We start from the raw sequence: 57,106 nt of genomic DNA, 5'->3' as shown, positions 1-57,106 counted from the left end.
CAGGTCAGTTCGCCGGGTGATGAAGGCTATCTGTTTGTGCTGGAGGATACGCTTACCGGTGAAGTATGCGGCACCAGCGCACTGGAGGCGGCGGTGGGGCTGGATGATGCGTTTTATCATTACCACCTGGGTAAGGTGGTACACAGCTCGCGCTCACTCGGAGTATATAAAACAGCCGACATATTAACCCTGTGTAATGACTACACCGGCGTTAGTGAGTTATGCACGTTATTTTTGCGTGAAAGCCGTCGGGAGAAAAACAATGGCCGTTTGCTGTCAAAAATGCGCTTTTTGTTTATGGCTGAATTTTCGCAGCGTTTTTCCGACAGAGTGATCGCCGAAATGCGTGGTATTTCTAATACCGACGGCAGTTCGCCATTCTGGCAGTGGTTGCAGGAACACTTTTTCTCGCTGGATTTTCCTACCGCAGATTATCTGACTGGCATAGGCCAGAAGGTGTTTATCGCAGAACTAATGCCTAAATATCCGATTTATGTCAGCCTGCTAAGCAAACAGGCACAGGCAGTAATTGGCCAGGTACATGATAAAACCAAACCTGCATTGGCATTGCTGCAATCTGAAGGGTTTTCCCATCGTGGTTATGTCGATATTTTTGATGCCGGCCCTACCGTAGAAGCCAGAGTGGAGCATATCCGTTCAGTGCGTAACAGTCAGCGCCTGCAGGTACGGCTGGGCGATGTCAGTAACGGCCAGCCTTATCTGATATGTAATACCAGCGTTGCAGACTTTCGTGCTACCTGGCTGGCACTTGACGTAAATGAACACAGCGCAGAGGTAACCCTGCCGGCTGATGTTGCTGCTGCGCTGCGGGTAAGCGCGGGTGACTGGGTCCGGGTTACAAGAATTTAATGGGGGAAAGATATGAATAACGCAGTACAGTTTATTAATAATCAATGGCTTAATGGTGAAGGTAAAGAGTTTACCTCACTGGACCCGGTAAAGAACACCCAGATATGGCAAGGCCAGGCGGCAACTGCTGCGCAGGTAGATACTGCCGTGCAGGCCGCGCGTAAAGCGCAATATGACTGGGCCGGTTTAAGCTTTGATGACCGTGTAGCTGTGGTGAAAAAGTTTGCTGAACAGCTTACTAATAATAAAGAAGCCATGGCACTTACTATTGCCAGCGAAACCGGTAAGGCACTATGGGAAGCCCGTACTGAAGTAGCAGCCATGATTGGCAAAATAGATATCTCTGTGCGGGCTTATCAGGAACGTACCGGCACCAAAGAAAACCCGATGCCACAGGGGCGGGCTTTTGTGCGGCATAAACCGCATGGCGTAGTTGCGGTATTCGGGCCTTATAATTTCCCCGGCCACTTACCGAATGGCCACATAGTACCGGCGTTGCTGGCAGGTAATAGCGTAATATTTAAGCCCTCTGAGTTAACGCCGAAAGTGGCTGAAGAAACCGTGAAGCTGTGGCAGCAAGCGGGTTTGCCAGCTGGCGTTATGGCTTTATTGCAAGGCGAAGTCGATACCGGTAAGGCCATTGCAGGCCACAATGGTATTGATGGTATTTTCTTTACCGGCAGTTCACGCACTGGCCATTACCTGCATCAGCAGTTTGCCGGCCGGCCGGATAAAATTCTGGCTCTGGAAATGGGCGGCAATAACCCGCTGATTGTACAGGATGTCAGTAATATTGATGCTGCAGTGCACGATATTATTCAGTCGGCTTTTATTTCTGCCGGCCAGCGCTGTACCTGTGCCCGTAAATTGTTTTTACCGGCTAATGCGCAGGGCGATGCGATTCTGGCACGCCTGCTTGAAGTTACCCGCAATATTAAAGTAGGTGTGTACGACGCTGCCGAACAGCCTTTTATGGGTTCAATGATTTCGGTTGCTGCTGCTAAAGGTATGCTGGCTGTGCAGCAGCAGTTGGTTGAGCTCGGTGGTAAAGTGCTGGTTGAAATGCAGCATATTGATGTTAACACCGCTTTGGTGAGCCCGGGTATTATCGAATGCAGCAATGTAACTGACTATCCGGATGATGAGCATTTTGGTCCGCTGTTAAAGGTGTTTCGTTTTACTGATTTTGATCAGGCGATTGATGCAGCTAACAACACTCAGTTTGGTTTATCTGCCGGGCTGTTAAGTGACAGTGCTGAGTTATATCAGCATTTCTTCCGCCGCATCCGTGCCGGTATTGTTAACTGGAACCGGCCTATTACCGGCGCCAGTTCGGCTGCACCTTTTGGTGGTGTGGGATCAAGCGGCAATCACAGAGCCAGTGCGTTTTATGCCGCAGATTACTGCGCTTATCCGGTGGCGTCTGTGGAGCTGGAGCAGGTGGTGCTGCCAGAGCAATTATCGCCGGGCCTGGCTTTTTAAGTCTGGCAGTAAATAAATCTTATCGGGGCTAACGCCCCGATTTGTTTTCTGCTGCAGTATTTGCTTAAATAACGCATACTTAATGCATCTCTTGCCAACAGTCAGGTGTAAAACAGCTTATGGTCACAGATAAACCGGGATACGAGCATTTGATCCAGTTTCTGACAGAGCATTTGTCGCTGTTTGAACAAACCGGCTCAGGCGACGCAGATAAAACTATTGGCGCCTTACTGGAAGAATCTATTGCTGAGCAAATTATCACGCTTTGTACCCAGCATACTGAGCTGGAGATGAACCACCGCAGCATGATTATCCGTGAAGTTGACGGCATCATGTACGACTTTCAGGAAGTACTGGCCAGTGTGCTGGATAAAAAAGCTACCCGCCAGCAGGCTGAACTTATCAATGAAATCTCTCTGTTAATCAAAAACCTGTTTGATACGGCTATCGCCGATCTGATGGATTAACACCACACCTTACAGCAAATGTGCTAGATACCTGAGCTGCTTTTACGTAGAATATCGGCCTTCTTTTTCTGGCTGGGGTTTGTGATGGAAGCAACGGTTAAATGGCACGACAACAATACCTTTATTGGTCGTTCTGGCAGTGGTCATGCAGTGGTCTTTGACGGCAATAAAGATGACAGCACCGCCCCCAGCCCGATGGAGATGGTACTGATGGCTGCAGGTGCATGCTCATCTGTTGATGTTGTCAGTATTTTAAAAAAATCCCGCCAGCAGGTGCTGGATTGCGAAGTTAAGCTAAGTGCCGAGCGCGCCGACACCGTACCTAAAGTATTTACCAAATTACATCTGCACTTTGTTGTAACCGGCTTTAATCTCAGTGAAAAGCAGGTAGAGCGGGCAGTGCAGTTGTCGGCAGATAAATATTGTTCGGTATCTATTATGTTGTCCGGCAGTGTAGCCGTAACACATTCATTCAGTGTTATAGCTGCTGAGTTCACGCCAGCAGCAGAATAACAGCAGTAAATTAGTCAAAACCGGTAACCGGTTTTTTAGCGGAGACAATGTTAAGTGGTTAAGCCTTTTGAAAAATTGAAACTACACGGTTTTAATAACCTGACAAAAAGCCTGAGTTTCAGCCTTTATGACATTTGTTATGCCAAAACTGAGCAACACCGGCAGGAATACATCGAATACATCGACGAGCAATATAATGCCGACCGGTTGACGGATATTCTGACTGAAGTTACTGATATTATCGGTGCTAACATTCTGAATGTGGCGCGCCAGGATTACGATCCACAAGGCGCCAGCGTTACCATACTGGTAAGTGAAGAGCCGGTACTGGTTGATCCGGATAACTCAGAAAACCCTGGCCCCCGGCCGGATGCCGTTGTAGCACATCTGGATAAAAGCCACATTTGCGTGCATACCTACCCGGAAATTCACCCACATGATGGCATCTGTACTTTCCGTGCCGATATTGAGGTTTCTACCTGCGGTATTATATCGCCACTGAAAGCACTGAACTTCCTGATCCACAGCTTTGAGTCTGACATAGTTACTATTGACTACCGCGTACGTGGTTTTACCCGCGACATCAGCGGTACCAAGCATTATATCGATCACCCAATCAGTTCTATTCAGAACTTTATGGACGAAGACACCAAACGTGCCTTCCAGATGATCGATGTTAACGTGTATCAGGAAAACCTGTTTCACACCAAGATGATGCTAAAAGAAGCCGATTTGAATAACTACCTGTTTGGCATGGGCAAAGATTCAATGACGCCGGAAGAGCAAAAGATAATCAGCAAGAAAGTGTTCCGTGAAATGCGCGAAATTTTCTACGGCCGCAACCTGCCGGACATGAAATAACTGATGACCAGGCTTATCGACCATAAGTTTTCCATTGCCCCGATGCTGGATTGGACAGATAAGCATTGCCGCTACTTTCACCGCCTGTTAAGCCAGCATGCGGTGCTGTATACCGAGATGGTGACCACCGGCGCGATTATTCATGGCAGTGGTGATTATTTAGCTTTTAACGAAGAAGAGCATCCGGTGGTGCTGCAGCTTGGCGGCTCTAACCCGGCTGATATGGCGCACTGTGCTAAGCTGGCAGAGCAGCGTGGTTATGATGCGGTTAATATTAACGTTGGCTGCCCGTCTGACCGGGTGCAAAACGGCATGTTTGGCGCCTGCCTGATGGCACAGCCTCAGTTGGTAGCTGACTGTGTTAAAGCGATGCAGGATGCTGTTAGCATACCGGTAACGGTGAAAACCCGTATTGGTATTGACGATTCTGACGATTATCAGTTTTTGCAGGATTTTGTTGCGACAGTGGCCGATGCCGGTTGTCAGCAATTGATTATCCATGCCCGCAAAGCTTGGCTTAAAGGCTTAAGCCCGAAAGAAAACCGCGAAGTGCCGCCACTGAACTACGAGCGGGTATACCAGTTAAAGCGCGAATTTGAGCAGCTTAATATCAGCATCAATGGTGGTGTTAAAACGCTTGAACAAGCCAAAGTGCAGTTGCAGTACCTTGACGGTGTAATGGTAGGGCGCGAAGCGTATTCAAACCCTATGCTGCTAAGCGGTGTTGATGAGCTGATATATGGTGAACCCGGTTGCAGCCGCAGCCCGCATCAGGTGGTACGGGATATGTTGCCCTATATTGAACGGCAAATGCAGCAAGGCGCGCGGTTTTGGCATATTGCCCGCCATATGCTGGGGTTATTTCAGGGCGTGCCGGGTGCCAGGCAATGGCGGCGTTTGTTAAGCGAGCGGGGGCATTTTGCTGATGCCACACCAGAGCTAATGCTGCAGGCACTGGCAAAAGTAGCACCTGTAGCGGATTTAACCACCTGATTAGTTAATTTCACTATTTTTTTGTTTTCAATAAAAGGCGGGTATAACGAAAGTTACCCGCCTTTGTTATTTTGTTTATTAATATCAGTTATTTATGTGGTTTTGCTGACTTGGCACAGCACTTGAAATACCGGTTGTGTAGTACACACTAACCACTTTCAAGGAAACGATAATGAAAACACTGACTGCTTTAACCTTATCTGTAGTTTTCGCTGGTGCTTTACTGGCTAACAATGCGATGGCTGATGAATTGACAGATCAAATCCGCGGCGCTGCCCAGCAGCAATTGCAGGAGTTGCATAGCCTCAATCAGCAACAAGCTAAAGTTGCACTGCATAAAACTGCGCTGGAGCTGCTGGCCCGGCAAAACGCTGAACAGGACGCCTCAACAGCATTACTGGCATATCAGGCAGCGCACACTGCCGCAGCGGTAGCAGAGTAAGTTATGTTGCTGTCATCCGGTTGGTTACTGCTGCTGTTTCTCAGCCCGGTGCTAAGCATAATCCCTGTTGTGCTGCTGTGGCACTGGCTGATGCCACTGTTTGGTTTGGGGCAAAAAGCGTCAGGCATGTTGTAGCAAACAGGCATGTTGCAGAAAAGGAACGCAGATATGAGTTGGGTAACAATAGAACTGACCGCCTTTGCTATTTTTGTCGCTTTATTGCTGTTAGCAGAGCTGAGTCAGATAAATAAAAAACACCTTGATGGAGTACAGACAAATGGCAACTTATGACACTGATCGTTGGTATTGTGCCCGGGCCTATCGCAAAATTGCCGGAGTTTGTGCAGGTTTTGCCGGCTATTATCAGCAACCACGCTGGCTGATCCGCCTGCTGGCGGTGATATTATTAGTGATGTTCCCTGTAGCCGCGCTACTGGCCTATTTGGTTGCCGCAGTGGTGCTGCCAAACCGTTGATTCTGTACCCGGTAAGTTACGGGCTGTTAACTGGTTGAAACTGGTGTAAGATAAGGCCGTGACTATAAAGGAGAAACAAGATGAGATGGTTTTTTGCTGCTTTGTTGATGTTAAGCTGCGCTATGTTTGCCAAGGCTGACCCTGCATTCAGTGTTGAAGATAGCCAAATTCGTCAGCCCATGCCGGGGCGTACGGTAACCGCGGGTTATCTGACGTTACATAACCACTCTGCAGAAGCGGCTAAACTTTTAGCAGCCAGCAGCAGCCGGTTTGCGCGGGTTGAGTTACACCAGCATACCCATAAAGACGGTATGATGCGCATGGAACAAATCAGTGAAATTAATATCGAGGCCGGTGGCAGTGTTGCATTTGAGCCGGGTGGTTTGCACTTTATGTTGTTTGAACCCACCGACACACTGGAAATTGGCCAGCAAATACCGCTGACTTTAGAGTTTGCTGACGGGCAGCAACTGATGTTGACAGTGCCTGTTGTTGCCACGCCTAAACGCTGAGGGCAGCTTGATGGTTAATACTAAATTAATCAGTGCAGCAGTATTAGCAATACTGCTGCTTATGTATGGTACTGCCTGGTGGGTAAGTCGCGAGCCGGCCATGCTGATCGCAGAAATTAAGCAAGAGCAGCGCAAACTGGGGGATGATGCTATAACCGGTTATAGCACTACCACTGCGTTGATCCGGGTTAGTGAAACCCTGCTGTATAAAAGCGGTGGTTATCTGGCAAATGATATTATGCCGCCGTTCAGCCTGCTGGATAATATGCCTGCGTGGGAGTTAGGAGTGCTGGAAATGTCACGCGATCTGGCGTTAGCCTTACGCAAAGAATTTAGCCGCTCTCAGTCACAGTCAACAGAAAATGTTTTTCTTAAAGTAGCACAGCCGCGCTTTAATATTGATCACAAAAGTTGGGCTATTCCCAGTGCTGAAGCTGAGTATGCCAAGGCGATAGAACAACTATATTTGTATCGTGCCGAGCTGTTAGATCCCGCCAAACCAGACAGCCAGTTTTACGCCCGCGCTGATAACCTACGTGACTGGTTAAAGGCGGTAGAAAAACGGCTTGGTAGCTATTCACAACGTTTAAGTGCCAGCGTGGGGCAAGAACGTATTAACACTGATCTGGCCGGTGATGCGTCTGCACGCCAGTCAACAGAAACACCGGCACAGCGGAATATCAAAACCAGTTGGTGGAAAATCGATGATGAGTTTTATGAAGCCCGTGGCGCGGCCTGGGCTTTACTGCACTTTCTAAAAGCCATAGAAACTGATTTTAATGACGTGTTACAACGTAAAAATGCCATGATCAGTTTGCGGCAAATTATCCGTGAACTTGAAGCAACACAACAGCCAATATGGAGCCCTATGGTGCTCAACGGCAGTGGTTTCGGCCTGATGGCAAATCACAGTCTGGTTATGGCAAATTATATCTCCCGCGCTAATGCCGCATTAATTGATCTCTCTGAATTATTATCACAAGGGTAGTTACAACATGAAAAAAACCGCATTAATGTTATCTGTTAGCGGCTTCTTATTTACCGTACCTGTGCAGGCTGACACATTGCTTGGGCTATACATTGGCGCAGACGGCTGGCGCACTTCTGCAGATGGTGGTTTTGCTAATAACAGCCAGTTACAGAGTTTTAATTTCTCTGACAAAACGCAAAAATCTTACTACGTTGCGCTGGAACATCCATTGCCTTTTATCCCGAATATCCGGCTGCAGCATAACCAGTTAGAGTCTTCAGGCTCAACCAGTTTGAATGCCGGTTTTAGCTTTGCCGGTACTACCTTTGCTGCGGGCACTGAGCTACAAAACCAAACCGAGCTGACTAACACAGACTATGTGTTGTACTACGAAATTCTGGATAATGATCTGATCAGCCTGGATTTGGGCATAAACGGTAAATACATTAATGGTACCGTTGCTGTTGCTGAAACTGATGCGAACGGCATGGCGGCGTCACAACGTGCATCGCAGCTTATTCCTATGTTGTATGCGTCTGCTAAGGTTGGCTTACCGCTGACCGGGCTGGATGTTTTTACTCAAGGGAGTTATGTGTCGCTGGACGGCAATCGTATCTATGATGCTCAGGCTGGTGTAGCTTATGCTGTGCTGGATAACCTGGCGGTGAATATGCGCCTGAAACTGGGATATAGAGCCATGAACCTGCGGTTGGATGATGTTGATAATTTACATGCCGATCTAGATTTTAAAGGCGTTTTCGCTGGCGTAGAGCTACATTTTTAAACACGGTAATACATGCCGGCAGGCTGCTACAGTTGGCCGGCATTTACCAGGCTTGCCTTGTGGGGCCTGGTAAATCGTTTTATAGTTATTTTACGTATTGTCCGGGTAGGCTAAGTTTTGACAAATCACTTCAGACAGTTAACTCTACCCTGGCTTATTGCACTTAGCCTGATGCTGCTATTTACGGCGTTGTGGTACCACTACGAAAGCAAAATTATGCAGCGTGCACAGGTGCAGCAATACACCGCTAGCCTGCAATTTAGTATCCGGCCTTTGCTTGCCAACAAAAATCCTGATTTACTTAAAGCCCAGCTGAATCATTTACGTTACGCCAGTGTTCTGCCTGTTAGTGCTATTGCCGTGTACAGCGATACGGGCAGGTTAATAAGTGGTACAGATAAAGCGGCTTTGCTACCCCGGTTTCAGCCAGAGCAAATGCAACATGAGTTCCATTTATTGCATGAGGCCGGAACATTATTTGCGGTGCAACCTATGTCGTCATCTGCAGCCAGCAGCGGCTACGACGAAGTTATCGCCGGGCAGAATGATAATTATTATGTTGTAGTACAGCTTGATGCACCGGGTAACTACAGTGTCTGGTTAGTGCCCGTATTGGTGGTGGCCATGTTAGGCTGGGGAGCGTTACTGGCAATGCATGGCAGTATTGGCCGGGTATCACAGCGCCAGCAAACCGATATCAGTTTGCTGGTACATAAACTCAGCCAGTTAAAGCAGGGGCAGTTAAACAGTCGGTTAGATGACGAACTGGTGCCAGAGCTGGCGCCGTTAAAATTAGCGCTGAACGAGCTTGCCGGACAGCAAATAACTAACCGTTCCCGTGATGACACAGAAAAGAACCAGCTTAAACAACAAATAGCAGAGTTAACCCAATCGCTTGTCAGCGAGAAACAGCAATCTGTTCAGGTACAAAAACTATATGAACAGAGCAAACAACAACAGCTGCAACAGATTTTACAACTAAGGCAACTGACGCAACAGCAGGCAGTTATCCCAGACAAACTGCTACGCCAGGCACTTCACAGCCAGTTAACGCTGGCAGAGTTAACACAGGCAAGCGAGCCCGAACCACTGACACAACTGGTATTAACTGAATATGTTGCCCGGCAACTGCCGCATTACCGCAATATACTGGCTGCGCAAAATCTGACTTTACAACTAAATGAGGCCGCCGCCAACGCTGTGCACCAACTGGCATTACCTGAGAGTTTACTGACAATGCTGCTGACAGCTTTGTTACGTTTAAGCAGCCATTCTGATGGGATCACAGAGCTGACGCTGAATATGCAGCTTAGTGTAACCTGCACTACGGGCAGTTTATTGCTTAGTGTAACAGGCAATGGCGACGGCTTGCTGGCTTCTGTTAAACAGCAGTTAGTCAACCCAGGCCCGCGCAGTACAGACTGGCAGGACAGTGATAGCCAGATTGTTACGCTGATAGCCAATAAACTTAATGCTGCCATTGAAGTGCAATCTCTCGAAGGGCTTGGCAGCACTGTTTCGGTGCGAATATCCATAGCAGATTGTCAGCCGCTGCAGGTTAAGCGGTTAAATCATCTGTTGCTATTCGATCAGTTGCCCCGGTTAACCGAGCGCAAAGCAGCGCTGGGCAGCCTGGTTGCTAATGTGGCACAGTCTTCTGATTTGGCCGAACTGCAACATAAAGCTGAACAATATCAATACGATGCGGCGTTAATTTTTTTACCGGAACCCGCCGGGCTGGCAGCATGGCTTGAGCTGATCCAAAGGCTGACAGAGAAAACCAAAGTGTTATGTTACGCTGAGGTAGATTGTATTCAGATGTGGCGTGAGGCATTGGGTGTTGCCATAACAGAAGAGCCGTTTTGTCTGGCTGAATTACAGCAGATAAAAACAGCTGACAACGCTAAGCTGCCAAAACTTTTAGTCGTTGATGATAACCCAACTAACCTGGCATTTATTCAGATGCTGCTAAAATTGCAGCCACTGGAGCTGACCACTGCAAATTGTGCGCAACAAGCGCTGCAGTTATGCGCTTTGCAGCAATTTGATGTGATCTTATTAGATATTCAGCTACCGGATATGCATGGTACAGAGGTTGCCAGACAATTGCGGCAAATGCAGGCATACCAGCTAACGCCGATACTGGCATTTACCGCCCATGCTCTGGCTGAAGAAGTTGCCAGCTTTAAAGCTGCGGGCATGAATGATGTGATTTTCAAACCGCTGGAGGTAAACAAACTGCAGCAGATATTGCACTGGTGTTCCTCAGTTAAAACTGATAATACCGGCCAGTAACTGCTTTAACGCGCTGATATAAGCCTGATTTGGCTGGCTACTCAGCAATGGCAGCAGCTCGGCACCGCTGGCGGTATATTTGTAATATTGCAGTACCACACCTTTACTGTTGATAGTGCCATTTAGGTTTAGTTGCTGGTATTGCCAGTTAAGTACCTGTCCTGTGGGCAATTCACCACTTTCAATTTCAGAGCTGTGTAACAGCCCGATGTCTATCAGGCTGAGTATTTGTGGGTAAGACAAGCCAAACTGGTTCAGGTTAAGTACCGCACGGCTTTTTCCTGTTAGTACCCGCCACAGTGAGGGCTTACGGATATAACCAAAGTAAATTCTGGCACTGGGATCCTGCCGGGTTTTACAACTCAGGTTTACCGCCTGCTGCAATGCCAGTGCTTCTTTGTAGCTCATACGTTTTAATGTATGCAGGGTTTTTAGCGCGAACCTTCCCGGGCTGGCAATTTCGCCAGCCAGAATTTTTGCCCATAGCTGTTGCATGCTTTTATTCGAGATCTCCAGCACCAGTTCACAGAACTGCTGAAACCAGTCTGGATCAACATCCTGAGCTGAAACCTGATCGGTGCAGTACTCCAGTGCCAGCGTCATAATACTTTCAAGATTATACTGTTGCCGCTCCCGCTGCATTTGCAGCCTGCGTTCTGCCCGTTGTGCCAAAGTCAGGGCGGCTGAACTGGCCGCACCGGAGCGTGCCGCCAGAAGATGATGTTTGTCGCTGAAGTTACCTTGTTGCTCAGAGGACTCGCTTTCAGCTGCCGGGCTTACACTGCTAATGCTACCCAGCTGAGATTTAGCCAGTTGCAGCAAACGTTGCTGGCTGTTTAATGCACTAATTTTAACCATAACAACAGCCTGGCAGCATAAAGCGGAACATAAGTTATCTTGGCATTTGCTGCAATGTGCGGCAAGTAAAGCGATGTTATTTGTGTAAAATAAAATCTGTTATACCTTACTATTTAACAGATTAAACATGTATATTTAAACGGAATCATTAAATAAGGCTGAATAATGGTGCCAAAAGAAACAGATGAAGATTTTCTGTTTTTAGCAGAAGACGAACCGGAGCCAGCGCAGGAGCATACACTGGGTGAATGGCACCTGTTGATTGTTGATGATGATGAAGAGATCCACACAGTGACCAAACTGGCACTGAGTGATCTTACTGTTTTAGGTAAGCAGCTGAAATTTCATCATGCATATTCTGGTAAAGAAGCCATTTCTTTTTTAACCCGGCACCCTGATGTGGCACTTGTGCTGCTTGATGTGGTGATGGAATCGGATGACGCCGGTCTTAAGGTTGTAAAACAAATCCGTGACGAGCTTGGCATGGATGAGATCCGTATTGTGTTACGCACCGGGCAACCAGGCTATGCACCAGAAGAAAGTGTTATAAAAGAATATGATATCAACGATTACAAAACCAAAACGGAGCTGACCCGCAGTAAGCTGGTTACATCGATCATCTCTTCTTTGCGTTCTTATCAGCAGATCCGCACCATTAATCAGAACCGGCTGGGCTTGCAAAAAATTATTAATGCCGGAGCAAATCTGCTGGAGCAGCACTCGTTACATGAGTTCTCCGAAGGTGTGGTTACGCAGATATCTTCATTAATTGGTTTGCATGCCGAAGGGGTACTGTGTGCCCAGATAGAAGATGACGGCAGTGCCAGCGAAACGATTTATGTACTGGGCGCAGCCGGTAACTATGCTCCTTACATTAAATGTCAGCTCGACAGGCTGGGCAACCCCCGTATTGTGCAGCAAATTACCAACTGCTTACGTACACATGAACATATTTTTACCGATCAGGAAACAGTGTTGTATTTGGGCAACGAAATCCACAGCGCTGCGGTATATATTGAAACTAACCGGCCGATAGAGAATTTCGATCGCCAACTGATAGAAGTGTTTTTAAGTAATATTTCTATTGGCTACGAAAATGTTACTTTGTTTCAGCAGCTTAAGCATGCAGCCTATATTGATCCACTTACCAAAACGCCAAACCGCAACGAGTTTATCCAGATTTTGCAGGATACCCGCCGCTATGAAGCCGAGCACAATGTTGCGGTATTAATTGATATTGATCACTTTTCTGATGTCAACGATGGCTTAGGCCAGGACGTTGGTAATGAGCTACTGATCGCAGTCACGTTCAGATTAATTGAGGAGTTTGGTACTTACGCCCAACTGGGCCGCATTGGCGCTGATGTATTTGGCCTGGTGGGGCCAGGCACCGAGCTTACGCCAGAGCGTTTACAAGCCGTATTTGATGAGCCGTTTAAAGCTTCCGAGCATTCGCTACAAATCAGTGCCACCTTTGGTTTTTGCCACTTAACAGATACCGCCGAACAGGGGCTGACGATCCTTAAGCACGTATACATTGCACTGAATAAAGCCAAAAAGCATCTCGGCCAGAATTTTCAGTATTATCAGGCAGAAATGGAAGATGAAATGGCTGGGCGGCTGGCGTTACTACGTATGTTACGTCAGGACTTTGCCAACGATAAATTGCAACTGTGGTATCAGCCTCAGGTTTCTTTAACCACAAAACAGGTGGTGGGAATGGAAGCGCTGTTACGCTGGCCACAACCAAATGGGCAGTTTATTTCACCTGCAGTGTTTATTCCTCTGGCAGAGTATTCCGGCCTGATAGTGGAGATAGGTTACTGGGTAATGGAGCAGGCTTGTCTGCAAATTAAGCAGTTGCAAAAGCAAGGTTACACCGGATTACGTATTGCCGTTAATGTGTCGATGCCGCAGTTCAGAAGCCACGGTTTTGTGCAGTCGGTTATTGATTGTGTTACAGCGCAACAAATAGATCCGCAGTTGCTTGAGCTGGAAATTACCGAATCGGTAGTGATGGACGAACCTAAGATAGTGATAGACGCACTGCAAAAACTGAAGAATTTCGGTATCAAGGTGGCGATAGATGACTTTGGTATTGGTTTCTCATCCCTGAATTACCTGCAGCAACTGCCACTGGACCGGATAAAAGTAGATCGTGCTTTTATTCGCGATATTGATAAGCCGGCAGGTGAAGTCATAGCTGAAACCATTATTAACCTGGGTAAAAGGCTGAATTTAGCCACTATTGCTGAAGGCGTGGAAACTCAGGCACAAGAGCAGGTTATTGTGGCTATGGGCTGTGATGAAGTACAGGGCTTTATGTATGCCAGGCCGATGCCGCCAGCAGAGTTACTGGCTTTTTTGCAACAGCAAAAAAGCTGATAGCTAACCACAAGCCGGAGTGTTCCGGGCTTGTGGTCAGGCAATTTTTACACTCTGAATAACTTGGTAATGCTTTCCAGATTCTGTGCCAGTGACGCCAGCTCACTGCTGGCTTTAGCAATATGACCGGCACTTTCTGAGCTATGCTCTGTATTTTTGAAAATAGCGTCAACATGGCCAACGATATCACTGGCCATTTTTTGTTGATCATCCGTAGCATCGGCAATTTGCTGGTTCATCAGCCGTATTTGCGCAATGCTTTTAGTGATCAGCTGCAAGGCGTCACCGGCTTTATTGGCCGATTGCACACTATGTTCTGCCTGTGATGTACTTTGCTGCATTTTTTGTACTGCCAGTCGCGCGGCTGTTTGCAATTGTTCGATGGTACGCTGAATTTCTTCGGTCGATTTTTGCGTACGTGATGCCAGCGTACGAACTTCATCGGCTACCACCGCAAAGCCGCGGCCCTGTTCACCTGCCCGTGCCGCTTCAATAGCGGCATTTAGTGCCAGCAGGTTAGTTTGTTCGGCAATACCTTTAATCACACTTAGTACAGTGCCTACCTGATTGGCATCTTGCTCCAGTTGGGTAATAACATCAGAAGCATCCTGCACATTGCACGCCAACTGCTGAATATTCTGCACGGTTGCAATTACGGTGTGCTGGCCCTGATCTGCCGCTTCGCTGGATTGATTGGCTGCTGCCGCTGCCTCGTTAGCACTGCTAACTTCAGCCACTACGCTGGCGCTCATATCATCTACGGCATGTTTGGCCTGATTAGCAGCCTTACGTTGTTGCACTATGGTTTTGTTAGTATCGTCGGTAAGTTGGTGTAAGTCTTTTGCCAGTGCTGACAGCGGTACTGCAGTATTAACAATGTCTTTTACTACGTGCTGCAGCTTTTGCATAAAGGTATTAAACCAATATGCCAGGTCGCCCAGCTCGTCTTTGCTATTGGTATTAATACGGGCAGTTAAATCGCCGTTTTCTTTGGCCAAGTCCTGTAACGAGTTAATCATATTGCCCAGGCTGCTTTGAATACCCCGCGCTACCGGAAATGCGGTACCAAACAATACCAGTGTGGTGATCACGCCCATAATAATACCTACGGTGATAAGGGTACCGGCTTGTTCACTGGCGTCGTCAATTGCTGCGGTAAATGCCTGCAGCCGTGCATCACGAAACTGGCTTAGCAACAGGGCTGTGGCATCGTAATCGGCATTCATTTTTTCTGAGCGCTGCGTCAAAGTGCTGAAATCAGCCGTGTTGTTAATCATTTCCTGCGACACTTTATAGGCTACCTGATAATAAGCGTCGTAGCTTTGCTGAATACTGCTGACATCGCTGGCATAACTGCGGTTTAGCCGGGAAATATCATTTAAACCCTGTGTCAGCTGGCGGCTGAACCCTGCTGCAGCGGCCAGCGCTTCTTCATCGCCTGTAGTTACTGCACTGGCCAGCGAGTCTTTTATCCGCTCCAGCAATACCAGTGAGCTTTGGGCTGATTGCAATACAGGGAACTGTACATCACGGGTTTGCTCCAGCGTGTTAACGTTGTTCAGTGCTGTATTGCTGGCAAGAATAAGGTAAATGATAAAGCTCAATGTGCCGATAAAAGGTATCAGGTAGATTTTCTTTGCTATAGACAGGCGTCGTAACACATCCATACTGCAGGCCTCTGTACACTTGTTAATTATTATTAGAATAGATTTATGCGCAGTATAGTGCTTTATTTTAGCAATTGCTTGTAGTTATGTATGCTGGGAACAAGCCATAAAAAAGCCCGAACGGTGTCGGGCCTGGCTATAAAAAGCAGAGTGTTATTTCTTCGCCCGCTCAAATGAGCTTACGATTTCAGCTTTGGCAGCAGCTGTATCGCCCCAGCCGTTTACTTTAACCCATTTACCGGCTTCTAATTCTTTGTAGCGCTCAAAGAAGTGCTGGATTTGCTTTTTCAGCAGCTCATCAACGTCGTTGATGTCTTTAATATGGTCATACAGCTTGGTTAGTTTGCTTACCGGTACGGCGATGACTTTGGCATCTTCACCAGATTCATCCGACATAAACAGCACGCCAACCGGGCGGCATTTAATCACTGCGCCAGGCACCAGTGGGTAGGGTGTTGGTACTAATACGTCTACCGGATCACCATCCAGTGATAATGTTTGATTTACAAAGCCGTAGTTGCACGGATAAAACATTGGTGTGGCCATAAAGCGGTCAACCCAGACAGTACCGGTGTCTTTATCAACTTCGTATTTGATTGGATCGGCATTGGCCGGAATTTCAATAATAACGTTAATTTCTTCTGGCAGGTTCTTACCTGCTGCAACATCGCTTAAGCTCATGGCCTGGTCCTTAAATGATAAAAAGCTTGGTTAAAAGTGGCGCTTATTATAGCGCCGGCAATAAAAATGGCTATCGCTGATGATAGGCGACACAGCTGTCCACTTCATGTTTTGAGCCGAGTATCACCGCAACACGCTGGTGAATATCAGTGGGTACTATGTCCATAATCCGCTCATAACCGGTAGAACTTGCACCACCGGCCTGTTCTACCAGAAAACTCATCGGGTTAGCTTCATACATTAGTCGCAGTTTATCCGGCTTAGTGGCATCTTTGGTATCACGCGGGTAAGCAAAAATACCACCGCGGCATAATACACGGTGTACATCGCCTACCATGGCGGCTATCCAGCGCATATTGTAGTTTTTACCACGCGGGCCTTCTTTGCCTTTAAGTAAATCAGCAATATAAGCCTGCATAGCAGGTTGCCAGTAGCGCTGGTTCGACATATTAATGGCAAACTCGGCGGTGTATTTCGGAATAGCAGCCTGCTCTTCCGTAAGCAGAAAACCGCCATAGGTTTTGTCCAGTGTATAAATCCGTGTACCTTTACCGGTGGTTAATGCCAGCATGGTAGACGGGCCATACAGCACATAACCTGCCGCAACTTGTGCCGTACCGGGCTGTAAAAACTGGGCCGCATCATCGGCTGCCTTATCGGCTTGCGCCGGTAAAACAGAGAAAATAGTACCAATTAAACTGTTGATATCAGTGTTAGATGAGCCATCCAGCGGGTCGAAGGTAACTAAGTACTTACCATTTGGGTTGCCGGCTACGGTGTCGTCTTCTTCTTCTGAGCTGATGGCTTTTACTACGCCGGTTTCCAGAATCACTTCTTTGAGCAATTCATTGGCAATAATATCGAGTTTTTTCTGTGTTTCCCCTTGAATATTCTCCCCCAGGGTAGAACCTAATACCCCAGCCAGTTCGCCCTGACTTACGCGGAAGGATATTTCCCGGCAGGCTGCCAGTATGGTTTTAATCAGTGAAATCAGGTCGCTGTCGACTCCGTCCTGTTGCAATACTGGCGAGATGCGGCGCATGCGGGTGGTTCCTTCTTAGTAATTATTTTTGCTAATGCGGTAGAGGCTGGCGTATTTTAAAGAATTTCTGCGCAAATTGCAGGTGTTACTGCAGCTCAAATGCTATTTTCGGCTGCGCAGCTTTTGCATTTGCTACAATGGCTGCAGCTAATTTTCAGGATAACTTATGCATATTCATATTCTTGGTATTTGTGGCACCTTTATGGGCGGTATTGCTGCTGTTGCCAAAGCAATGGGCCACAAAGTTACCGGCTCTGATGCCAACGTCTACCCGCCAATGAGTACCCAACTGCAGCAACTGGGCATTGAATTAACCCAGGGCTGGGATCCGGCACAACTTGAGCCAGCACCGGATATGGTAATTATCGGCAATGCCTTATCGCGTGGTAATCCGGCGGTAGAGTATGTATTAAATACCAATTTACGCTATACCTCAGGCCCGCAGTGGCTGGCAGAGCAGGTGTTATTTGACCGCTGGGTACTGGCTGTGTCTGGTACCCATGGCAAAACCACTACCAGCACTATGCTGGCCTGGATTTTAGAGTGTGCCGGTTTAAAGCCGGGCTTTTTAATTGGCGGTATTCCGCAGAATTTTGATTGCTCAGCCCGCCTTGGCGAATCGCCGTTTTTTGTTATTGAAGCCGATGAATACGACACGGCTTTTTTTGATAAACGCTCTAAGTTTGTGCATTACCGGCCGCGCACTGTGGTGATTAATAATCTGGAATATGATCATGCCGATATTTTTCCTGACTTAGCAGCCATTCAGCGCCAGTTCCATCATTTGCTGCGCATGGTACCGGCCAATGGCTTGGTGCTGTCGCCGGAAGATACACCGGCTGTTAAACAAACACTGGATATGGGCTGTTGGAGTGAGCGGCAAAGCTATGGTACTGACTGGCGTGCAGAGCTGATTAGCAATGATGGCAGCCACTTTGCCTTATATTATCAGGGCAAACTGCTTGGTAAGCTAAACTGGCAACTCAGTGGCCAGCATAATGTTGATAACGCAGTAATGGCTATTGCTGCAGCACGTCATGCCGGTGTGCCGGTTGATGTGGCACTGGAAGCTTTAACACGCTTTGTTGCGCCAAAGCGGCGAATGGAGTTAAAAGCCGATGTGGCTGGTATTAAGGTATATGACGATTTTGCCCATCATCCTACCGCTATCAGCACCACCTTACAGGGCATTCGTAATAAAGTAGGCCAAAACCGTGTGCTGGCCGTACTGGAACCCCGCTCCAATACTATGCGTATGGGCGTGCATCAGGCTGCGCTGCCACTATCGCTGGCACTGGCTGATCTGGTTTTTTTATATGAACCTGCCAACGCCAACTGGTCGCTGGATGCCTTAACCCGCGCCCTGACGCCCAAAGCAACATTAACGCAAGATATTGATGCTTTAGTCAGCCTGTTATCTGAGCAGGCAGAGCAGGGCGACAGCATTGTCATTATGAGTAACGGCGGTTTTGGTGGCATTCACGATAAGCTGATTAGTGCGCTAAGACGCAAATGGGAAGGCTAATGTGGGAATACAGATGACAACAGCAAAAGAGATCACGCTGGCTTTTAGCGGAGCTTCGGGCGCGCCTTATGGCTGGCGTTTACTGGAGTTATTGCTGGCACAGGGCATTAAAGTGCACTTGCTGGTATCAAGCGCGGCACGGGTAGTATTTGCCACTGAGCATGATATTAAACTGCCGGCAGCACCGGACAAATGTACGCAGATGTTGCTGGAGCATTTTGCTTGTGATGCCGCCCTGCTTAAAGTGTATGGCAAAGATGATTGGTTCTCACCGGTGGCATCGGGGTCGGCCGCTCCGCGGCAAATGGTGATCTGCCCTTGTTCAACCGGTACTGTATCGGCTATTGCCACCGGCGCCAGTGACAACCTGATTGAGCGCGCCGCGGATGTGGTGATCAAAGAAGGCGGCCAGTTGATTTTAGTACCGCGTGAAAGCCCGCTTAGTGCCATTCATCTGGAAAACTTACTTAAGCTGGCGCGTTTGGGCGTGACGATTATGCCGGCAGCGCCGGGTTTTTATCATCAGCCGAAGCAGATCAGCGATTTAGTCGACTTTATGGCGGCGCGTATTTTAGACCACCTTAAGCTGCCGCATCAGTTACTTAACCGTTGGGGCTACAGTGGTGATGCAGCAAAAGCAGGAGAACAGCATTGAGTTTAGCGTTAGATATTAAAGGTCTGCATAAAGTATATAAAAGCGGTACTGTGGCATTAAGCGGTATCGACTTACAGGTAAAACAAGGCGACTTTTTTGCTTTGTTAGGCCCGAATGGCGCCGGGAAAAGTACCACTATCGGTATTATCAGTTCTTTGGTCAATAAATCCCGCGGCAGCGTTGCTGTATTTGGGTTTGATTTGGATACGCAACTGGAAGCTGCAAAAAGCCAGCTTGGTTTAGTGCCACAGGAGTTTAACTTTAACCAATTTGAAACCGTACTGCAGATTGTGGTGAATCAGGCTGGTTATTACGGTGTGCCCAAAAAGCTGGCACTTGAACGCGCTGAGAAATATCTCGGCCAACTGGGCTTGTGGGAAAAACGCACAGCACGTGCCCGCGAATTATCCGGTGGCATGAAGCGGCGTTTAATGATTGCCCGTGCTTTAATGCATGAGCCCAAACTGCTGATTTTGGATGAGCCGACAGCGGGTGTCGATATCGAACTGCGCCGCTCAATGTGGGAGTTTTTGCGCAAAATTAACCAGCAGGGCGTTACGATCATTTTAACTACCCATTATCTGGAAGAAGCTGAAACCTTGTGTCGCAATATCGCCATTATCGACAAAGGGCAGATCATAGAAAACACCACTATGAAAGCCTTGCTGGCCAAACTGACACGGGAAACCTTTGTGCTGGATCTGGCGACAACGCCGCCAACAATGCAACTGGAAGGGGTTAACTGGCGCTCGCTGGATGGTAACAGTATTGAAGTTGATGTAGAAAAAGCACAGGGCTTAAATACCATTTTTGCCCAGCTAAGCGCCCAGGATATTCAGGTGTTATCAATGCGTAATAAAGCCAACCGGCTGGAGGAGTTGTTTGTGTCGCTGGTAGAAAACGGCCGCGGAGGTGCAAAATGAGCAAAGCCAATTATCTGGTCGCGCTAAAAAGTATCTGGGATAAAGAAACCAACCGCTTTTTGCGCATTTGGGTGCAAACCCTGGTGCCGCCAGCTATTACCATGACACTGTATTTTGTGATTTTCGGCAGTTTAATCGGCTCGCGCATCGGCGATATGGGCGGTTTCACGTATATGGAGTTTATTGTACCGGGTCTGATTATGATGTCGGTGATCACCAACTCTTACGCTAATGTGGCGTCGTCGTTTTTCAGTGCCAAGTTTCAGCGTAACGTGGAAGAGCTGCTGGTAGCGCCGGTGCCAAACTACATTATTGTGCTCGGCTTTGTGGGCGGTGGTATGGCGCGTGGCATGCTGGTGGGGTTTATAGTTACTATTCTGTCGCTGTTTTTCGTTACTATTCAAATTCATAACCTGACGGTAATTATTGTTACCGTTACGCTAACCTCGATGCTGTTTTCTTTAGGCGGCCTGATTAATGCTGTGTATGCGAAAACCTTTGACGATATCAGTATTATTCCTACCTTTGTGCTTACGCCTCTTACTTATTTAGGCGGTGTGTTTTACTCGTTAACCTTACTGCCCGGTTTCTGGCAGCATGTGGCGGCGTTAAACCCGGTGGTATATATGGTTAATGCGTTTCGTTATGGCTTTTTGGGCGTAACGGACGTGAGCCTGTGGTTGGCGCTGGCTGTAGTAGTGGGCTTTATTGTCGTGCTATTTAGCTATGCCATGTACCTGATTAATCGTGGTATTGGCCTGCGAAGCTAAGCCGCCACTTTTTTGCAGACATTTTTCGGCGCTTGCAGTAAAGTGAGCGCCATTTTCCGGCTGTTTTAGTAACCGCTGAAACCGTATGCAGAGTAGCAAGCGTATGACAGAATCCAGTAAACGCCAGGCAACCGCTTCTGAAGAAGCTTTATGGCGCATCTTTACGGTGCCGGAAGCGCCAGACTCAACGCTGAGTATTATTGAGCAGAATCTGTCCCAGAATCTGGCGGGTTTTTTGCGTGAAAGTATTGTGGCGGTAGAAAAACCGCTGTGGCAAATTGAGCGCGATTTTCAAACCCACCAAATCCCGCAAATGCCGAACTTTGTCTCAGATTACGCCGAAAGCCTGATGCAAAAGCTGGTTGCGCATTCGGTACATACGGCGGCGCCGAGTTTTATTGGTCATATGACGTCGGCGCTGCCGTACTTTGTGTTGTCACTGTCGAAAATGATGGTGGGGTTGAACCAGAATCTGGTAAAAATTGAAACCTCCAAAGCTTTTACGCCGATGGAGCGCCAGGTGCTGGGTATGATGCATCACCTGGTGTATGGTGAAAGTGATGGCTTTTATAAAAAGTGGATGCACAGTGCCAACCATTCGCTGGGTGCGTTTTGTTCCGGCGGCACTATCGCCAATATTACCGCACTTTGGATAGCGCGTAACCGCCTGCTAAAAGCCGATGGCGACTTTAAAGGGATCGCCCGTGAAGGCCTGTTTAAGGCGATGAAGCACTATGGCTATGATGGCCTGGCGATCCTGGTGTCCGAGCGTGGCCATTACTCATTGGGCAAAGCCGCCGATGTGTTGGGTATAGGCCGTGAATCACTGATCGCGGTTAAAACCGACGCCAACAATAAAATTGATACTGCCTTGCTGGCCGAAAAAATGGCTGAGCTTAGCGCTGCTAATATCCGCGTACTGGCTATTGTTGGTGTGGCAGGTACTACTGAAACCGGTAATGTTGACCCCTTGCACCAGCTGGCCGATTTAGCCGAGCAGTATCAGTGTCATTTTCATGTTGATGCTGCCTGGGGTGGTGCGACTTTACTGTCAGAAAAATACCGCTATTTACTGGCCGGTATAGAGCGTGCAGATTCCGTTACCATAGATGCACACAAACAAATGTATGTACCTATGGGCGCTGGTATGGTGGTGTTTAAGCACCCTTCAGCTGCGCATGCTATTGAGCACCATGCTGAATATATCCTGCGTAAAGGCTCAAAAGATTTAGGCAGCCAGACGCTGGAAGGCTCACGCCCGGGTATGGCAATGCTGGTGCACGCCTGTTTGCAGGTCATTGGTCGCGACGGCTATGAAATTCTGATCAACAGAAGCCTGGAGAAGGCACGCTACTTTGCTACATTAATTGCACACAATATTGATTTTGAACTGATCACCGAGCCCGAGCTGTGTTTGCTAACCTACCGTTATGTGCCGGCGCAGGTGCAAAAAGCCATGGCTAATGCCAACACGGAGCAGTTGCAGCGCTTTAACGAGCTGCTAAATGGCCTGACAAAGTTTATCCAAAAGCGTCAGCGCGAAGAAGGTAAATCTTTTGTATCGCGTACCCGCTTAACCCCGGCACGGTACCAGCGCCAGGAAACTATCGTATTCCGGGTGGTGTTGGCAAACCCGTTAACCACAGAGCAAATTCTGCATGATGTACTGGTAGAGCAGGATCAGCTGGCGCAGTTAGACAAAGAGTTTTACCCCAAACTACTGCAACTTGCCAAAGAGCTTGCTGCCTGACATTCGGGTTTGTTCTAAGTGGCATCACAGGCTATCATCAGGCATTACCTTTTGGCAACGGACTGATTTTATGCGTTATGCTTGGTTTTTACTCCCTTTGTTACTCAGTGTTACTGGCTGTCAGAGTGCTTATTATTCTGCGATGGAAAAAGTGGGTGTTCATAAACGCGATATTCTGGTTAACCGCGTAGAAGAAGCGCAGGAGTCGCAGCAGGATGCACAGAAGCAGTTTAAATCAGCTTTGGAGCAGTTTAGCGACCTGATTAAATTTGATGGCGGCGATCTACAGCGTATGTATGTTGCCACTGACAGCGAATATCAGGCCTGCAGTGCTGCGGCTGAGGATGTTAGTAAGCGGATTAATAGCATTGAAGCAGTAGCAGAGGCGTTGTTTGATGAATGGCAGGACGAGTTGGAGCAGTATACTAACGCCAAGTTAAAGCAGGACAGTAAAAAAAAGCTGGCTGATACCAGACGCCAGTACAACAGCCTGCTGAAAACCATGCGCCGCGCCGAGCAAAGTATGCAGCCTGTACTGGCATCTCTTAGAGATAATTCACTGTATTTAAAGCATAATTTAAATGCTAAGGCTATTGGCGCATTGCAGGGTGAATTTAATACTGTGCAAAAAGACATTAACCGGCTGATTGATGATATGAACAACGCTATTTTACAGTCGGAGCAGTTTGTTGCAGCCTTAAAGCAGTAATATATTAAACAGCAAAAGATAGGGAGAACGTTATGTCAGGTCAGGGTTCAGGTGGCAATGTTATTGCCGCGCTATGTAACGTGTTTATTCCGGGCTTAGGCCAACTGGTACAGGGCCGTATATTTGCGGCGATTATGTTTTTCCTGGTTTGTGCAGTGGGCTATGCACTGTGGTTTTTAATCATACCCGGCATTATTGCGGCCATTGCCCATCTGTGGGCCATTATTGATGCAGCTAAATTCAGGTCAGGCTTTTAGCCGAACGGGTGGCTTGCCACCCGTTCGTTTTAAGCAACTCTGTTAAGTTAATGCTTTAAGGCAACTCTGCATTGGCAGATAACGCTGCAGTAAGTTCTTCCTGAGCCGCCAATTCAGCCTCAGACATCATCGCTGTTTGTGGCTGCTCTTGCTGATTCACCTTATTCAGAAATTCGTTTGCCAGTACCAGATTGGCACTTAGTAACAACAGGGCAGTAATAAGGGCTTTTTTCATTTTCCGTCTCCGGCTTTCTGCAATCTTGCTATAGCAATTGCAGATGCCGTGCCAGAATTTAAAAGTTTATATTATTCATTAGGTTATGTTGTTTTTGTCTCGGCTTTTTCGCGAGACTCAGGTTTAGTTGTCGCCGATCAGCGTCACTCTGCGGTAGGTAAATATAAAGGTATTTAATATCAATTAGTTAGGCTGTCTGCTAATAGCGACAGCCTGACAGAAAATCAAACTTCCAGATTATCAATTAACCGTGTGTTACCCAGCCAGGCTGCGGCCAGAATCACTTTAGCCTGCTCTGCTGTGGTTGCCAGTGTCAGATCGGTTTGATCAGAGATATCAATATAATCCGGCGTAAAACCGGCAGCACTCAGTTGCTGTTTAGTGTGCAACTCCAGGCTGCGGTAATCATGGTTACCGGCCAGAATTTGCGCGCGTAGTTGTTGCAACAATTGATAGAGTTTAGGGGCTGTAGCTAACTGCTGTGGCGTTAAATAGCCGTTGCGTGAGCTCAGTGCCAGGCCATTTTCTGCCCGTTCGGTGGGCACACCGATAATCTCAATCGGTAAGGATAAATCGGTTACCATCTGGCGGATAATGGCCAGTTGCTGATAGTCCTTCTGACCAAAGCAGGCAATATCCGGCTGCACCAGATTAAACAACTTGCAAACGATAGTCGACACGCCACGAAAATGACCAGTGCGGCTGGCACCACAGTGTAAATCGCCAAGCAAAGGCACTTCGACAAAGGTTTGTACGTCGAGGCCGCGCGGGTACATCATATCCGGCGTAGGGGTAAATACTGCATCGGCACCATGGGCGGTTAGCCCGGCACAATCAGCCTCCAGCGTACGCGGGTAACTGTCGAGATCTTCATTTTTACCAAACTGCATCGGGTTTACAAAGATGCTGACAATGACCCGATCGGCTTGGCTTTTGGCGACATCAACCAGTTTTAAGTGGCCGTTATGCAGGTTGCCCATAGTGGGCACAAAGGCGATACGCTCGCCGTTTTGCCGCCAGGCACTGATTTGTGCCCGCAGCGTAGCAATAGAGTTAAGTATTTTCATCGGCCTTAAAAACTGTGTTCGCTGGCAGGAAAAGTCTGGCTTTTTACTTCGCTGACATAAGCGGCAATAGCGCTTCTTATCTCGCCGGTTTGTGCCAGATAGTTTTTGGAGAATTTCGGGATATAGCCACTGCTGATACCGAGTAAATCATGCATTACCAGCACCTGGCCGTCGGTAACATTACCGGCGCCGATGCCGATAACCGGAATGCTCAGCGCTTCAGTAATGCGTTTAGCTAAGGCGGTGGGAATGCATTCTAACACCAGCAACTGGGCGCCGGCGTCTTGCAGGGCTTTGGCTTGCGCTACCATGTTGTTGGCAGCCGCATCGGTTTTACCCTGCACTTTATAGCCGCCCAAAATATGCACCGACTGCGGTGTTAAGCCCAAATGACCACATACCGGTACGCCGCGCTCGGTTAATGCTTTTACTGTGGGCAGTAAAAAGTCGCCGCCTTCGAGTTTTACCATATTGGCACCGGCCTGCATCAGCGGTACTACGCTTTGCAATGCTTGCTCAATAGTGCCGTAGCTCATAAATGGCATATCGGCGATGACGAATGCATCGGGCGCACCCGCGCGCACGGCGCGGGTATGGTAAGCAATGTCGTTTACCGTAACCGGCAAAGTATCGCCGTGGCCTTGCAGCACCATACCTAAGGAATCGCCAATCAGCAGCACCTCTACGCCTTGTTCGGCAAATAATTTAGCGAAGCTGGCATCATAGGCTGTCAGCATAGTGATCTTGTCGCTTTGCTGCTTCATTTTCTGTAATACGGCAGTGGTGATCTTAGCCATAATCTTCTCATCCGACCATTAACGCAGGACGCGCAAGATCGCACAAAGTGCGATCAGCTGCAACTGCTGTGAAGTTTTTGCAGGCCATTTTGCGGTACCTGCGCCAGTAAAGAGGATAATACAGTACCATCCGGCAGGTTAAGCCGGGGCGCAATTTCGTAGAGGGGATACAGTACAAACTCACGTACACGTAAGCCATAGTGCGGCACGGTTAAGCGTTCAGTGGCGATAACCTGATTGCCATACAGCAGAATATCTAAATCCAGCGTGCGCGGGCCCCAACGCTCGGCTTTGCGTTGGCGGCCTTGCAGTTGTTCTATTTGCTGCAGCGCATCCAGTAGCTGCTCTGCTGTTAGTGTGGTGTCTATGGCGGCCACCGCATTAACGTAATCGGGTTGATCTTGCGGCCCCATAGGTTTAGAGCCATAAAAACCAGACACGGCAACCAAGTTACTACCGGCTAACTGCTTCAGTGCCTGTACCGCTTGTTGCAACTGTGCCACGGGCTCGTCCAGGTTAGCACCTAAACCAATATAACAACGAAGCGGAGTCATCATTCTACCGTGGGTTTACGTTTATAATTGCGACGACGGCGCGGGCCTTTGTCGATGCCGTCTTTACCCAGCTGGTTGATCAGCTGCAGGCGGCCTGTCTCATCGGCAAATTGAAATCTTTCCCACCACAGCGCCAGCTCAATTAAGCTGCCGCCTTCGGCTTCGGCACGTAATTGTAGAAAGTCAAAGGCACCACGAAACTTAGGTTGTTCCAGCAGTTTAAAAGCCCGGCGCCCGGCGCGTTTGGTTAAACGGCTTTGCAGAGCCCAGATATCGCGCATTGCCAGCGTAAAACGCTTAGGGATCGCAATAGTGCGCTGAATATCGTCCAGCACTTCGGTCATGGCGATATTCATCGCGTCAATTTCACTTAAACCGTCGATTATCAGTATCTGGCTGCGCAGCTCTACCGGGTACCATAACAGGGCGGCAAAAATAAAGGCCGGTGTTACCGGTTTATCTGCTTCAACCCGCTCATCGGTATTTTGCAGCGCTTTAGTGGCCAGCTGAAACGCTTTGCCTTCCGGCTCTTGCTTTAACAGTTTATCCAGTTGCGGCAGCAACTGCTTTAGTACTTTGCTGTCGCGCATCAGCATAAAGTTGTCAAAAGCTTTACCGGCCAGCAGCAGCTTTACCAGCTCGTCGAATAAACGCGGTGGCGGGATATTTTTCAATAGTACTGCCAGTTGTGGTATGGGTTCTGCGCTGGCTGGAGCAATTTGCATATTCAGCTTGGTAGCAAAGCGGATAGCCCGCAAAATGCGTACCGGATCTTCGCGATACCGTGTTTCCGGATCGCCAATCAGTTCGATTTTACGTGCGGTTATAGCCTGTATGCCATTGGCAAAGTCATAAACGCAGAAATCATTTACCGAGTAGTACAGCGCGTTAACGGTAAAATCGCGCCGCTCAGCATCTTCTTCAATGGTTCCGTATACGTTGTCACGCAGAATTTGGCCATGATCGCTTAAACTGGCGGTTTTTAACTTAGGGGCGGTGTCTGTTTCGTCATCGGCACCACTGTGGTGGCCGCGGAAGGTAGCAACTTCAATCACTTCACGGCCAAACACTACATGAGCTAAACGAAAACGGCGGCCAATCAGGCGGCAGTTACGAAACACCTGCTTTACCTGCTCGGGTTTGGCGTTGGTTACCACATCAAAATCTTTTGGTTTAAGGCCAAGTAATAAATCGCGGATACAACCGCCAACCAGATAAGCATCAAAACCAGCGTCTTTAAGCCGGTACAGCACTTTAAGCGCATTTGGGCTGATGTCTTTACGTGAAATAGCATGCTGGTCACGGCTTAAACGCTGCACTGCAGGTAGCAGGCTGGCGCCTGGGGCCGGGCGTGGTGCCTGTTGCACTTTGCTTACAGCTTTAGTTTTCTGGTTGTTTACCTTAATGGCCTTGCTGCCAAAAGTGCGGCGGCAAAAATCTAACACTCGCGAAATAATGATAATTCTCCTGACAACAGCCCTGAGCTGCAGTTTATAACAGCCCTCGGCTGCATTGTTTTAAAAACGGCTAATAATACCGCAGCCGAAACAAAAAAAGAATTAAACCGGGCCGGCTTAACGAAATTCTGTACTACTTATTTCCAGTTGTTGCGGCACTTTAGCAAGCTGCCAGTTGTTAATGGCCCAGCCTAATTGCTCCGTAACTGGGGCTTGTTCTAACTCTGTTGGTAGCGGGTGGCCAAGAAAACGCAATACTTTACTCATTACCTGTGCTTTGGGCCATTGGCTAATGGCGGCCGCGTGATTTTGTTTACTGAGCTTAAATCCAGGCTCCAGCACCGCCAGCGGCAAGTGACCGTATCCGGGCTGTATAGCACCAAGCAAACTAATTAATGCTTGTTGCCGTGGTGTCATCGGTAATAAATCGGCGCCGCGGATCACTTCAGTGATCCCCTGATCGATGTCATCTGCCACTACCACCAACTGGTAAGCAAACAAACCATCGCGGCGTTTAATAATATAATCTTCCTGTGCCAGTTGGCTTGCTATCTGCTGGTGGCCAAATAGCAGATCTGTAAAATGTGTGCTGACATTGTTACTGCGTAAACGCCAGGCCAGGTTGTTACTGTTTAAATTCTTTGTGGCACAACGGTTGTCGTAAGTCCCGCCCATTGCACTGATTTGCTTGCGGCTGCACTGGCAGGCATAAATTAGCTGACGTTGCTGCAGCTGGTTAAAAATTTCACTGTAGCGTGCCAGGCGCTGGCTTTGATACAGCACCTCACCATCCCACAGCAAACCAAATTGCTCCAGTGTGCGCAGAATATCACTGTTGATGCCTGGTACCATGCGCGGGGTGTCAATGTCTTCCATTCGCACCAGCCACTGGCCATGCTGGCTTTTTGCCTGCAGATAGCTGCCAACCGCAGCAATAAGGGAACCAAAATGAAGTGGGCCGGAAGGCGAAGGTGCAAACCGGCCGATATAAGCGGGGCTAGAAACTGGCATTGTAGCGGGCATCTTAGCCGCCCAGTTGCTTTTCCTTAATTTCTGCTAAGGTTTTGCAATCGATACACATGTCAGCCGTTGGCCGGGCTTCCAGGCGTTTAATGCCAATTTCAATACCGCAGGTATCGCAGTAACCGAAGTCTTCATCTTCGATTTTCTGCAAAGTTTTTTCAATTTTTTTCAGCAGCTTACGCTCACGGTCGCGGGCACGTAGTTCTAAACTGAATTCTTCTTCCTGAGCGGCACGGTCTACCGGGTCCGGGAAGTTAGCAGCTTCATCAGCCATATGGTTCTTGGTGCGATCCACTTCTTCACGCAGCTGCTGACGCCAGGCGTCGAGAATGCGGCGGAAATGTTCCAGTTGCTTCGGGTTCATATACTCTTCCCCGACAGCTTCCTGATATGGCGCTACGCCTGCAAGGGCAAGTAAGCCCAGCGTTTTGGTAGTATTGCCTTCTGGCATAATCATCTCCTGTATAATGCCAAGCAAAAAATATGGCGGCTATAGATAGCAGAATATCGCTGGCATCGCAATCAGATTTAAAAAGACGCAGAAGTATACAGACTAGCGGCCATATCGTCATCTTATTTAATTTACGCCAATTTAACGGGCACTTCAGCGTGGCGCAGCAGCAGAATAACGAGGCTGGGTTTCGCCGGTAAAGCCTTGTGATACACTGACTGGCATCGCATTTAACGCAAACCAGCACTGATGAAATAGGGTGACAGATGACAGACGTTGTGCAAATTGAGCTACAGGCAGATGCAGTGGCAGGCAAATGGGGCAAAGCTTTACTGACGCCTACTGCAAATGGCTTTCAAATCCATTTTAATACCAAAGACGCCCAACGCAGTGTGCAAAAGGCCGCACGCAGTTTAGATAATCTGGGCCTGGCACAGGTGCAGTTAACCGGTGATAACTGGACTGCAGAACTGCAATGGGCATTTTATCAGGGCTTCTGCAACGCCAAAAAACAAGGTGGCGTGTTGTTTAACAATGATGCCGCAAAGACTCAACTGGAACAACTGGCGCAGTGTTTTAGCTGGGCTAAACGCTTGATCAACCAAACCCCGGATGAGTTATACCCCGAGCAGTTGGCAAAACAAGCTGCAGCGTTTATTACGGAGATTGCGGCTGAAGGCACAGTTAGCAGCCATATTCTGTTGGATGAGCAACTGTTAGAGCAGGGTTGGAATGGCTTACATGCCGTAGGGCGCGGCAGTGCCCGCAAGCCAGCAATGCTGGTATTGGACTATAACCCGACAGGCCAGGCCAGCACCCCGGTTAGTGCAGCGCTGGTGGGTAAGGGGATCACCTTTGACAGCGGCGGTTACTCAATTAAAGCCACCGAAAGCATGCTGACAATGAAATGCGATATGGGCGGCGCTGCTACTGTTACCGCAGCATTGGCATTGGCGATACTGCAGGGCCTGAATAAACGCGTACAACTGATTTTATGCTGTGCGGAAAACCTGATCAGCAGCAACGCCTATAAACTGGGCGATATTATTACCTATAAAAATGGTATTACCGTTGAAATTGTCAATACCGATGCCGAAGGCCGCTTAGTATTGGCCGATGGCCTGATGTGCGCTGCACAAAGTGGTGCCGGACTTATTATTGATGCTGCTACGTTAACCGGGGCAGCTATGACGGCAGTTGGTGCAGAATATAATGCGCTGTTTGCATTGGATAAAGCGTTAGCGCAAAAGGCCCTGACTTATGCTGAGCAAGTGCAGGAGCCTACCTGGCAGTTACCGCTGGAGCTGTGGCATCAGCAACAGTGCCCGTCAGCTTATGCCGATACGGCCAACAGCCGGCCGGTAAAAGGTGGCGGTGCTGGTGGTGCCAGCAACGCGGCCGGTTTTTTAAGCCGCTTTGTGCCTGACGAAGGCAAAGGCTGGTTGCATTTTGATTTAGCGGCTGCTTTTAATAACAACAACAATGCCTATTGGGCCGCCGGTGCGACCGGGCAGGGTATTCGTACCATCAGCGCGACCTTGCTAGGTGAAGCCTGAAGTTTAACCCAACATACTTAACAAGTATGGGGCGTCAGCCTAAAACAGGGTAAACTGACACCAATAAGGTTTTTCCGGGTTAAGTTGTGTTACCTGTCTCTGTCATTTTTCCGCAATTGCTGTCACTGTTACAGCAACATAATAAAGTGATTTTGTCAGCCCCGCCGGGGGCTGGCAAATCAACTTATCTGCCGTTGTATTTATTACAACACCCTGACTTTGCCGGTAAAAAGCTATTAATGCTGGAGCCGCGTCGTTTAGCGGCCAAAAGTATCGCTGCGTATTTGGCGGCACAACTGGGTGAAGCTGTCGGCGAAACAGTTGGTTATCAAATTCGTCAGGAGCAAAAACACAGCAGTAAAACCCGTTTGCTTATTGTTACCGAAGGCGTGCTCACGAGAAAATTACAGCAAGACCCTGAACTAACAGCGGTGGATCTGCTGCTGTTTGATGAATTCCACGAGCGTTCACTGCATGCTGATTTAGCACTGGCACTATGCCTGGAGGTACAACAATTACGGCCTGAACTGCAGTTATTAATTATGTCGGCCACACTGGATATGGCGCAACTGGCAAGCAAGCTTGATGCATCGGTAATAGCCAGTGAGGGGCGCAGTTATCCGGTAACAGTGGAATATGCTCTGCCAGGTAGCCAACCTCTGGCGCAGCAAATTGCGGTTTTAGTGCAACAGGCGTTGAGTAAACACAAGGGCAATATTCTGGTGTTTTTACCCGGTCAGGCTGAAATTAACCAAAGTGCTCAGTTGCTGGAGCAGCAGGGTTTAGCTGCGAATGTGCAACTGCACCGTTTATTGGGTAGCCTGACACTGGCGCAGCAGCAGGCCGCTATTGCACCGCCGCCATCAGGTGTACGCAAAGTTGTATTGTCAACTAACCTGGCAGAAACCAGCTTAACCATAGATGGCATTAGCGTGGTGATAGACAGTGGCCTGTGTCGGCAAAGCCGGTTTAACCCGCGCCAGGGGGTAACTATGCTGGAAACGGCCGCTATTAGCCAGGCAGCCGCCACGCAGCGTGCCGGGCGCGCCGGGCGTTTGTCGCCCGGCCATTGCTACCGGCTGGACACCGCTGAAAAATGGCAGCGCCGCGCCCGGTTTGATGCGCCTGAGATAGAAATAAGCGATTTAACCGCCCTGCGGCTGGAAGTTGCGGCCTGGGGTTGTCAGGTAAACGATTTGCACTGGCTAACACCGCCACCGGCTGCAAATTTAGCTGTGGCAGAGCAGTTGTTACTGCAGCTGGGTTTTATTGACACTAAAGGTGTTATTACTGCCAGCGGCCGTCAGGCACATAAGCTGGGTACGGATCCCCGGCTAGCTGCCATGCTGCTGCATGCGCAGTACCTGGAGCGGCAAGGCAGTCAACATGCACAAGCTCTGGCTTGCATACTGGCCGCAATACTTGAAGATACACGTGTGCTGCAGGGCGATATATACAGCCTGCCAGGCCGTGTTAAGCAGACACTACCGCAACAATGGCAGCAGGCGCAAAATTTTGCCCGTTTACTTGGTTGTCAGCTAAGCGAAATATTACCGTTGGAATTACTGCCAGTACTGGTTCTGCGGGCGTTTCCAGACCGGCTGGCCAAACGCCGGGGTCAGGGGTATCAGCTAGCTAATGGTATTGGCGCAGTGCTGCAAGACAATCATTGTCTTAGCGGTCAGCCCTGGCTGGTAGTATTACATATGCAGCAGTTTGGCCGAGAAAACCGCATCTATCATGCGGTCAGTATCAGCCCTGATGCGGTGTTATCTGACTGGCAGGCTGAGCTTAGCTGGCAAACGCAAACCTTCTGGGATGATAAAAGCGGCAGCTTTTTTACCGAGCAACAACTAAAGTTTGGCCAGTGCTTACTGGCTGCCAAGCCCGCAGCCTTGCAATTAACCGCAGAGCAAAAGCAGTTAGCGTGGCAGGCCTACATTAGCAATAAAGGCCTGAGCTGCCTGAACTGGACCGATAATGCATTACAACTGCGCGCAAGAGTTTTATTGCTGCAGCAACAGCAAAGCGATGCTGGCTGGCCGGATTTTTCTGATAATGCTTTACTGGCATCGTTACCCGGCTGGCTTGGCAGCTATCTGGCTCAAATCAGTAAAAGCACGGCTTTAGCGCAGCTTCCACTGTATGACGCATTGCTGCAATGTTTAAGTTATCAGCAACAACAGCTATTGAACCAGCTCTTACCCACACATTGGCAGGCACCCACTGGTTCAAAGCTGAGCATTAATTATCTGGCTGAGGGAGGCCCCAAACTTTCAGTGCGGGTTCAGGAAATGTATGGTCAGATGCAGTCGCCAACGTTATTGCAGGGCAACATAACGGTTACGGTAGAGCTGTTATCACCCTCCAGACAACCCCTGCAGGTAACGCAGAATTTAGCCAGTTTCTGGCAAAATGCCTGGCAGGAGGCCAGAAAAGAAATGCGCGGACGCTACCCTAAACATTATTGGCCGGAAGATCCGGCGCAGGCCATGCCGACAACGAAAACTAAAAAGGCGATGTTACGATGAGCAGTAAAAAAACCAGCTCCGGGCGCAGCAGTAAAAAACGTGCTACGCCCGGCGTGCTGCGCACAGTCTGGTGGCATAAGCCATTGTGGCTGCTGGCTAAAGTGGTATTGCTGCTGTTAGTGCTGCTGGCGTTTTATTTTCTGTATCTGGATAGCAAAATAAGTAAAAAGTTTAGTGGCCAGAAATGGCAGGTACCGGCACAAATTTATGCCAAGAGTATAGAGTTGTATCCGGGTAAAATTCTGACGCAGCAGCAGTTTATTCAGCAGTTGGACTCACTACAGTACCAGCGTAACCCGGCGTTATCGGGAGCCGGCCAATATAGCGTGTCGCGTAATCATGTTTCAGTTTACCGGCGCCCCTTTATGTATGTTGAAGGTTATGAGGCGGCGCAGTTGTTTAGTGTCGAGTTTAACCGGGGAGGCATTAACCGTATTACCCAGCGCCGGCAAAAAGAAGCGCTGAACTTTGCCCGGCTTGAACCTCAGTTGATTGACCACCTAGTATCTGCACAGCAGGAAGACCGTGAACTGGTGCAACTGCAGCAAGTGCCTGAAATATTTAAAGATACCCTGCTATTGGTTGAAGACCGTGAGTTTTATCATCACCATGGGGTGTCGCCGTTGGCAGTATTGCGGGCGCTGTGGGTAAATATTACTGCCGGGCGCACTGTACAAGGTGGCTCAACGCTGACGCAGCAATTAGCAAAGAATATGTACCTTAGCAGCGACCGCACCTTATGGCGTAAGGTTAATGAAGCGATGATCGCACTGGTGCTGGATTACCGCTTTAACAAAGATCAGATCCTTGAGGCCTATCTGAATGAAGTGTTTGTCGGGCAAAATTATGCCCATGCCGTGCATGGTGTTGGCCTGGGAAGCCGGTTTTACTTTGGCAAGCCGCTGACTGAATTAACGACAGCAGAATACGCTCTGATGATCGGTATTTTAAAGGGGCCGTCGTACTTTGATCCCCGCCGTTTCCCGGCTCGTGCTAAAGAGCGGCGTGATCTGGTATTACGGTTGATGTTTGAGCAAAAATTTCTCGACCGTAAGCAGTACGAGCAGGCGGTAGAGCAGCCGGTAGCCGTGATTTCGCGCAATCAGTATATGAATACCGGCTTTGCCTCTTATCTGGATGCGGTTAAAAAAGAACTGCGGCAGCTGAGTATTGACGAGCAGTACCGTGACAAAGGTATCAAAGTATTTACTTATCTTGATACTCAGGCTCAGGCTGCAATTGAGCAGGCCGTTAGCAGCCAGCTAGCCCCGCTGGACCCGGAATTACAGGCTGCCGCTGTAGTAGTGGATTACCGGCGGGCAGAAATTAACGCTATGGTAGGAAGTAAAGTAGCAGTGCAGGGCGGTTTTAACCGTGCTACCGATGCCAGACGCCAGATTGGCAGTATTGTAAAGCCGGTTATTTTTCTTGAAGCCTTGGCCCAACGTGGTCGCTATACGTTAGCCACACCGCTGGATGACAGCCCGATCCGCTTACGTAGCAACGATCAGGACTGGCAACCCCAGAATTTTGATAAAAAATTCAGAGGTCAGGTCAGCTTGCTGGATGCGCTGGTTAATTCATTAAATATTCCCACAGTAAGGCTGGGGCTGCAGCTTGGTCTGCCTGCTGTCAGTGACGGTTTGCGTAAGCTGGGGTTAAACCGCAGAGTAAAACTGCATCCTGCTGCTTTGTTAGGTGCAATAGAACTCAGCCCGCTGGAAGTGACACAGTTGTACCAGACGCTGGCTAACAACGGTATGCATCAGCAGCTTAGCACTTTATACGCAGTAACTGATGCAAACGGCCACCCACTGCATTTGCGTGAACATCAACTTACGCGGCGCTACAACGAACAAGAAGTATATTTATTGCAGTATGCGCTGATCCAGGCGGCAAAAACAGGCACGGCCCGGGCGCTGAGTTCGGTGTTTCCCGGTGAAATTCTGGCGGGTAAAACAGGTACATCAAGCGATTACCGGGACAGCTGGTTTAGCGGCTTTGATCAGCAAACGCTGATGACAGTGTGGTTAGGCCGGGATGATAATAAAGCTATAGGGTTAACCGGTGCTAGCGGAGCGTTAAATGTTTTTAGCCGCTATTTTACGTTGCAAGGCGTGAATTCACTGCTCAGAGCCGTGCCCGAACAGGTATCTTTACAGGCTTTTTCAGCAAAAACTGGCTATCCGCAACCACAAAATTGTCTTAACGTATTGTTATTGCCTGCGATTTCGGTTGAAATGCCATTACCGAGCGAATGTACAGAAGAATAACAACGATTGTCTGAACCTATGGCGATAAAACCAAACCAGCTACTACAGGTTGGTGAATGGCAGTATATACCTGAGCAGGACAAGCTGATGAAGTTTGATGCTGAGGGTAGGCTGAGTATTACCGCAGATTTAGATAACCTGTGCCAGAAGGTCGCAAACTACTTTATTGTCAACGCAGGCAAGCTGGTTACAAAAGATGAGCTGCTGCTTGATGTATGGGGTATCCGCGATGTATCTGATGGCAGGGTAACCCGTGTTATCCGGGTATTGCGGGTTGCGTTGGGGGATGACACCCGTGAGCCCCGTTACATTGAAACCATTCCAAAACGCGGTTACCGTTTTATTGCGCCGGTAACTGAAATAGTACCACTGGCCGTTAAAGAAGATACCGAACTTGTGCCTAGTGCGGCGGGCAATGGTACCACGCCACTCAAAGCAAAACCGAGACTTGTTAGCGTATTTGCTTTGGTGGCATTACTGATAATCGCTGCTACCTGGTGGCTATGGCCGGCAGATCGTGCCGCAACTGATGATAGCGCTGGTCCGATTCCGATGTGGCGTTATACCCCTGTCACCTCACTGGATGGGCTGGAGTTTTACCACAATGTGTCAGTAGATGAACGGTATCTGGTATATAGCTACGCAGCGCCTGCTGCTACCGTGGGTTCTGTATTGATGCTGCAGGATTTGCAGGAACATAAAAGGGTGCAGTTAACTGATAAATCTTACAGCAGCTTTGGTGCCGTATTTAGCCCTGATGGAACTAAAATAGCTTATCAGCGTTACTATCAGAATGAGAAGTGCGAAATCCGGCTAATGTCACTTAGCGCAGATAAAATGCAGGTGCTGGAGGATACTTTACTCAAATATTGTGGAGAAAAATCGGTATCGATCAGAATTACCTGGTCTCCGGATGGCCGTTATATTGTTTATCCTAATATGGATGACATTAGAAAGCAGTTGGTTTTACAGATGACGTCGGTTGATAACACTATCTCCGAAGTGCTGACAGTGCCGCCTTCAAGCAGTTTTGGTGACTATGCCGCGCGTTATTCCCGCTCAGGAGATAAGCTGGTTTTTTTAAGAGAAGCCGCTGGCTCTGCACAAATCTGGTTGCTTAATCTTGCCGACAGATCAACACGGTTACTAACAAAAATACCTGATACTGTCCCAGGCAATGTAGATTGGGATTTAACAGACAGTTCTGTTATTTATCCATCGGCATCTAATGCGCTTGGCCGGGTATGGCTTGATAAAAGTGAACCCGCTATTCTTGCTTACACAGATGCTTATGCCAGTGAGCTGCAAGTTACAACCTCAGGTAAAATTGTGTCATCTATAGGTAACTTCTCCAGAATCAATCCTAAAAAAGTGTCAAACCGCATAAAAAATAATGAAGCTTATAACGAGTCAGTATTTAGCTCGAACCGCAATGAAACATTTATTGAGGCCAACCCTTTAGATAATGGCCCAACGGCGGTTGTATCAAGGCGTTCAGGTTCACAACAGGTATGGCTGTTTTATAATGATGGCCGCCAAAAACAGCTAACAAATTTTAATGATGATCAGCGTATTCGCAGTTTGGCATTTTCACCGGATGGTAGCCGGTTAATGGTGCAGTTAAATGACGAGCTATGGCTATTTGATATTGAGGGTACCCCTCTAAAAATAGCTGGCGAGAAAGATGCTGTATTAGCATCACCCAGTTGGTCCAGAGATGGTAAAGCCTTGTTTTACTCTGAAGCGCGGCAAGGTCGCTGGCAGGTTATACACCGTGATATTAATGATCTTGGCAAACGCGAAATTTTTGCTAATGACAAAGAGTATTATTATGAAAGTTACTATGCCGACTATGCCTTCTGGCGTAGCAGCAGAGATAAACAATTTTACATACAGTGGCCTGGTGAGCAGCCGAAAAAGCTAAAAATAGAATTGCCCGAAACTCAGGTTATGCTGAAATTTGAGTTACGAAAAACAGGGATTTATTACTCTTACCTTGTTGATGAGCTTAACTATAGGTTGAATTATCTTGATTTTGCTACAGATGAAATTATCAACGTGCTGGAGCCAATTCAATTTGGCCGCTTTAGTATCAGTGCTGATGAGAAATATGTTTTTGTACTGGAATATGATTTTGGTGAGATGGATATCGCCATAATTGATAGCGACGTCGATGTTTTATAAGGAATTTATCTGAAAGTCATCGAGTTATAACGAATTGATGCTCCTATGTTTGGTCTGTAAGCAAACACTAACTCAGGAGCTGAAAATGAAAACTACACTTACAATTATGTTTATCGCTTTGTTAGGCGCTACCGGCGTTGCTGCAAAAAAAGCAGGCATTCTTAATGCCTCAGGCGCAAATGGTCAGCCACTCTATGCTTGTGTTTTTTATCCGCTTTGCACCATACCTGATAATTATTCACCGGTAACGATAAAAGATAGCAAAGATAAAGCCAAAGATACCAACAGCGATAAATTGAAGTTCGCCTAAGGCTCTTTTTTACAACGCTAAACATTTCTTCTGGTTAAGGTATAATCCGCCCAGACAATCAATTGTCGGGCGGACCTTAATGTCAAATCTTGACCCTGTGGTACAAATTGGTAACTGGTATTATCAGGTGATCTATGGTCAGCTGTGGCCGGTTGATGCCTCTGGTGCCGACGATATGATCCGGCTGGAACCACGCTTACATAGTCTGCTGAATTACTTTTTACTTCACCCTGGTGTATTGCTGGCCAAAGACACACTGATTGAAAAAGTCTGGCCTGCAGATGAAGGCACCGATGCTGCTGTTATGCGCGCTGTTGGCGCATTACGCAAAGTGCTTGGCGACGATGTTCGAGCTCCAAGCTATATAGAGACAGCATCAAAAAAAGGTTATCGCTGGCTGGCAACTATTACTCCTGCCAAGTTACAGGATATTGCAGTTATTACTGCGGATACTGCCGTTAACACAGCTGCGAGTGACACTGATACTGAGGTAAAACCGCGACCTGCCTGGCGCTTTATTGCCGGCACTGCGATAGCCGTGATTATTGGCTGTGCCAGCCTGGCATACGTACTGGCAACCTATACCTCAACACCGTTGATAAAATTACCCGATACCATTACTCCTATAAGTGCGTTAAGCGGGCAGGAATACTGGCCGGTACTAACACCAGACGGGGCTAATGTGTTATATCAGCATCAAGCTGTAGACAGCACTTTATTTAACTGGAGCGTGCAGAACCTGACAGATCTCAGGGTTGAGCACTTGCCTCAAAAATACCGTCTGTTATCACAGCCGTTGTGGTTGGATCAGGAGCACATCGTTTTTCGTGCCGAACAACAAGACGGAGGTTGTTACTTTTATCGCCAACATATAAAACCGGCAACTCAGCCTGAACGACTCTGGCCCTGTCAGAAAGTATTGCCTCAGGGAGCTGCCGTGTGGCAACAAAAATTGCTGTGGTTGGATACCGATGCTGAGACTAATCAGTTGCAGCTCTGGAGTGCATTGCCCGGGCAAACCGCTGAGCTGTTGGTGTCACGGGATAATCGCTGGCGCGATATTTCATATATGTTAATCCGTAATGATACCTTGTACTTTATTGCCCAGCAGACGCCCAACCAGTCAGTTTTGCTAAAATTAATGTTGCCAGACGGTGAATTTGAGCAGTTGTTGGATTTTCCTTATGTTATTACTCAGTTTAGCTGGTGGGACGAGCGACAGGTGTTGCTATCTGCCGGACAGCAGGAACTACAAATTGTGTCGCTAAAATCAAACAGCAGGCAGGGCTTGGGGCCACTGACACGTGAATTGACTCAGGCCTCACGGTATCCGGGTCAAGTGCTGGCAACACAATTTTTAGACTACACCACAGATATTCTCAGGGTGGAGAGCAGCGCGGCAACAGACGGTGGCATTAAGTTGCTGCCATGGCATGTCAGTAACCGTAGCGAGCGCCTGCTGGCAGTGAGTGATACCGGCCAGGCCGCATTTGTATCAGAGCGTGCCGGGCTTAGCCAAATCTGGTTGGCACAACAGCGTGATACGATGCAAATTACCCGCTTTACTGAACAACAACATGTACAACAGATGCTATGGCATCAGCAGCAATTACTGGTAGTAATTAACACCAGCCTGTATCAGCTTGATTTAGCATCAGGCCAGCTACAGCAGTATCATCATGTAGCATCGGCAGGGCGCTACGCCAGTTGCCACGGCAAGTTATACTGGACAGCCCTGACAGCAGATGGCTGGGTTTTAATGACAGAAAAAGACACTACGCCAGAGAGTATTATGCCTGGCGTTACAGATGTGCGTTGTGGCCCAGAGCAGAGTTTAGTGCTGCAATTTGCTGATACTACAAGCCTGGCTTTGTTTACGTCGGCACAGGAGCTAATCAGCTTGCCCGTACAAATTAACTGGCGCAGCAGCACCGGTGAACAATGGTTTGCTGACAACAGCGGCATTTATTGGCTGGCAGATAACAATACCAAGGTTTATCGTTTTGACTGGTTATCACAGCAGGTGACAGCTGTGTTAGCTACAGAGCAGGAAATGCCGGTGGCGATATACAGCGATGGCAATGGTGTTGGTTATATCGTACGGCAGCGGCCGTACGATACCGATATTGTCTGGTTGCAAAACCGCCGTTAAAGTTGCTTAAAGCTGTGCTCTGCAGCAAGAATGGTTTGTGCCAGATCGTCGTCACTGTGTGCCAGCGATAAAAAACCGGCTTCATAGGCTGAAGGCGCCAGATAAATGCCTTGCTGTAACATCAGGTGGAAGAAGCGTTTAAATGCATCAATATCACACTGTGTCGCCTGGGCGAAGTTAGTTACGCTTGGTTCAGCAGTAAAGAAAAAGCCAAACATACCGCCTACCTGATTGGTTGTCAGTGGCACACCATGTTTTGCTGCAGCTGCACTGATGCCATTAATGAGCTGTGTCGTTTTAGCGGTTAAAGCCTGATAAACACCAGGCTTACTGATCTCGCTCAATGCAGCCAGGCCGGCAGCCATAGCAATAGGATTACCCGATAATGTGCCGGCCTGATACACCGGCCCCAGCGGAGCAATATGCTGCATAATCTCGCGTTTACCGCCAAATGCACCAACAGGCATACCGCCGCCGATAATTTTGCCCAGTGTCGTTAAATCCGGCTTAATGTTATACACTGCCTGGGCACCACCCAGTGCGACGCGAAAACCAGTCATTACTTCGTCGAATATCAGTACAGCACCATATTGATCACATAACTGGCGCAGTCCTTGTAAAAAGCCGGGGGCAGGTGGAATGCAGTTCATGTTGCCGGCTACCGGCTCGACAATAATACAGGCAATATCGTCGCCGTGCTGTTCGAATAGCTGCGCTAACTGCGATAGGTTATTAAACTCGCTGGTTAGCGTGTATTTAGCAAAGTCAGCAGGCACACCAGGTGAGTTTGGCACACCAAGTGTCAGCGCGCCTGAACCGGCTTTTACCAGCAGTGAGTCAGCGTGGCCATGATAGCAGCCTTCAAATTTAACTATGGTATTACGGCCGGTATAGCCACGCGCTAAGCGAATGGCGCTCATAGTGGCTTCTGTACCGGAGCTAACCATCCGTACCATTTCCATTGATGGTACCAGTTTGCTTACCAGCTCTGCCATGGTTATCTCTGCCGGGCAGGGCGCACCAAAACTTAAACCCTTGGCGGCAGCTTCAATAACGGCATTGCGGATAGCCGGGTGGTTATGGCCCAGCAGCATCGGGCCCCATGAGCCGATATAATCAATATAACGTTTGCCATCTACATCAAACAGGTAAGCACCGTCGGCACGGTCGATAAACACCGGTGTACCACCGACACTTTTAAAAGCCCGCACGGGCGAGTTTACACCGCCGGGGATGGTGTGCTGAGCACGTTGAAACAGTTCTGCAGATAAAGACATAAATCAGTTTCCGATAAATAAGTTGAAACAGCTACTCGCTGTATTAGCCACTGTGCTTATTGCTATACCAGGGCACAGCGCATTCGTAGTTGGTAATAATTCCTTCAACGCCCAGCGTTAAAGCAAATAAGGCCATTCGTACCAGGATACCGTTGTCTGCCTGACGGAAAATAGCCAGATTGGGGTTCAGGTTTAAGTCGTTATCCAGTTCGTTGGCCTCAATGCGTGAATCACGGGGCAGCGGGTGCATAATCACGGTGTTGGATTTGCAGTAGCGGGTATAAATTTCCTGGTTTAAGCGGAATTTTCCACGATATAAATTGGCTTCTGTTTTTGACGGAAAACGCTCTTCCTGAATACGGGTTTGGTACACAATATCTGCATTCAGGTTGCCTTCCAGCACATCGGTAATATTTACCTGATGGCCGGCATTTTCAATAGCGCTGACAATGTCGTCCGGCATGGCCAGTTCTTTGGGGGAAATAAGCGTAAAGCGCAGGTTTTTATACAGTTTTAATAGTTTGGATAACGAGTGCACGGTGCGGCCAAATTTTAAGTCACCCACCATGGCGATATGCATGCCGTCAATACTCTGGCCTGAAGATGCCAGCTCACGCTCAATAGTGAATAAATCCAGCAGGGCCTGGGTAGGGTGCTCATTGGCGCCATCTCCGCCATTTAATACCGGCACCCGGCTGCCAAGGGCAAATTCAGCAACGGAGCCTGCCTGCGGGTGGCGCATGGCAATAACATCGCTGTAGCTGCTGATCACTCTTGCAGTATCAAATAACGATTCGCCTTTAGATAACGCTGACGACTCCATACCGGTTGTTTCACGAACTTCACCGCCAAGTAAGTTAAATGCACAGCCAAAACTCACCCTGGTTCGGGTGCTGGGTTCAAAAAACAGGTTACCTAAAATTGCGCCTTCAAGTACCTTGGTACGTTTTTGCCGGCTGGCGTAAGGCTGCATGTTACGGGCTATCTGAAAAACGTGCTGAATGGTGTCACGGTCAAACTGGTTTACCGAGAGGATGTGTTCACCTTTAAAGCTCATAGTCGGTACTCTTTTCACTAAGAATTAACCCTGGCCGGAGCGGGCCCGGCACCGGCAATAAACGGCGGCATTATACGCGAAACCACCGGCTAAAAGCGAATACGTTGCTACATAGGTTTTAAGTACGCCAGCAGGATAATAGTCAACAAAACCAGTACCGGCACTTCATTAAAAATACGGTAAAACCGCGGGCTGCGCCGGTTACGGTTGTGTTTAAAATCGGCCAGTAATTTAAAACAGTAAGCGTGATACCCATACAGCAACATTACCAACGGTAGTTTATAGTGCAACCAGTGGCTGGCTTTAAACCAGGCTGCGCCGTAACTGTGAATAAGCAGTAAGCCAAACACCAGTGTAAGTACGGCAAACGGCGTGACGAAATAGAGTAAGCGGCGCTCCATTACCTTAAATTCGGCATCGCAGTCGGGGCTTGTTGTGCCCGCGTGATAAACAAACAAACGTGGCAAATAAAAGATGCCGGCAAACCAGGCCACCATAAAAAACACATGCAAGGCTTTGTATACAAGTATAATTGTCATAATAAGTTGTTCTGTTTTACCAATAAACTGCGCACCTGATCCCAGCGGATAATACCGATCAGCTGTTGGGGTTCTTCTTCGCGATATATATACACTGCGCCTTCGCGCTTATCTTCTAAAATGGCAAACACCTCGGCCATAGTAGCCTGATGCGTTAAGCCCTGTAGTTGCAAGTACTGCACGGCACTGGCGCCTGTCATTGACAGCTGTACATCATAACTTGCCAGCAAAAAGGTGCTCTGAGCGCCCGAATCACGTTTTACCAGTAATTGATGCGGCGGTTCCAGCTTATCCAGGGCTTGCAGCACTTGGGGCTCGTCGGGGTTATCAAGCAACTGATATTGATTGTCCAACAGTGCCAGCACACCTACTTTTTGTAATACGTCATCAGCTGGAGACAGCTTATAAGGCATTTGTAAAAAATCGAGCTGCAGTAGAAAAATAGATTTGTTATTAAAAAACTGCACACCAGTAATATAAGCCGTGGTTATTACCACCATGGCGGGCACAATAATGCCGGGGTTATGTGCCAGCTCCATTACGGCTACCAGCGCAGCCAGCGGCGCATGCATGGTGGCTGCCATTAATCCGGCCATACCCAGTACTGCATAAGTACCGGCAATACTGTTATCACCAATAATGGCAGAAGGAACAATAGCCAGTAAAGTGCCCAGCACAATACCGATACCAAATACCGGGCCAATAACACCGCCGGGTACACCTAAACCCAAAGCGAATAAGGTTAGCAGCATCTTACCGATAAAAATGGTCAGCAACAGGGCAATGTCATTGGGAGCGTTTACAGCATAGTAAATGGCACCGGTTTCAGAACCCATTGCATGCGGAATAACATAGCCTACGGCCGCAGTAAGCAAGGCTGCCAGGCATAAACGTAATATTAAAGGCCAGTTTTTAAACAACTTGATAAGACGCATCATGTTTTTGTTAAACACAAAGGCAATGGCGCCGAACACAACGCCGCATAGCACCAGATAGGGTATATGCCAGCCACTGATAGACACTATATTCAGCAGTGCCAGCTCTCTGTCGCTGCCAAACACCGTTTGCGTTACCAGAGCACCCACCACAGATGACAGCATAATAGGAATAAATACATGCACGCGGTATTCACGCAGTACCACTTCCATCACAAAAATAACTGCAGCCAGCGGGGTATTAAAAGAGGCTGAAATACCAGCGGCAATGCCGCAGCCGGCCAGAATACGAATGCTGTTGTAAGGCAATTGCAGATACTTACCCAGGGTGCTGGCACCATAAGCACCTAAATGTACCGACGGGCCTTCCCGGCCAACAGAAAAGCCACCTGCCAGTGCCAGTATGCCGCCAAAAAACTGGTTTAGGGTATTGCGGGTTGGCATCATGCCGTATTTGAGCTTTATCCGATGAATAACAAAGGGAATACCAAGACGGTAATGCTTATAGCCGGTGATCCAGGCGATCATACCAATTAATACCGCGGCGCCAAGCGGAAGCATCCAGCGGAGATCTGTACCAACAGTAGAAAAATCGTCGGTACGATCTAAAAAAAAGCTTTGCAGACCAATAATAGCTAAGCGGAATAAGATAATCAGAATGGAGGCCGCCAGCCCGCCCAGCACCCCCAGCACACAGAGTTGCAAGGAGGTTTGCGGTAAAGCCAAACGACGTTGTAAAGACGGAAGCCAGATCTGCCAGCGCTGCATAAGCCATAACACCCGTAATAGTTGATTCAGAGTTTAACATAAGTTGCTGAGAACCCAGCTTAATTATCAAAGCGGATAACTAATCTGCGCTGAACAGGGCTAATACTTGAATAAATTAGTCAGGTATTAGATAATTTGTCCCTTAGCTAAACCTGTGGAGTTGTTATGTCAGAGCCAGCTGTACCAATTGAATTTACTGAAGCGGCAGCACGTAAAGTAGCGTTGCTGGTTAGTGAAGAGGAAAACCCTGAGTTAAAGCTGCGGGTGTATATCACCGGTGGTGGTTGTTCTGGCTTTCAGTATGGCTTTACCTTCGACGAAAAAGTGAACGATGGTGATTTCGTTGTCGAGAAACAGGGTGTTGCCATGGTGGTCGATCCCATGAGCCTGCAGTATCTGATGGGTGGTGTGGTAGATTATACCGAAGGTTTGCAAGGTAGCCGTTTTATTGTACAAAACCCCAACGCGACGACAACTTGCGGTTGTGGCTCGTCTTTTTCAGTATAATTGACAGTTGTTTTTGTAAAATAAAAACTACACATCCGTATGTTAGTGTGCTGCTGGCTCAGCGTTGAGTCAGCAGCATAATGCCCCACAATGCCAGCGCAATGCAGCCGTTAAAAGCCAGAATGTAAGCAAAGCCTTTTTTACCCTGGCGGATAGTCCAGCCGGATTGCTTCAGGTACCAGTACCAAAGCACACACATCAATATTGGCATTAAATAAAATAATTTTATCATCTTTATCTCTGTCAGATACCTGGCATGGCTTTGCCTGGGTTTTCGTTACTCGGCTGCTAAAAATTACGCCACTTCTGGCACTGTAAAGTCGTAATACATATTTTAACAGTTGTGGCTGTACGCTTGTCGCATCCTGTGGTTTAATTAACCGATTTTTATTGCTTATTGCGTTTGCAATAGGGTTTTTATTTTTGCAGGAAGTATTTTTGACATAATAAAAGCGTAACACGCTGGGAGAAGAAAAAAACATGAAAGGTACAAAAAGCGTAATTTCTGATGAAAATAAGCGTCTGTGTGTCTGGTTAAAACGGCAGCGTCAGGAAAAAGGCCATACTATGCGCAGCCTGTCTGAAATTTTGGGTACACCGCACTCTTTTATCGGTAAAGTAGAAAATCAGGAACGTCGTTTAGATGTGATTGAATACGTACGTTATTGTCAGGCGCTGGACGTTGACCCTACTGAAGGGTTAAAACAAGTTTTATCAGCCTGATCTATTGAGCTATGTCAGCAACGCCGTGCTATTTTGCGGCGTTCTGTTTTAAGCGTTCGGCGCGCTCCAGCAATACAATTAGTACTAATGCCGGTATTCCCATCAGCGCCGTCATAACAAAAAACTGGCTATATCCCATCTGCTCTACCCATACCCCGGAAAAGCCTCCGGTAAATTTAGGTAGTAACAACATCAGTGAACTGAATATCGCATACTGGGTGGCGGTAAACGCCAGATTAACCAAAGAGGCCAAATAAGCAAGAAAAGCACTGGTAGCAATGCCTGCGCTTAAATTATCTGCCGAGATCACTAAGGTTAACCATACCAGGTCATAGCCAATCTGGCTTAATGCAGAAAACAGCAAATTGGTTACTGCACTTAACAGCGCACCAATAAACAGAATTTTAATTACGCCAAACTTGTTAATCAGCACTCCACCGAGGGCCGCGCCGAGCAACGTCATAATAACGCCATATATTTTCGATACGCTGGCAACCTCTTCTTTGCTGTAGCCCATATCAACATAAAATGCATTTGCCATCACGCCCATTACAACGTCGCTAAGGCGGTAACATGCTATAAGCAACAGGATCAGTATGGCATGCCATTTATAGCGGCTAAAGAAGTCAATAAAGGGCGCTACCACAGCTTGTTTTAGCCAGGACAGAGTGCGCTGTAATAAAGCGCCATTGGTAAACTGTTGCTGTTGCAGGCCACTGACAGGCTCTTTGCTAAGTAAGGTGGTGATGATGCCCGGCAGCATACATAAACCCATAACCAAATAGGCCTGTTGCCAGCCGGTTAAATCATAATCACTACCATCGGAAAATATAGCTGCTAACCACAAGGTACCCGCCGATGCCATAATCATTGCCAGCCGGTAGCCAGCAAGGTAGGCGGCAGCCAGTGCTGCCTGCAGTTTCTCCGGCGCACTTTCAATACGAAAAGCATCAACATTAATATCCTGGGTTGCTGATGCAAAAGCCAGCACTACAGCAAAAGCAGCCATCAGGGCTAAGTTCTGCTGCGGATCGGTTAATGCCATACAACAAATTGCAACCATTACGCTAAGCTGGGATAGTAGTAGCCAGCTGCGCCTTCTGCCCAGCTTTTGATGTAAAACCGGAATTTTAAGATGATCAGCCAGCGGTGACCACAGCCATTTTATGGCGTATGCCATTGCTACCCAACTGAAATAACCAATATCAGCACGCGATACCTGCGCTTCACGTAACCAAAAAGACAGTACACCAAACACCAGCATTAGCGGCAGACCACTGGAAAAGCCCAGTATAAAGATACTCAGTACACGACGTTGGAAGTAGATACTCAGGCCAGACAGCCAGGCTAGGTAATAAGGCAAAACGGACATCCGCTAAAACACGCTTGTAGGCCTAGCTTACAGCGCAGATTATTCTGGTCAAGCTCTGTAAAACGCGAGAAGCAACCGGCCTACGGCCTGATACCCACGCAGTCTGGTGGTGCCACGCCATAACCTTTAAGATAACAGAGGCAATCCTGAATATTACGGCGTAATAGTTTGTCTTCCTGCAGGATGCTATCGGGCCAGAATTCTAACTGATGAATTAAGTGCCAGAACACACGTTCCCGGTTGCTGCAGGGCTGCTGCAAAGAGGCACTGAGCTGTGCCCATTCTTCCAATGTATCCCAGATAAACAGATGCAACTCGCTGTGTGGTAAGCGGCCACGAAAGTAACGGGAAATGTAGAAAATCAGCTGCTGCGATTTTTGTTCAATAAAGTGGTTTAACATATATTGCCTTAACAGCGGCCTCTTACTGACAAGACTGTTAAGGCAAAGTATAGCCGCTTTTATTACTCTGGCAGTACAATAGCAGTTTTTAACAGCACCTTTTCTACCGGTACGTTTGGCCAGCCAAGTTCTGCTGAGGTGTCTGTAGCTACCGCTCTTATTTTCTCTATAACTTCGCTGCCTTCAACAATGTAACCAAATACTGCATAACCCCAGTTGCGGCCGGGATCCAGGTGCGGGTTATCCTGCAAATTAAAGTAAAACTGGCTGGTGGCGCTGTGCGGATCAGTCAGGCGTGCCATGGCAATAGTGCCCAGCTGATTCTTCATGCCGTTGCCGGATTCGTTGAACACCGGTTTTTGTTCTTCTACCGGTTTATAGTTTGCATCATAACCGCCGCCCTGTAAGACAAATTCAGGTTCCAGCCGGTGAAACAGCGTGTTGTCATAACTTTTCTTTTTCACATAACTGAGAAAATTATTGACGCTCAGCGGTGCACGGCTGCGATCCAGCTCAACAATAATATCACCATGCGATGTCATCAGTTTTACCTTGGGATACAAATTATTAGGCTGGATAAATTGTCCGGCCTCAGCACTGCTTGTTAGCAAAATAAACAGCAGCGTTAGTGTTGCCCAGCTACGCATATTACCCCCGAACGGCCTGGTGCCAGCTGTTGTCTTGCAGGATTTGACCAAGCACTTGCTCTGTTAATACACGTAATTCGCGTTCAACTGCGGCGACATCCATGCGAAATGGTGCTGTATAGCTGCTGTCGCCGGAATAGGTTTTACTAAAGGTTCCCTGATCGTTTTGTACAAACACCGTTAACGAAACCTGATTAGTAACAGCGTGCTCCAGTGAGCGCTGATCTACCAGAGCCTGTAGCAGGGTTATTCTTATGGTCATTTGGGTATTGCTGTTTTGGTCAAGTACTGCCGACTGCTCTGTCAGCGCTTGCGCCATAGTGCTTTGTATGTCAGCACTGATATTGTTGCTGGCGTTAATCTGCTGTATGTCCGTGCCTTTTTGGATCCGCAGTGAATAAGGTCTGCCACGTTCATCAGACACAGCAAAAGCGAACCTGGCTTGTTGCAACTGATTGGATTGCGGCCAGAATACCTGCGGCGACAGAATAAATTTGGGTGTCGGGGCGCTGCAACCGGTAAGCAACAGCAAAGTTAAAAGTATATAGCGCATGTTCAGCTCCTTTTTATGGCTTCTAAAATAATAAATTTAGGGTCGGCCGCCAACTGTTGGCAATTGCCGAATAAACGCTTAATTACATCAGCATACCCCAGATGACGATTTGCCACTATGCGCAAACGGCCACCTTGTTTTAGCACCCTTTTGGCATCAATAAACATCTGGCTGGCAATGTGGCTGGTAACGGCGTGTTGCTGATGAAAGGGTGGGTTGCACAGTACAATATCAGCCGACTTGTCTGTTTGCTGGCTCAGGCAGTCATCCACCACAAACTCACACAGCGCTAATTTGTCTGGTAAGTTGTTTGCTATGCTTTGCCGGGCCGAATCAACCGCCATATAAGATTCATCACAACACAGCAGCTTAAAATTATCGTGCTGGTTTAACAGTGCAAGCCCCAATACGCCATTGCCACAGCCTAAATCGATAACACGCTGGGTGCTTTTGATTTCGGGCAAATGTTGTAAGAAGAACCTTGCGCCCTGATCGAGTTTTTCGCGGGAAAACACATTAGCATGGTTTATTACTGTGAAATTCGTCTGCTCCAGAGGCCAGACTAACGGGAACCTTACCGCAGCGGAACCTGCTAATGGCATACTAAAATGACATTGAATCAGCCGACATTTTTTAACGGTTAACGACGCTGTGGCCGGGCCCAGCGTATTATCAAACATTGCCAGTACATTACGGCTGATATCTTTGGCTTTGGCGCTGGCCAGAATAATGCTTTGTGGCGTAACCACACCGGCAAGTTGTTGTAAGACATATTGCAGATAACTGTGATTATTGGGAAGCTTCAGCAGTACTATATCCGGTTGTGCCGGATAGGGTGCCAGACTGGAGAGTTGTTGCAGGCCACTATCTGCAATATTGTTTTGCTGGCGGTTATATAAAGTACCTTTTGCTGCTAGTACAGAGTCATTTACCTGAAACTGCGGGCAGTCAGACAGTGCGCAGGACAAAGCACCGAAACTGTCATTAATAAGTAACAAAGCCGGCTGACGTTGATGTTGTGCTGTAAATTGAGCAATGGCTTCCTGTGCGTGCAGGATCAACAATTCGTCAGCCGCATCCCATGCCTGTAAGCTGCTATTTGGTTGGTTAAGCGGCCAGCGGTGTAATTGCAGGCTGCCTTGAGAATGCACAAAAGTGGTATTCATAGAAACACGAGTGATGAAATAAGATGAGTATTTTGACACGGCCGCGCCAGACCGACAACCAGCAATACCCCGGGCAAGTATTTCGGTTACCTGATGCGCAGATGATATTATGGCCGGGCTGGCTAAATGCCACTGAAGGTGCAGCGCTACAAGCTGAACTGGTTACTCAGTTAGCTTGGGCGCAGGACAGCATTATGATGTTTGGTAAAAAAGTAAAGATACCGCGCCGGCAAGTATGGATGGGAGACAGCCACTGCAGTTATCGCTATTCAGGCACTACTTTTATGCCTGTGCCCTGGCATCCGGCGGTAAAGCAACTTACTGACGAGGTAAGCCGGTTTCTGCGGCAGCCGTTTAACTGCGTGTTGCTGAATTTATATGCAAACGGTCAGCAACATATGGGTTGGCATGCTGACAATGAAGCAGAACTGGGCGATGATCCGGTTATTGCTTCTGTCAGCCTGGGGGCTGCACGACGTTTTGAGTTAAAGCACCGTCGGCAGCATTGGCAACTGGCGCTGGATTTGACACCCGGTAGTTTGTTGCTGATGGGCCAGGGCTGCCAGCAGCACTGGCTGCACCGGTTGCCAAAGCAAAGCCGGGTAACAGAGGCAAGGCTGAACCTGACCTTTCGTTATATTGAGGCGAAGGCTTAGACAAATTTATTTTTAGTAATGCTACCAGCCCGTTAGTTCGGATTATTTAACTTGACAGCAAAACCTGCTGGCAAGTTTAACGCGGGCATCTAGAGTTAATTAAAGGAATAAAAAAGGATTAGGGCTATGTTGATTCATACAGCTATTGAGCAGAAGTTACTTAGTGCATTTGATCCTGTGTTCCTTGATGTGGTGAACGAAAGCCACCTGCATAATGTGCCTCAGGGGTCTGAATCGCATTTTAAAGTGGTAATTGTAACGCCGGCATTTAATGGTATGCGTTTGTTACAGCGCCACCGGGCGGTTAATGCCATAGTGGCAGAAGAGCTGGCAGAGAAAATACATGCGCTGGCGCTGCATACATACACGCCGTCGGAGTGGTACGAATACTACGCCGAAAAACCACCGGTGTCGCCACGATGCTATGGTGGCAATAAAACTGAAAAAGCGTCGGTATGACGCTTTTTTTATGTCCGGCGTATATTAATTATGTTCTGACACATAAAACGGCTGATCAGACCTGTTTTCTGCGGTAAAGTTTTACACTAGCGTCAATTTTGTCGAGACAACAGCAGGAGCTGTCATGGTTATTCAACCGAAAATTCGTGGTTTTATCTGTACTAACGCCCATCCTGTCGGCTGTGCCGAGCATGTAAAAGAACAAATCGAGTATGTAAAAAAAGCTGGCCCTGTGGCCAACGGGCCAAAAAATGTGCTGGTGATTGGTGCCTCTACCGGTTACGGCCTGGCTTCACGTATTACAGCAGCTTTTGGCTCAGGCGCTAAAACCCTGGGGATATTTTTCGAAAAAGAACCCACAGAGAGTAAAACCGCCTCTGCCGGTTGGTATAACACCGCCGCATTTGAACAGGCCGCGCAGGCGGAAGGGCTGTGGAATAAACACATTAATGGCGATGCGTTTACCGATGAGTTAAAGGCGCAAGCCATTGATATTATCCGCAGTGAAATGGGTAAAATTGATCTGGTGGTGTACAGCCTGGCTGCTCCGCGGCGTAAAGACCCGGTGAGTGGCGAAATATTCAGCTCAGTATTAAAACCTATAGGCCAGTCGTATACTGCCAGAACACTCAATACCAGCAAGCGTGAAATTGAAGAAGTATCGGTTGAGCCGGCAAACGACGATGAAATTTATCAGACAGTAAAAGTAATGGGCGGTGAAGACTGGGAGCGCTGGTTAAATCAACTGGATGCTGCCGGTGTACTGGCAGATAACTGTCAGACAGTAGCTTATACCTATATTGGTAAAGAGCTAACCTGGCCAATTTATGGCAAAGCTACTATCGGCAAAGCGAAAGAAGATTTAGATCGTGCTGCTGCGGCCATTACTGCTCAGTTAGCCGGTAAAAAAGGTAAGGCATACGTAGCGTCGTTAAAAGCGCTGGTTACTCAGGCCAGTTCTGCCATTCCTATTATGCCGCTGTATATTTCTCTGCTGTATCGTGTCATGAAAGAAGAAGGCACTCATGAAGGGTGTATTGAGCAGATTGATGGTTTATTCCGTCAGGGGTTGTACAGCAACACACCCGTAATGGATGACGCCGGCCGTTTACGTATGGACGGTAAAGAGCTTAGCGCACATATTCAGCAAGCAGTAAAAGATTTATGGGGCCAGGTAACAACAGACAGTATTGATACATTGACTGATTACAAGGGCTATCATAATGAATTCTTAAGATTATTTGGCTTTGGCTACAGCCATGTTGATTATGATGCAGATGTCTCACCCATGGTACCACTGCAAAACATTGCCGGTTAATTTTACCAGGCCGCCTACGGGCGGCTTTTGTTTATGCGCAAATGGACTAAAGTTGACTAGAATTTGCAGCAGTAAAGCGTTAATGTCGCGGCGCTGCCAAGGTAGACCAATGGCAGTATAGCCCGGTTGGTTTACCGGAAAATTTGCGTAACAGCATAGATAGGCAGCTGTATTAATGCTAGAATCCGCGACTTTAATACGTGTATCTGGTTTAAAAATAAACAGTGGGAAACCCTGATAAATAACTCCGGATGCGCTGCGCGGTGAGCAGCTGAAAAACTAGGCCCTGTTTCTTCCCAAAATAGTAGTGCAAGTACGTATGATAAAACTCAAAAAAGGCTTGGACATTCCCCTCGCGGGCAGTCCTAAACAAGAGATCAGTGCGGGTAATGCCATTAAAACTGTCGCTGTGTTAGGCGAAGAGTATATTGGTATGCGTCCGACCATGTCGGTTGAAGTTGGCGATACGGTAAAGAAAGGCCAGGTACTTTTCGAAGATAAGAAAAACCCGGGCGTTAAGTTTACTGCACCGCTGGCGGGCACCGTCACAGAGATCAACCGTGGTGCTAAGCGGGTATTACAATCTGTAGTAATTGCTGCTGCAGGTAACGATGCCGTTGAATTTGCGAAATATTCTGCTGATCAGCTCGCTGGTTTAAGCCGTGAGCAGGTGGTGCAAAATCTGGTGGACTCCGGATTGTGGGTAGCATTTCGCACCCGCCCGTTTAGTCAAACCCCCGCTATTAAAAGTACCCCGCGTGCGATTTTCGTCAATGCGATGGATACTAATCCGCTGGCTGCCGATCCTGCGGTAGTTATTGCTGCTGATAGCGAAGCATTTACTCAGGGTTTAACCCTGTTAGCCACGCTGACAGGCGGTAAGCTGTATCTGTGTAAGAAAGCCGGCGCTACAGTACCGACTATCAGCAAAGCCGAAGTCGCGGAATTTGATGGCCCGCACCCAGCTGGTTTGGTAGGTACGCATATTCACCTGCTTGACCCGGTAAGCGCGAAAAAGATGGTGTGGCACATTGGATATCAGGACGTTATTGCTATCGGCAAGTTATTTACCACCGGTGAGCTGCACAATGAGCGCGTAATTGCCATTGCCGGCCCCGTTGTGAAAAACCCGCGTCTGGTTAAAACCGTACTGGGTGCTTCAACCAGCGAACTGACGGCAGGTGAACTGGCTGATGGCCAGAACCGTATTATTTCCGGTTCAGTGTTAGCTGGCGCCACGGCCCACGGTGTACATGGCTATGTTGGCCGTTACCATACCCAGCTTTCTGTACTGGCTGAAGGCACTGACAAAGAGTTCCTGGGCTGGATTGCTCCGGGCGCTACTAAATTCTCCGTAACCCGTGCTTATTTGTCGCATCTGAATCCGAAGCGTCTGTTCAGTATGACTACCACCACTAATGGTTCTGCTCGTGCCATGGTACCGATTGGTAACTATGAACGTGTAATGCCACTGGATATTCTACCTACGCTGCTGCTGCGCGACCTGGTGTCGGGCGATACTGACAGTGCAGCATCATTAGGTTGTCTGGAGTTAGACGAAGAAGATCTGGCGCTGTGTACCTTTGTGTGTCCGGGTAAGTATGACTATGGCACCATTTTGCGTAGTTGCCTGACGACCATTCAGAAGGAAGGCTAATCATGAGTTTGAAGCATTTTTTAGAGCGCATTGAGCCGTCTTTTGAAAAAGGCGGTAAGTATGAAAAGTGGTATGCGCTGTATGAAGCTATTGCTACTGTTCTTTATACCCCGGGTCTTGTAACAAAAAACGGTACTCACGTACGTGACAGTATCGATTTAAAACGCATTATGATCTTTGTCTGGCTGGCGCTGTTCCCGGCACTGTTTTTTGGTATGTACAATATTGGTCATCAGGCGGTTATCGCTCTGCAGGCCGGTTTTGGTACACCAGACACCTGGCAGGTTGCTATTTATCAGGCCTTAGGTGGTGAGCTGACAGCACAATCCGGCTGGGGCAGCAAAATGTGGTATGGTGCCGTTTGGTTCCTGCCTATTTATGCCGTAACCTTTATTGTCGGTGGTTTCTGGGAAGTATTGTTTGCTTCTGTGCGTAAGCATGAAGTGAACGAAGGCTTCTTTGTTAGTTCTATCCTGTTTGCCCTGATCCTGCCGGCAACCATTCCGCTGTGGCAGGTTGCATTGGGTATTACGTTCGGTGTTGTTATTGCCAAAGAAGTATTTGGTGGTACTGGCCGTAACTTCTTAAACCCTGCTTTAGCCGGCCGTGCTTTCCTGTTCTTTGCTTACCCGGCGCAAATTTCCGGTGATGCAGTGTGGACAGTAGCGGATGGTTACTCAGGCGCGACCTGGTTAAGCAAAGCAGCAGCAGGTGATTTAGATTACTCTGCCAATATGCAACTGTGGTGGGATGCTTTCTATGGTTTGATTCCTGGCTCTGTCGGTGAAACGTCCGTACTAGCACTGTTAATTGGTGGTTTAGCCCTGATTTACTTCCGCATTGCGTCGTGGCGCATTGTTGCTGGTGTAATGGTCGGTATGGTGTTAACAGCATATTTGTTCAATGCTATTGGCTCTGAATCTAATGCTATGTTTGCTATGCCGTGGCACTGGCACTTAGTACTGGGTGGTTTTGCTATTGGTATGTTCTTTATGGCAACTGATCCGGTATCAGCCTCTTTTACCAATCAGGGTAAATGGGCGTACGGTATTTTAATTGGTTTTATGGTGGTGATGATCCGTGTAGCTAACCCGGCATACCCTGAAGGTATGATGTTAGCCATATTGTTCGCGAACCTGTTTGCGCCATTATTCGATTTCTTCGTGGCTCAGGCCAATATTAAGCGGAGGCTGGCACGTAATGTCTAGTAATAACGATAGCATCAGCAAAACGCTGATCGTAGTCATCTCTTTATGTTTAGTCTGTGCGGTTGTGGTATCTACTGCAGCGGTTCAACTACGTCCGCAGCAAACCGCGAATAAACTGCTCGATTCACAAAAAAACGTGTTAGCAGTGACCGGTTTGCTAACGGGTAGCAATGTCGCTGAGCTGTATAGCAAGCACATTGTTGAGCGTTTTGTTGATCTGGACAGCGGTGATTTTGTTGAAAAGCCAGCAAACTATGATTACCGCAAGTTTATGAAAGATCCGCAAGAAAGCACACGCCTGGAAGGGCGGGATGACTTAGCCTCGATAAGAACCCGGGCAAATATCGCACCTGTGTACCTGGCTTATGAAAAAGGTGTTGAATCAGGCGAGTTGACGTCAATTGTATTGCCAATTCACGGCTATGGTTTATGGTCAACTATGCATGCTTTCCTGGCAATGGCACCGGACGGTGCTACTATACAGGGCCTTAACTACTATGAGCAGGGTGAAACAGCCGGCTTGGGTGGCGAAGTGCAAAATCCAAACTGGGTAAAGCAGTTTGAAGGTAAAAAACTGTTAGATGCCTCTGGTATGCCGGCCATTAAAGTGCGCAAACCGGGTAATGCCAGCCCTGATTCAACTTATGAAGTTGATGGCTTATCAGGTGCAACGTTAACGGCTAATGGTGTACAGAACACTTTCGATTTCTGGGCAGGTTCTAAAGGTTTTGCGCCTTTCCTGGCTAAAGTTCGTGATGGAGCATTAAACAATGGCTAATGCAAAAGAGATTAAAACCGTTCTGTTTGGACCGGTATTTGCTAATAACCCCATTGCGTTACAGGTACTGGGTATCTGTTCTGCGCTGGCGGTAACCACCAAGATGGATAAAGCCCTGGTAATGTGTATTGCACTTACCCTGGTAACGGCTTTCTCTAACTTTTTTATCTCTTTAATCCGTAATCATATCCCTTCCAGTGTCCGTATTATCGTGCAAATGACGATCATCGCATCTCTGGTAATAGTAGTAGACCAATTGTTAAAAGCCTTTGCTTACGATGTCGCTAAAGAGCTGTCTGTATTCGTTGGTCTGATTATTACCAACTGTATCGTTATGGGTCGTGCTGAGGCTTATGCAATGAAAAGCTCGCCTGGTATGAGCTTTCTGGATGGCATAGGTAACGGTTTAGGCTACAGCGTGGTGTTAATGATAGTTGCCTTTATCCGTGAGCTGGGTGGTTCAGGCACGGTGTTTGGCATAGAAATACTACCACTGGTAAAAGATGGCGGTTGGTATCAGCCAATGGGGCTGCTGTTAATGCCACCTAGCGCCTTTATCATTATCGCTGGCTTTATTTGGATACTGCGCACCTTCCGTACTGAACAGGT

At 48.0% G+C, this 57,106-nt stretch carries 58 protein-coding genes (2 of these 58 running past the window's edge); 37 read left to right on the top strand and 21 right to left on the bottom strand.

Going from position 1 to position 57,106, the window contains the following annotated elements; all coding sequences use genetic code 11:
* From astA to M2404_RS01265, 14 genes are all read left to right on the top strand, one after another.
* Positions 1 to 870: the 3' portion of an arginine N-succinyltransferase gene (gene astA, locus M2404_RS01330; protein ID WP_259237757.1), read on the top strand. It extends 147 nt beyond the left edge of the window; the window shows 870 of its 1,017 coding nt (coding positions 148-1,017); its start codon lies beyond the left edge, outside the window; the stop codon is at positions 868 to 870.
* A 12-nt stretch (positions 871 to 882) separates the two neighbouring features.
* A complete protein-coding gene (astD, locus tag M2404_RS01325; RefSeq protein WP_259237755.1) occupies positions 883 to 2,352 on the top strand; it encodes a succinylglutamate-semialdehyde dehydrogenase in 1,470 nt (489 codons plus the stop codon).
* A gap of 119 nt (positions 2,353 to 2,471) precedes the next feature.
* Positions 2,472 to 2,819, top strand: coding sequence for a DUF3802 family protein (locus tag M2404_RS01320; RefSeq protein WP_068232778.1), 348 nt, complete (start codon positions 2,472 to 2,474; stop codon positions 2,817 to 2,819).
* Positions 2,820 to 2,903: 84 nt separating this feature from the next.
* A complete protein-coding gene (locus M2404_RS01315) occupies positions 2,904 to 3,332 on the top strand; it encodes an OsmC family protein (RefSeq protein ID WP_215396596.1) in 429 nt (142 codons plus the stop codon).
* Between the two features lie 54 nt (positions 3,333 to 3,386).
* Positions 3,387 to 4,193: an adenosylmethionine decarboxylase gene (speD, locus tag M2404_RS01310; RefSeq protein WP_259237753.1), complete on the top strand. Its 807-nt coding sequence runs from the start codon at positions 3,387 to 3,389 to the stop codon at positions 4,191 to 4,193.
* A gap of 3 nt (positions 4,194 to 4,196) precedes the next feature.
* Positions 4,197 to 5,186 (top strand): tRNA dihydrouridine(20/20a) synthase DusA, encoded by a 990-nt coding sequence (gene dusA / locus M2404_RS01305; RefSeq protein ID WP_259237750.1) that lies wholly within the window; start codon positions 4,197 to 4,199, stop codon positions 5,184 to 5,186.
* A gap of 172 nt (positions 5,187 to 5,358) precedes the next feature.
* Positions 5,359 to 5,628, top strand: coding sequence for a hypothetical protein (locus M2404_RS01300; protein WP_259237749.1), 270 nt, complete (start codon positions 5,359 to 5,361; stop codon positions 5,626 to 5,628).
* Between the two features lie 3 nt (positions 5,629 to 5,631).
* Positions 5,632 to 5,763, top strand: a complete 132-nt coding sequence (locus tag M2404_RS01295) for a hypothetical protein (protein WP_259237746.1) — start codon at positions 5,632 to 5,634, stop codon at positions 5,761 to 5,763.
* A gap of 33 nt (positions 5,764 to 5,796) precedes the next feature.
* A complete protein-coding gene (locus M2404_RS01290) occupies positions 5,797 to 5,919 on the top strand; it encodes a hypothetical protein (RefSeq protein ID WP_259237745.1) in 123 nt (40 codons plus the stop codon).
* Complete coding sequence (locus M2404_RS01285) at positions 5,906 to 6,103, top strand: PspC domain-containing protein (RefSeq protein ID WP_259237744.1); 198 nt, start codon at positions 5,906 to 5,908, stop codon at positions 6,101 to 6,103. The genes M2404_RS01290 and M2404_RS01285 overlap by 14 nt, the downstream gene beginning before the upstream one ends.
* Before the next feature lie 80 nt (positions 6,104 to 6,183).
* Positions 6,184 to 6,615, top strand: a complete 432-nt coding sequence (locus M2404_RS01280) for a copper chaperone PCu(A)C (protein ID WP_259237742.1) — start codon at positions 6,184 to 6,186, stop codon at positions 6,613 to 6,615.
* Positions 6,616 to 6,625: 10 nt separating this feature from the next.
* The gene (locus M2404_RS01275) at positions 6,626 to 7,603 is read left to right on the top strand and encodes a DUF2333 family protein (RefSeq protein ID WP_259237740.1); all 978 of its coding nucleotides are present in this window, start codon (positions 6,626 to 6,628) and stop codon (positions 7,601 to 7,603) included.
* A 7-nt stretch (positions 7,604 to 7,610) separates the two neighbouring features.
* A complete protein-coding gene (locus M2404_RS01270; RefSeq protein WP_259237738.1) occupies positions 7,611 to 8,369 on the top strand; it encodes a TIGR04219 family outer membrane beta-barrel protein in 759 nt (252 codons plus the stop codon).
* A gap of 117 nt (positions 8,370 to 8,486) precedes the next feature.
* Positions 8,487 to 10,664 carry a response regulator gene (locus M2404_RS01265; RefSeq protein ID WP_259237737.1) on the top strand — a complete coding sequence of 726 codons (2,178 nt, stop codon included), beginning with the start codon at positions 8,487 to 8,489 and terminating at the stop codon, positions 10,662 to 10,664.
* Here M2404_RS01265 and M2404_RS01260 read toward each other — a convergent pair.
* Positions 10,635 to 11,522, bottom strand: a complete 888-nt coding sequence (locus M2404_RS01260) for a TIGR03899 family protein (protein ID WP_259237736.1) — start codon at positions 11,520 to 11,522, stop codon at positions 10,635 to 10,637. The two genes, M2404_RS01265 and M2404_RS01260, sit on opposite strands and share 30 nt — an antisense overlap.
* 165 nt (positions 11,523 to 11,687) lie before the next feature.
* Between M2404_RS01260 and M2404_RS01255 the strand changes: the two genes are divergently transcribed.
* Positions 11,688 to 13,907, top strand: a complete 2,220-nt coding sequence (locus M2404_RS01255) for a two-component system response regulator (protein ID WP_259237735.1) — start codon at positions 11,688 to 11,690, stop codon at positions 13,905 to 13,907.
* A gap of 47 nt (positions 13,908 to 13,954) precedes the next feature.
* On the opposite strand, the gene M2404_RS01250 is transcribed toward M2404_RS01255, so the two are convergent.
* The 3 genes from M2404_RS01250 to M2404_RS01240 all read right to left on the bottom strand — a co-directional run bounded on the left by M2404_RS01250 (position 13,955) and on the right by M2404_RS01240 (position 17,297).
* Complete coding sequence (locus tag M2404_RS01250; protein ID WP_259237734.1) at positions 13,955 to 15,574, bottom strand: methyl-accepting chemotaxis protein; 1,620 nt, start codon at positions 15,572 to 15,574, stop codon at positions 13,955 to 13,957.
* A gap of 153 nt (positions 15,575 to 15,727) precedes the next feature.
* Positions 15,728 to 16,255, bottom strand: a complete 528-nt coding sequence (gene ppa, locus M2404_RS01245) for an inorganic diphosphatase (protein ID WP_259237732.1) — start codon at positions 16,253 to 16,255, stop codon at positions 15,728 to 15,730.
* A 70-nt stretch (positions 16,256 to 16,325) separates the two neighbouring features.
* Entirely contained in the window at positions 16,326 to 17,297 is a 972-nt protein-coding gene (locus tag M2404_RS01240) for a class 1 fructose-bisphosphatase (RefSeq protein ID WP_259237730.1), read from the bottom strand.
* A 166-nt stretch (positions 17,298 to 17,463) separates the two neighbouring features.
* Between M2404_RS01240 and mpl the strand changes: the two genes are divergently transcribed.
* From mpl to M2404_RS01205, 7 genes are all read left to right on the top strand, one after another.
* Entirely contained in the window at positions 17,464 to 18,822 is a 1,359-nt protein-coding gene (gene mpl / locus M2404_RS01235) for a UDP-N-acetylmuramate:L-alanyl-gamma-D-glutamyl-meso-diaminopimelate ligase (RefSeq protein WP_259237729.1), read from the top strand.
* A gap of 13 nt (positions 18,823 to 18,835) precedes the next feature.
* A complete protein-coding gene (locus M2404_RS01230) occupies positions 18,836 to 19,477 on the top strand; it encodes a flavin prenyltransferase UbiX (RefSeq protein ID WP_259237727.1) in 642 nt (213 codons plus the stop codon).
* Positions 19,474 to 20,400 (top strand): ABC transporter ATP-binding protein, encoded by a 927-nt coding sequence (locus M2404_RS01225; protein WP_259237725.1) that lies wholly within the window; start codon positions 19,474 to 19,476, stop codon positions 20,398 to 20,400. The genes M2404_RS01230 and M2404_RS01225 overlap by 4 nt, the downstream gene beginning before the upstream one ends.
* Positions 20,397 to 21,170 (top strand): ABC transporter permease, encoded by a 774-nt coding sequence (locus M2404_RS01220; RefSeq protein WP_259237723.1) that lies wholly within the window; start codon positions 20,397 to 20,399, stop codon positions 21,168 to 21,170. Before M2404_RS01225 ends, M2404_RS01220 begins: the two co-directional genes overlap by 4 nt.
* Before the next feature lie 103 nt (positions 21,171 to 21,273).
* On the top strand, positions 21,274 to 22,920 hold the full coding sequence (gene panP, locus M2404_RS01215; protein WP_259237721.1) for a pyridoxal-dependent aspartate 1-decarboxylase PanP: 1,647 nt from the start codon (positions 21,274 to 21,276) through the stop codon (positions 22,918 to 22,920).
* Positions 22,921 to 22,990: 70 nt separating this feature from the next.
* Positions 22,991 to 23,629, top strand: a complete 639-nt coding sequence (locus tag M2404_RS01210) for a DUF2959 domain-containing protein (protein ID WP_259237719.1) — start codon at positions 22,991 to 22,993, stop codon at positions 23,627 to 23,629.
* Between the two features lie 32 nt (positions 23,630 to 23,661).
* Positions 23,662 to 23,886: a hypothetical protein gene (locus M2404_RS01205; RefSeq protein ID WP_259237717.1), complete on the top strand. Its 225-nt coding sequence runs from the start codon at positions 23,662 to 23,664 to the stop codon at positions 23,884 to 23,886.
* Positions 23,887 to 23,941: 55 nt separating this feature from the next.
* On the opposite strand, the gene M2404_RS01200 is transcribed toward M2404_RS01205, so the two are convergent.
* The 7 genes from M2404_RS01200 to dksA all read right to left on the bottom strand — a co-directional run bounded on the left by M2404_RS01200 (position 23,942) and on the right by dksA (position 29,470).
* Complete coding sequence (locus M2404_RS01200; protein WP_259237716.1) at positions 23,942 to 24,121, bottom strand: hypothetical protein; 180 nt, start codon at positions 24,119 to 24,121, stop codon at positions 23,942 to 23,944.
* A gap of 224 nt (positions 24,122 to 24,345) precedes the next feature.
* Complete coding sequence (panC, locus tag M2404_RS01195) at positions 24,346 to 25,188, bottom strand: pantoate--beta-alanine ligase (RefSeq protein WP_259237713.1); 843 nt, start codon at positions 25,186 to 25,188, stop codon at positions 24,346 to 24,348.
* Between the two features lie 5 nt (positions 25,189 to 25,193).
* Positions 25,194 to 25,985, bottom strand: a complete 792-nt coding sequence (gene panB, locus M2404_RS01190; RefSeq protein WP_259237711.1) for a 3-methyl-2-oxobutanoate hydroxymethyltransferase — start codon at positions 25,983 to 25,985, stop codon at positions 25,194 to 25,196.
* Between the two features lie 53 nt (positions 25,986 to 26,038).
* Positions 26,039 to 26,539 (bottom strand): 2-amino-4-hydroxy-6-hydroxymethyldihydropteridine diphosphokinase, encoded by a 501-nt coding sequence (folK, locus tag M2404_RS01185; protein ID WP_259238218.1) that lies wholly within the window; start codon positions 26,537 to 26,539, stop codon positions 26,039 to 26,041.
* Complete coding sequence (gene pcnB, locus M2404_RS01180; RefSeq protein WP_259237710.1) at positions 26,539 to 27,984, bottom strand: polynucleotide adenylyltransferase PcnB; 1,446 nt, start codon at positions 27,982 to 27,984, stop codon at positions 26,539 to 26,541. Before pcnB ends, folK begins: the two co-directional genes overlap by 1 nt.
* Before the next feature lie 129 nt (positions 27,985 to 28,113).
* Positions 28,114 to 29,007, bottom strand: a complete 894-nt coding sequence (gene gluQRS / locus M2404_RS01175; protein ID WP_259237709.1) for a tRNA glutamyl-Q(34) synthetase GluQRS — start codon at positions 29,005 to 29,007, stop codon at positions 28,114 to 28,116.
* A gap of 13 nt (positions 29,008 to 29,020) precedes the next feature.
* On the bottom strand, positions 29,021 to 29,470 hold the full coding sequence (gene dksA, locus M2404_RS01170) for an RNA polymerase-binding protein DksA (protein WP_008217905.1): 450 nt from the start codon (positions 29,468 to 29,470) through the stop codon (positions 29,021 to 29,023).
* A 266-nt stretch (positions 29,471 to 29,736) separates the two neighbouring features.
* On the opposite strand from dksA, the gene pepB reads away from it, so the two are divergent.
* The 6 genes from pepB to M2404_RS01140 all read left to right on the top strand — a co-directional run bounded on the left by pepB (position 29,737) and on the right by M2404_RS01140 (position 40,476).
* Complete coding sequence (gene pepB / locus M2404_RS01165; protein WP_259237707.1) at positions 29,737 to 31,026, top strand: aminopeptidase PepB; 1,290 nt, start codon at positions 29,737 to 29,739, stop codon at positions 31,024 to 31,026.
* An 86-nt stretch (positions 31,027 to 31,112) separates the two neighbouring features.
* Positions 31,113 to 33,557 carry an ATP-dependent helicase HrpB gene (gene hrpB / locus M2404_RS01160; RefSeq protein WP_259237706.1) on the top strand — a complete coding sequence of 815 codons (2,445 nt, stop codon included), beginning with the start codon at positions 31,113 to 31,115 and terminating at the stop codon, positions 33,555 to 33,557.
* Positions 33,554 to 35,830 (top strand): penicillin-binding protein 1B, encoded by a 2,277-nt coding sequence (gene mrcB / locus M2404_RS01155; protein ID WP_259237705.1) that lies wholly within the window; start codon positions 33,554 to 33,556, stop codon positions 35,828 to 35,830. Before hrpB ends, mrcB begins: the two co-directional genes overlap by 4 nt.
* 6 nt (positions 35,831 to 35,836) lie before the next feature.
* Positions 35,837 to 38,014, top strand: a complete 2,178-nt coding sequence (locus M2404_RS01150) for a winged helix-turn-helix domain-containing protein (protein ID WP_259237702.1) — start codon at positions 35,837 to 35,839, stop codon at positions 38,012 to 38,014.
* Positions 38,015 to 38,099: 85 nt separating this feature from the next.
* A complete protein-coding gene (locus M2404_RS01145; RefSeq protein WP_259237701.1) occupies positions 38,100 to 38,324 on the top strand; it encodes a hypothetical protein in 225 nt (74 codons plus the stop codon).
* Positions 38,325 to 38,403: 79 nt separating this feature from the next.
* Positions 38,404 to 40,476, top strand: a complete 2,073-nt coding sequence (locus tag M2404_RS01140) for a winged helix-turn-helix domain-containing protein (RefSeq protein WP_259237699.1) — start codon at positions 38,404 to 38,406, stop codon at positions 40,474 to 40,476.
* Here the strand turns inward: M2404_RS01140 and hemL are convergent.
* The 4 genes from hemL to M2404_RS01120 all read right to left on the bottom strand — a co-directional run bounded on the left by hemL (position 40,473) and on the right by M2404_RS01120 (position 45,052).
* Positions 40,473 to 41,753, bottom strand: coding sequence for a glutamate-1-semialdehyde 2,1-aminomutase (gene hemL, locus M2404_RS01135; protein ID WP_259237697.1), 1,281 nt, complete (start codon positions 41,751 to 41,753; stop codon positions 40,473 to 40,475). The two genes, M2404_RS01140 and hemL, sit on opposite strands and share 4 nt — an antisense overlap.
* 43 nt (positions 41,754 to 41,796) lie before the next feature.
* Positions 41,797 to 42,810: an aspartate carbamoyltransferase gene (locus M2404_RS01130; protein WP_259237696.1), complete on the bottom strand. Its 1,014-nt coding sequence runs from the start codon at positions 42,808 to 42,810 to the stop codon at positions 41,797 to 41,799.
* A gap of 107 nt (positions 42,811 to 42,917) precedes the next feature.
* Positions 42,918 to 43,349 (bottom strand): CopD family protein, encoded by a 432-nt coding sequence (locus M2404_RS01125; protein WP_259237695.1) that lies wholly within the window; start codon positions 43,347 to 43,349, stop codon positions 42,918 to 42,920.
* Positions 43,346 to 45,052 (bottom strand): chloride channel protein, encoded by a 1,707-nt coding sequence (locus tag M2404_RS01120; protein ID WP_259237694.1) that lies wholly within the window; start codon positions 45,050 to 45,052, stop codon positions 43,346 to 43,348. Before M2404_RS01120 ends, M2404_RS01125 begins: the two co-directional genes overlap by 4 nt.
* Positions 45,053 to 45,217: 165 nt before the next feature.
* Here M2404_RS01120 and erpA point away from each other — a divergent pair, with 165 nt between their 5' ends.
* Entirely contained in the window at positions 45,218 to 45,559 is a 342-nt protein-coding gene (gene erpA, locus M2404_RS01115; RefSeq protein WP_215396557.1) for an iron-sulfur cluster insertion protein ErpA, read from the top strand.
* 58 nt (positions 45,560 to 45,617) lie between these two features.
* On the opposite strand, the gene M2404_RS01110 is transcribed toward erpA, so the two are convergent.
* Positions 45,618 to 45,791 (bottom strand): hypothetical protein, encoded by a 174-nt coding sequence (locus tag M2404_RS01110; RefSeq protein WP_259237693.1) that lies wholly within the window; start codon positions 45,789 to 45,791, stop codon positions 45,618 to 45,620.
* A gap of 248 nt (positions 45,792 to 46,039) precedes the next feature.
* Here M2404_RS01110 and M2404_RS01105 point away from each other — a divergent pair, with 248 nt between their 5' ends.
* Positions 46,040 to 46,282 (top strand): helix-turn-helix domain-containing protein, encoded by a 243-nt coding sequence (locus tag M2404_RS01105; protein ID WP_068232674.1) that lies wholly within the window; start codon positions 46,040 to 46,042, stop codon positions 46,280 to 46,282.
* 28 nt (positions 46,283 to 46,310) lie between these two features.
* Here the strand turns inward: M2404_RS01105 and M2404_RS01100 are convergent, their stop codons facing one another.
* The 5 genes from M2404_RS01100 to M2404_RS01080 all read right to left on the bottom strand — a co-directional run bounded on the left by M2404_RS01100 (position 46,311) and on the right by M2404_RS01080 (position 50,421).
* Positions 46,311 to 47,645: an AmpG family muropeptide MFS transporter gene (locus M2404_RS01100; RefSeq protein WP_259237691.1), complete on the bottom strand. Its 1,335-nt coding sequence runs from the start codon at positions 47,643 to 47,645 to the stop codon at positions 46,311 to 46,313.
* An 89-nt stretch (positions 47,646 to 47,734) separates the two neighbouring features.
* Complete coding sequence (locus M2404_RS01095; RefSeq protein ID WP_259237689.1) at positions 47,735 to 48,055, bottom strand: hypothetical protein; 321 nt, start codon at positions 48,053 to 48,055, stop codon at positions 47,735 to 47,737.
* Between the two features lie 62 nt (positions 48,056 to 48,117).
* A complete protein-coding gene (locus M2404_RS01090) occupies positions 48,118 to 48,702 on the bottom strand; it encodes a peptidylprolyl isomerase (protein ID WP_259237688.1) in 585 nt (194 codons plus the stop codon).
* A gap of 1 nt (position 48,703) precedes the next feature.
* Positions 48,704 to 49,255, bottom strand: a complete 552-nt coding sequence (locus M2404_RS01085) for a YajG family lipoprotein (RefSeq protein WP_259237687.1) — start codon at positions 49,253 to 49,255, stop codon at positions 48,704 to 48,706.
* A gap of 2 nt (positions 49,256 to 49,257) precedes the next feature.
* Positions 49,258 to 50,421, bottom strand: a complete 1,164-nt coding sequence (locus M2404_RS01080; protein ID WP_259237685.1) for a methyltransferase — start codon at positions 50,419 to 50,421, stop codon at positions 49,258 to 49,260.
* Between the two features lie 23 nt (positions 50,422 to 50,444).
* Here M2404_RS01080 and M2404_RS01075 point away from each other — a divergent pair, with 23 nt between their 5' ends.
* From M2404_RS01075 to M2404_RS01045, 7 genes are all read left to right on the top strand, one after another.
* Complete coding sequence (locus M2404_RS01075) at positions 50,445 to 51,077, top strand: alpha-ketoglutarate-dependent dioxygenase AlkB family protein (RefSeq protein WP_259237683.1); 633 nt, start codon at positions 50,445 to 50,447, stop codon at positions 51,075 to 51,077.
* A gap of 126 nt (positions 51,078 to 51,203) precedes the next feature.
* On the top strand, positions 51,204 to 51,536 hold the full coding sequence (locus tag M2404_RS01070; protein WP_215396549.1) for a BolA family protein: 333 nt from the start codon (positions 51,204 to 51,206) through the stop codon (positions 51,534 to 51,536).
* 124 nt (positions 51,537 to 51,660) lie between these two features.
* Entirely contained in the window at positions 51,661 to 52,854 is a 1,194-nt protein-coding gene (gene fabV / locus M2404_RS01065; protein WP_259237679.1) for an enoyl-ACP reductase FabV, read from the top strand.
* 319 nt (positions 52,855 to 53,173) lie between these two features.
* Positions 53,174 to 54,511 (top strand): Na(+)-translocating NADH-quinone reductase subunit A, encoded by a 1,338-nt coding sequence (locus tag M2404_RS01060; protein ID WP_259237677.1) that lies wholly within the window; start codon positions 53,174 to 53,176, stop codon positions 54,509 to 54,511.
* Positions 54,512 to 54,513: 2 nt separating this feature from the next.
* Positions 54,514 to 55,719 carry an NADH:ubiquinone reductase (Na(+)-transporting) subunit B gene (locus M2404_RS01055; protein ID WP_259237676.1) on the top strand — a complete coding sequence of 402 codons (1,206 nt, stop codon included), beginning with the start codon at positions 54,514 to 54,516 and terminating at the stop codon, positions 55,717 to 55,719.
* Positions 55,712 to 56,497 (top strand): Na(+)-translocating NADH-quinone reductase subunit C, encoded by a 786-nt coding sequence (locus M2404_RS01050; RefSeq protein ID WP_259237674.1) that lies wholly within the window; start codon positions 55,712 to 55,714, stop codon positions 56,495 to 56,497. Before M2404_RS01055 ends, M2404_RS01050 begins: the two co-directional genes overlap by 8 nt.
* Positions 56,490 to 57,106, top strand: partial view of an NADH:ubiquinone reductase (Na(+)-transporting) subunit D gene (locus M2404_RS01045; RefSeq protein WP_259237673.1) — the 5' portion only. Its footprint extends 13 nt past the window's final position; 617 of the gene's 630 nt are visible here — the first part of the coding sequence; its start codon is at positions 56,490 to 56,492; the stop codon falls past the right edge of the window. Before M2404_RS01050 ends, M2404_RS01045 begins: the two co-directional genes overlap by 8 nt.

This window comes from Rheinheimera pacifica (genome assembly GCF_024809855.1).
Lineage (GTDB): Bacteria > Pseudomonadota > Gammaproteobacteria > Enterobacterales > Alteromonadaceae > Alishewanella > Alishewanella pacifica_A.
Note: the sequence above shows the minus strand (reverse complement) of the source record. Positions and strands in the feature narration are given on the sequence as shown.

What these genes read in the sequence shown, in the direction of transcription:
- astD (WP_259237755.1), top strand. Translation starts at nt 883, where the DNA reads ATGAATAACGCAGTACAGTTTATTAATAATCAATGGCTTAATGGTGAA.
- M2404_RS01320 (WP_068232778.1), top strand. Translation starts at nt 2,472, where the DNA reads ATGGTCACAGATAAACCGGGATACGAGCATTTGATCCAGTTTCTGACA.
- M2404_RS01315 (WP_215396596.1), top strand. Translation starts at nt 2,904, where the DNA reads ATGGAAGCAACGGTTAAATGGCACGACAACAATACCTTTATTGGTCGT.
- dusA (WP_259237750.1), top strand. Translation starts at nt 4,197, where the DNA reads ATGACCAGGCTTATCGACCATAAGTTTTCCATTGCCCCGATGCTGGAT.
- M2404_RS01300 (WP_259237749.1), top strand. Translation starts at nt 5,359, where the DNA reads ATGAAAACACTGACTGCTTTAACCTTATCTGTAGTTTTCGCTGGTGCT.
- M2404_RS01295 (WP_259237746.1), top strand. Translation starts at nt 5,632, where the DNA reads ATGTTGCTGTCATCCGGTTGGTTACTGCTGCTGTTTCTCAGCCCGGTG.
- M2404_RS01290 (WP_259237745.1), top strand. Translation starts at nt 5,797, where the DNA reads ATGAGTTGGGTAACAATAGAACTGACCGCCTTTGCTATTTTTGTCGCT.
- M2404_RS01285 (WP_259237744.1), top strand. Translation starts at nt 5,906, where the DNA reads ATGGCAACTTATGACACTGATCGTTGGTATTGTGCCCGGGCCTATCGC.
- M2404_RS01280 (WP_259237742.1), top strand. Translation starts at nt 6,184, where the DNA reads ATGAGATGGTTTTTTGCTGCTTTGTTGATGTTAAGCTGCGCTATGTTT.
- M2404_RS01275 (WP_259237740.1), top strand. Translation starts at nt 6,626, where the DNA reads ATGGTTAATACTAAATTAATCAGTGCAGCAGTATTAGCAATACTGCTG.
- M2404_RS01270 (WP_259237738.1), top strand. Translation starts at nt 7,611, where the DNA reads ATGAAAAAAACCGCATTAATGTTATCTGTTAGCGGCTTCTTATTTACC.
- M2404_RS01260 (WP_259237736.1), bottom strand. Translation starts at nt 11,522, where the DNA reads ATGGTTAAAATTAGTGCATTAAACAGCCAGCAACGTTTGCTGCAACTG.
- M2404_RS01255 (WP_259237735.1), top strand. Translation starts at nt 11,688, where the DNA reads ATGGTGCCAAAAGAAACAGATGAAGATTTTCTGTTTTTAGCAGAAGAC.
- M2404_RS01250 (WP_259237734.1), bottom strand. Translation starts at nt 15,574, where the DNA reads ATGGATGTGTTACGACGCCTGTCTATAGCAAAGAAAATCTACCTGATA.
- ppa (WP_259237732.1), bottom strand. Translation starts at nt 16,255, where the DNA reads ATGAGCTTAAGCGATGTTGCAGCAGGTAAGAACCTGCCAGAAGAAATT.
- M2404_RS01240 (WP_259237730.1), bottom strand. Translation starts at nt 17,297, where the DNA reads ATGCGCCGCATCTCGCCAGTATTGCAACAGGACGGAGTCGACAGCGAC.
- mpl (WP_259237729.1), top strand. Translation starts at nt 17,464, where the DNA reads ATGCATATTCATATTCTTGGTATTTGTGGCACCTTTATGGGCGGTATT.
- M2404_RS01230 (WP_259237727.1), top strand. Translation starts at nt 18,836, where the DNA reads ATGACAACAGCAAAAGAGATCACGCTGGCTTTTAGCGGAGCTTCGGGC.
- M2404_RS01220 (WP_259237723.1), top strand. Translation starts at nt 20,397, where the DNA reads ATGAGCAAAGCCAATTATCTGGTCGCGCTAAAAAGTATCTGGGATAAA.
- panP (WP_259237721.1), top strand. Translation starts at nt 21,274, where the DNA reads ATGACAGAATCCAGTAAACGCCAGGCAACCGCTTCTGAAGAAGCTTTA.
- M2404_RS01210 (WP_259237719.1), top strand. Translation starts at nt 22,991, where the DNA reads ATGCGTTATGCTTGGTTTTTACTCCCTTTGTTACTCAGTGTTACTGGC.
- M2404_RS01205 (WP_259237717.1), top strand. Translation starts at nt 23,662, where the DNA reads ATGTCAGGTCAGGGTTCAGGTGGCAATGTTATTGCCGCGCTATGTAAC.
- M2404_RS01200 (WP_259237716.1), bottom strand. Translation starts at nt 24,121, where the DNA reads ATGAAAAAAGCCCTTATTACTGCCCTGTTGTTACTAAGTGCCAATCTG.
- panC (WP_259237713.1), bottom strand. Translation starts at nt 25,188, where the DNA reads ATGAAAATACTTAACTCTATTGCTACGCTGCGGGCACAAATCAGTGCC.
- panB (WP_259237711.1), bottom strand. Translation starts at nt 25,985, where the DNA reads ATGGCTAAGATCACCACTGCCGTATTACAGAAAATGAAGCAGCAAAGC.
- folK (WP_259238218.1), bottom strand. Translation starts at nt 26,539, where the DNA reads ATGACTCCGCTTCGTTGTTATATTGGTTTAGGTGCTAACCTGGACGAG.
- gluQRS (WP_259237709.1), bottom strand. Translation starts at nt 29,007, where the DNA reads ATGCCAGTTTCTAGCCCCGCTTATATCGGCCGGTTTGCACCTTCGCCT.
- dksA (WP_008217905.1), bottom strand. Translation starts at nt 29,470, where the DNA reads ATGCCAGAAGGCAATACTACCAAAACGCTGGGCTTACTTGCCCTTGCA.
- pepB (WP_259237707.1), top strand. Translation starts at nt 29,737, where the DNA reads ATGACAGACGTTGTGCAAATTGAGCTACAGGCAGATGCAGTGGCAGGC.
- mrcB (WP_259237705.1), top strand. Translation starts at nt 33,554, where the DNA reads ATGAGCAGTAAAAAAACCAGCTCCGGGCGCAGCAGTAAAAAACGTGCT.
- M2404_RS01145 (WP_259237701.1), top strand. Translation starts at nt 38,100, where the DNA reads ATGAAAACTACACTTACAATTATGTTTATCGCTTTGTTAGGCGCTACC.
- M2404_RS01140 (WP_259237699.1), top strand. Translation starts at nt 38,404, where the DNA reads ATGTCAAATCTTGACCCTGTGGTACAAATTGGTAACTGGTATTATCAG.
- hemL (WP_259237697.1), bottom strand. Translation starts at nt 41,753, where the DNA reads ATGTCTTTATCTGCAGAACTGTTTCAACGTGCTCAGCACACCATCCCC.
- M2404_RS01130 (WP_259237696.1), bottom strand. Translation starts at nt 42,810, where the DNA reads ATGAGCTTTAAAGGTGAACACATCCTCTCGGTAAACCAGTTTGACCGT.
- M2404_RS01125 (WP_259237695.1), bottom strand. Translation starts at nt 43,349, where the DNA reads ATGACAATTATACTTGTATACAAAGCCTTGCATGTGTTTTTTATGGTG.
- M2404_RS01120 (WP_259237694.1), bottom strand. Translation starts at nt 45,052, where the DNA reads ATGCAGCGCTGGCAGATCTGGCTTCCGTCTTTACAACGTCGTTTGGCT.
- erpA (WP_215396557.1), top strand. Translation starts at nt 45,218, where the DNA reads ATGTCAGAGCCAGCTGTACCAATTGAATTTACTGAAGCGGCAGCACGT.
- M2404_RS01110 (WP_259237693.1), bottom strand. Translation starts at nt 45,791, where the DNA reads ATGATAAAATTATTTTATTTAATGCCAATATTGATGTGTGTGCTTTGG.
- M2404_RS01105 (WP_068232674.1), top strand. Translation starts at nt 46,040, where the DNA reads ATGAAAGGTACAAAAAGCGTAATTTCTGATGAAAATAAGCGTCTGTGT.
- M2404_RS01095 (WP_259237689.1), bottom strand. Translation starts at nt 48,055, where the DNA reads ATGTTAAACCACTTTATTGAACAAAAATCGCAGCAGCTGATTTTCTAC.
- M2404_RS01090 (WP_259237688.1), bottom strand. Translation starts at nt 48,702, where the DNA reads ATGCGTAGCTGGGCAACACTAACGCTGCTGTTTATTTTGCTAACAAGC.
- M2404_RS01085 (WP_259237687.1), bottom strand. Translation starts at nt 49,255, where the DNA reads ATGCGCTATATACTTTTAACTTTGCTGTTGCTTACCGGTTGCAGCGCC.
- M2404_RS01080 (WP_259237685.1), bottom strand. Translation starts at nt 50,421, where the DNA reads ATGAATACCACTTTTGTGCATTCTCAAGGCAGCCTGCAATTACACCGC.
- M2404_RS01075 (WP_259237683.1), top strand. Translation starts at nt 50,445, where the DNA reads ATGAGTATTTTGACACGGCCGCGCCAGACCGACAACCAGCAATACCCC.
- M2404_RS01070 (WP_215396549.1), top strand. Translation starts at nt 51,204, where the DNA reads ATGTTGATTCATACAGCTATTGAGCAGAAGTTACTTAGTGCATTTGAT.
- fabV (WP_259237679.1), top strand. Translation starts at nt 51,661, where the DNA reads ATGGTTATTCAACCGAAAATTCGTGGTTTTATCTGTACTAACGCCCAT.
- M2404_RS01060 (WP_259237677.1), top strand. Translation starts at nt 53,174, where the DNA reads ATGATAAAACTCAAAAAAGGCTTGGACATTCCCCTCGCGGGCAGTCCT.
- M2404_RS01055 (WP_259237676.1), top strand. Translation starts at nt 54,514, where the DNA reads ATGAGTTTGAAGCATTTTTTAGAGCGCATTGAGCCGTCTTTTGAAAAA.
- M2404_RS01050 (WP_259237674.1), top strand. Translation starts at nt 55,712, where the DNA reads ATGTCTAGTAATAACGATAGCATCAGCAAAACGCTGATCGTAGTCATC.